At 37.2% G+C, this 57,671-nt stretch carries 48 protein-coding genes, 1 tRNA gene and 1 pseudogene (2 of these 50 only partly in view); 6 read left to right on the forward strand and 44 right to left on the reverse strand.

Annotated elements, in window-relative coordinates; all coding sequences use genetic code 11:
* Positions 1–1,490 carry the 3' portion of a ribonuclease J gene (locus AB1I63_07305; protein ID MEW4354678.1) on the forward strand. The gene continues 190 nt to the left of window position 1, outside the view, so only the last 1,490 of its 1,680 coding nucleotides appear in the window; its start codon lies beyond the left edge, outside the window; its stop codon occupies positions 1,488–1,490.
* 269 nt (positions 1,491–1,759) lie between these two features.
* On the opposite strand, the gene rpoC is transcribed toward AB1I63_07305, so the two are convergent.
* From rpoC to AB1I63_07330, 5 genes are all read right to left on the reverse strand, one after another.
* A complete protein-coding gene (gene rpoC / locus AB1I63_07310) occupies positions 1,760–5,416 on the reverse strand; it encodes a DNA-directed RNA polymerase subunit beta' (protein MEW4354679.1) in 3,657 nt (1,218 codons plus the stop codon).
* A gap of 34 nt (positions 5,417–5,450) precedes the next feature.
* The gene (rpoB, locus tag AB1I63_07315; protein MEW4354680.1) at positions 5,451–9,044 is read right to left on the reverse strand and encodes a DNA-directed RNA polymerase subunit beta; all 3,594 of its coding nucleotides are present in this window, start codon (positions 9,042–9,044) and stop codon (positions 5,451–5,453) included.
* Positions 9,045–9,579: 535 nt separating this feature from the next.
* The gene (locus AB1I63_07320) at positions 9,580–10,716 is read right to left on the reverse strand and encodes a hypothetical protein (GenBank protein MEW4354681.1); all 1,137 of its coding nucleotides are present in this window, start codon (positions 10,714–10,716) and stop codon (positions 9,580–9,582) included.
* A gap of 10 nt (positions 10,717–10,726) precedes the next feature.
* Positions 10,727–11,116, reverse strand: a complete 390-nt coding sequence (locus AB1I63_07325) for a hypothetical protein (protein MEW4354682.1) — start codon at positions 11,114–11,116, stop codon at positions 10,727–10,729.
* A gap of 84 nt (positions 11,117–11,200) precedes the next feature.
* Positions 11,201–12,115 (reverse strand): DUF4767 domain-containing protein, encoded by a 915-nt coding sequence (locus tag AB1I63_07330; GenBank protein MEW4354683.1) that lies wholly within the window; start codon positions 12,113–12,115, stop codon positions 11,201–11,203.
* 140 nt (positions 12,116–12,255) lie between these two features.
* Between AB1I63_07330 and AB1I63_07335 the strand changes: the two genes are divergently transcribed.
* Positions 12,256–12,326, forward strand: a tRNA-Cys gene (locus tag AB1I63_07335).
* 233 nt (positions 12,327–12,559) lie between these two features.
* On the opposite strand, the gene nusG is transcribed toward AB1I63_07335, so the two are convergent.
* The 4 genes from nusG to pbp2a all read right to left on the reverse strand — a co-directional run bounded on the left by nusG (position 12,560) and on the right by pbp2a (position 15,953).
* Positions 12,560–13,096, reverse strand: a complete 537-nt coding sequence (nusG, locus tag AB1I63_07340) for a transcription termination/antitermination protein NusG (GenBank protein MEW4354684.1) — start codon at positions 13,094–13,096, stop codon at positions 12,560–12,562.
* A 230-nt stretch (positions 13,097–13,326) separates the two neighbouring features.
* Positions 13,327–13,503, reverse strand: coding sequence for a preprotein translocase subunit SecE (gene secE / locus AB1I63_07345; GenBank protein MEW4354685.1), 177 nt, complete (start codon positions 13,501–13,503; stop codon positions 13,327–13,329).
* A 9-nt stretch (positions 13,504–13,512) separates the two neighbouring features.
* Positions 13,513–13,665, reverse strand: coding sequence for a 50S ribosomal protein L33 (gene rpmG, locus AB1I63_07350; protein MEW4354686.1), 153 nt, complete (start codon positions 13,663–13,665; stop codon positions 13,513–13,515).
* Positions 13,666–13,718: 53 nt separating this feature from the next.
* Positions 13,719–15,953, reverse strand: a complete 2,235-nt coding sequence (gene pbp2a, locus AB1I63_07355; GenBank protein ID MEW4354687.1) for a penicillin-binding protein PBP2A — start codon at positions 15,951–15,953, stop codon at positions 13,719–13,721.
* Between the two features lie 118 nt (positions 15,954–16,071).
* On the opposite strand from pbp2a, the gene AB1I63_07360 reads away from it, so the two are divergent.
* Positions 16,072–16,944, forward strand: coding sequence for an RluA family pseudouridine synthase (locus tag AB1I63_07360; protein MEW4354688.1), 873 nt, complete (start codon positions 16,072–16,074; stop codon positions 16,942–16,944).
* Positions 16,945–17,246: 302 nt separating this feature from the next.
* Here AB1I63_07360 and AB1I63_07365 read toward each other — a convergent pair whose 3' ends face one another.
* The 8 genes from AB1I63_07365 to AB1I63_07400 all read right to left on the reverse strand — a co-directional run bounded on the left by AB1I63_07365 (position 17,247) and on the right by AB1I63_07400 (position 24,945).
* Positions 17,247–17,456 carry a heavy metal-associated domain-containing protein gene (locus AB1I63_07365; GenBank protein ID MEW4354689.1) on the reverse strand — a complete coding sequence of 70 codons (210 nt, stop codon included), beginning with the start codon at positions 17,454–17,456 and terminating at the stop codon, positions 17,247–17,249.
* Positions 17,457–17,468: 12 nt separating this feature from the next.
* Positions 17,469–19,691, reverse strand: a complete 2,223-nt coding sequence (locus tag AB1I63_07370; protein ID MEW4354690.1) for a heavy metal translocating P-type ATPase — start codon at positions 19,689–19,691, stop codon at positions 17,469–17,471.
* Between the two features lie 4 nt (positions 19,692–19,695).
* Positions 19,696–20,130 carry a BlaI/MecI/CopY family transcriptional regulator gene (locus tag AB1I63_07375; GenBank protein MEW4354691.1) on the reverse strand — a complete coding sequence of 145 codons (435 nt, stop codon included), beginning with the start codon at positions 20,128–20,130 and terminating at the stop codon, positions 19,696–19,698.
* A 140-nt stretch (positions 20,131–20,270) separates the two neighbouring features.
* Entirely contained in the window at positions 20,271–21,254 is a 984-nt protein-coding gene (locus AB1I63_07380) for an LLM class flavin-dependent oxidoreductase (protein MEW4354692.1), read from the reverse strand.
* 235 nt (positions 21,255–21,489) lie between these two features.
* On the reverse strand, positions 21,490–22,992 hold the full coding sequence (locus tag AB1I63_07385; GenBank protein ID MEW4354693.1) for a zinc ABC transporter substrate-binding protein AdcA: 1,503 nt from the start codon (positions 22,990–22,992) through the stop codon (positions 21,490–21,492).
* Positions 22,993–23,001: 9 nt separating this feature from the next.
* A complete protein-coding gene (locus tag AB1I63_07390; GenBank protein ID MEW4354694.1) occupies positions 23,002–23,808 on the reverse strand; it encodes a metal ABC transporter permease in 807 nt (268 codons plus the stop codon).
* The gene (locus AB1I63_07395; protein ID MEW4354695.1) at positions 23,801–24,505 is read right to left on the reverse strand and encodes a metal ABC transporter ATP-binding protein; all 705 of its coding nucleotides are present in this window, start codon (positions 24,503–24,505) and stop codon (positions 23,801–23,803) included. The genes AB1I63_07390 and AB1I63_07395 overlap by 8 nt, the downstream gene beginning before the upstream one ends.
* Entirely contained in the window at positions 24,502–24,945 is a 444-nt protein-coding gene (locus tag AB1I63_07400) for a zinc-dependent MarR family transcriptional regulator (protein MEW4354696.1), read from the reverse strand. Before AB1I63_07400 ends, AB1I63_07395 begins: the two co-directional genes overlap by 4 nt.
* 549 nt (positions 24,946–25,494) lie before the next feature.
* Between AB1I63_07400 and AB1I63_07405 the strand changes: the two genes are divergently transcribed.
* On the forward strand, positions 25,495–26,484 hold the full coding sequence (locus AB1I63_07405) for a hypothetical protein (protein ID MEW4354697.1): 990 nt from the start codon (positions 25,495–25,497) through the stop codon (positions 26,482–26,484).
* Between the two features lie 17 nt (positions 26,485–26,501).
* On the opposite strand, the gene AB1I63_07410 is transcribed toward AB1I63_07405, so the two are convergent.
* The gene (locus tag AB1I63_07410) at positions 26,502–27,218 is read right to left on the reverse strand and encodes a type 11 methyltransferase (protein MEW4354698.1); all 717 of its coding nucleotides are present in this window, start codon (positions 27,216–27,218) and stop codon (positions 26,502–26,504) included.
* Positions 27,219–27,315: 97 nt separating this feature from the next.
* Here AB1I63_07410 and AB1I63_07415 point away from each other — a divergent pair, with 97 nt between their 5' ends.
* The gene (locus tag AB1I63_07415) at positions 27,316–28,221 is read left to right on the forward strand and encodes a tyrosine-type recombinase/integrase (GenBank protein MEW4354699.1); all 906 of its coding nucleotides are present in this window, start codon (positions 27,316–27,318) and stop codon (positions 28,219–28,221) included.
* A gap of 272 nt (positions 28,222–28,493) precedes the next feature.
* Here AB1I63_07415 and AB1I63_07420 read toward each other — a convergent pair whose 3' ends face one another.
* The 4 genes and pseudogenes from AB1I63_07420 to AB1I63_07435 all read right to left on the reverse strand — a co-directional run bounded on the left by AB1I63_07420 (position 28,494) and on the right by AB1I63_07435 (position 33,059).
* Positions 28,494–28,991, reverse strand: a complete 498-nt coding sequence (locus tag AB1I63_07420; protein ID MEW4354700.1) for a hypothetical protein — start codon at positions 28,989–28,991, stop codon at positions 28,494–28,496.
* Positions 28,992–29,181: 190 nt separating this feature from the next.
* Positions 29,182–29,781: pseudogene (gene galE / locus AB1I63_07425) on the reverse strand (UDP-glucose 4-epimerase GalE).
* A gap of 85 nt (positions 29,782–29,866) precedes the next feature.
* Positions 29,867–31,336, reverse strand: a complete 1,470-nt coding sequence (locus tag AB1I63_07430) for a hypothetical protein (GenBank protein MEW4354701.1) — start codon at positions 31,334–31,336, stop codon at positions 29,867–29,869.
* Complete coding sequence (locus tag AB1I63_07435) at positions 31,329–33,059, reverse strand: AAA family ATPase (protein MEW4354702.1); 1,731 nt, start codon at positions 33,057–33,059, stop codon at positions 31,329–31,331. Before AB1I63_07435 ends, AB1I63_07430 begins: the two co-directional genes overlap by 8 nt.
* A gap of 136 nt (positions 33,060–33,195) precedes the next feature.
* Between AB1I63_07435 and AB1I63_07440 the strand changes: the two genes are divergently transcribed.
* Positions 33,196–34,059 carry an IS982 family transposase gene (locus AB1I63_07440; protein MEW4354703.1) on the forward strand — a complete coding sequence of 288 codons (864 nt, stop codon included), beginning with the start codon at positions 33,196–33,198 and terminating at the stop codon, positions 34,057–34,059.
* Positions 34,060–34,306: 247 nt separating this feature from the next.
* Here AB1I63_07440 and AB1I63_07445 read toward each other — a convergent pair whose 3' ends face one another.
* The 22 genes from AB1I63_07445 to AB1I63_07550 form a co-directional block, all read right to left on the reverse strand.
* Positions 34,307–35,830 (reverse strand): BCCT family transporter, encoded by a 1,524-nt coding sequence (locus AB1I63_07445; GenBank protein MEW4354704.1) that lies wholly within the window; start codon positions 35,828–35,830, stop codon positions 34,307–34,309.
* Complete coding sequence (locus AB1I63_07450; GenBank protein MEW4354705.1) at positions 35,827–36,555, reverse strand: sugar phosphate nucleotidyltransferase; 729 nt, start codon at positions 36,553–36,555, stop codon at positions 35,827–35,829. Before AB1I63_07450 ends, AB1I63_07445 begins: the two co-directional genes overlap by 4 nt.
* Entirely contained in the window at positions 36,542–38,311 is a 1,770-nt protein-coding gene (locus AB1I63_07455; GenBank protein ID MEW4354706.1) for a phosphotransferase, read from the reverse strand. The genes AB1I63_07450 and AB1I63_07455 overlap by 14 nt, the downstream gene beginning before the upstream one ends.
* Before the next feature lie 81 nt (positions 38,312–38,392).
* The gene (locus AB1I63_07460) at positions 38,393–39,244 is read right to left on the reverse strand and encodes a LicD family protein (GenBank protein MEW4354707.1); all 852 of its coding nucleotides are present in this window, start codon (positions 39,242–39,244) and stop codon (positions 38,393–38,395) included.
* A complete protein-coding gene (locus AB1I63_07465; protein ID MEW4354708.1) occupies positions 39,237–40,100 on the reverse strand; it encodes a glycosyltransferase family 2 protein in 864 nt (287 codons plus the stop codon). Before AB1I63_07465 ends, AB1I63_07460 begins: the two co-directional genes overlap by 8 nt.
* On the reverse strand, positions 40,097–41,575 hold the full coding sequence (locus AB1I63_07470; GenBank protein MEW4354709.1) for a flippase: 1,479 nt from the start codon (positions 41,573–41,575) through the stop codon (positions 40,097–40,099). Before AB1I63_07470 ends, AB1I63_07465 begins: the two co-directional genes overlap by 4 nt.
* A gap of 47 nt (positions 41,576–41,622) precedes the next feature.
* Positions 41,623–42,897: a hypothetical protein gene (locus tag AB1I63_07475; protein MEW4354710.1), complete on the reverse strand. Its 1,275-nt coding sequence runs from the start codon at positions 42,895–42,897 to the stop codon at positions 41,623–41,625.
* Between the two features lie 25 nt (positions 42,898–42,922).
* Positions 42,923–44,062, reverse strand: coding sequence for a hypothetical protein (locus tag AB1I63_07480; protein ID MEW4354711.1), 1,140 nt, complete (start codon positions 44,060–44,062; stop codon positions 42,923–42,925).
* A 21-nt stretch (positions 44,063–44,083) separates the two neighbouring features.
* Positions 44,084–45,235 (reverse strand): glycosyltransferase, encoded by a 1,152-nt coding sequence (locus AB1I63_07485; GenBank protein MEW4354712.1) that lies wholly within the window; start codon positions 45,233–45,235, stop codon positions 44,084–44,086.
* A 43-nt stretch (positions 45,236–45,278) separates the two neighbouring features.
* Positions 45,279–46,268 carry a Stealth CR1 domain-containing protein gene (locus AB1I63_07490; GenBank protein MEW4354713.1) on the reverse strand — a complete coding sequence of 330 codons (990 nt, stop codon included), beginning with the start codon at positions 46,266–46,268 and terminating at the stop codon, positions 45,279–45,281.
* A 15-nt stretch (positions 46,269–46,283) separates the two neighbouring features.
* Positions 46,284–47,381, reverse strand: a complete 1,098-nt coding sequence (gene wecB / locus AB1I63_07495; GenBank protein ID MEW4354714.1) for a UDP-N-acetylglucosamine 2-epimerase (non-hydrolyzing) — start codon at positions 47,379–47,381, stop codon at positions 46,284–46,286.
* A gap of 236 nt (positions 47,382–47,617) precedes the next feature.
* On the reverse strand, positions 47,618–48,607 hold the full coding sequence (locus AB1I63_07500; protein MEW4354715.1) for an acyltransferase family protein: 990 nt from the start codon (positions 48,605–48,607) through the stop codon (positions 47,618–47,620).
* The gene (locus tag AB1I63_07505; protein ID MEW4354716.1) at positions 48,600–49,253 is read right to left on the reverse strand and encodes a DapH/DapD/GlmU-related protein; all 654 of its coding nucleotides are present in this window, start codon (positions 49,251–49,253) and stop codon (positions 48,600–48,602) included. Before AB1I63_07505 ends, AB1I63_07500 begins: the two co-directional genes overlap by 8 nt.
* Positions 49,254–49,277: 24 nt before the next feature.
* Entirely contained in the window at positions 49,278–50,447 is a 1,170-nt protein-coding gene (locus AB1I63_07510) for a glycosyltransferase family 4 protein (protein MEW4354717.1), read from the reverse strand.
* Complete coding sequence (gene cps2T, locus AB1I63_07515) at positions 50,448–51,626, reverse strand: beta 1-4 rhamnosyltransferase Cps2T (GenBank protein ID MEW4354718.1); 1,179 nt, start codon at positions 51,624–51,626, stop codon at positions 50,448–50,450.
* A 16-nt stretch (positions 51,627–51,642) separates the two neighbouring features.
* Positions 51,643–53,010, reverse strand: a complete 1,368-nt coding sequence (locus tag AB1I63_07520) for a sugar transferase (GenBank protein MEW4354719.1) — start codon at positions 53,008–53,010, stop codon at positions 51,643–51,645.
* A gap of 9 nt (positions 53,011–53,019) precedes the next feature.
* On the reverse strand, positions 53,020–53,724 hold the full coding sequence (locus tag AB1I63_07525; GenBank protein ID MEW4354720.1) for a tyrosine-protein kinase: 705 nt from the start codon (positions 53,722–53,724) through the stop codon (positions 53,020–53,022).
* A gap of 9 nt (positions 53,725–53,733) precedes the next feature.
* Positions 53,734–54,432, reverse strand: a complete 699-nt coding sequence (locus AB1I63_07530) for a Wzz/FepE/Etk N-terminal domain-containing protein (protein ID MEW4354721.1) — start codon at positions 54,430–54,432, stop codon at positions 53,734–53,736.
* An 8-nt stretch (positions 54,433–54,440) separates the two neighbouring features.
* Entirely contained in the window at positions 54,441–55,172 is a 732-nt protein-coding gene (cps4B, locus tag AB1I63_07535) for a capsular polysaccharide biosynthesis protein Cps4B (protein MEW4354722.1), read from the reverse strand.
* Positions 55,173–55,176: 4 nt separating this feature from the next.
* Positions 55,177–56,631, reverse strand: a complete 1,455-nt coding sequence (locus tag AB1I63_07540) for an LCP family protein (GenBank protein ID MEW4354723.1) — start codon at positions 56,629–56,631, stop codon at positions 55,177–55,179.
* A 150-nt stretch (positions 56,632–56,781) separates the two neighbouring features.
* On the reverse strand, positions 56,782–57,378 hold the full coding sequence (gene nrdG / locus AB1I63_07545; GenBank protein MEW4354724.1) for an anaerobic ribonucleoside-triphosphate reductase activating protein: 597 nt from the start codon (positions 57,376–57,378) through the stop codon (positions 56,782–56,784).
* Positions 57,375–57,671, reverse strand: partial view of a GNAT family N-acetyltransferase gene (locus tag AB1I63_07550; GenBank protein ID MEW4354725.1) — the 3' portion only. The gene runs 219 nt beyond the window's last position; only the last 297 of its 516 coding nucleotides appear in the window; its start codon lies beyond the right edge, outside the window; it ends in the stop codon at positions 57,375–57,377. Before AB1I63_07550 ends, nrdG begins: the two co-directional genes overlap by 4 nt.

The raw sequence follows: 57,671 nt of genomic DNA on the forward strand, positions 1-57,671 counted from the left end.
ATATCGACCGCGTCAAGGGTGTTCTCATCACTCACGGACATGAAGACCACATCGGAGGTATCCCATTTCTTCTTAAACAAGCTAATGTACCGATCTATGCTGGACCTTTGGCTCTTGCCCTCATTCGTGGCAAGTTAGAAGAGCACGGTTTGCTCCGTGATGCCAAACTCTACGAAATCAACCAAAACACAGAATTAACCTTTAAACACTTAAAAGCGACTTTCTTTCGGACAACGCACTCGATTCCAGAGCCTTTGGGGATTGTGATTCACACTCCGCAAGGAAAGATTGTTTGCACGGGCGATTTTAAATTCGACTTTACACCAGTGGGTGAGCCAGCCGATCTCCATCGTATGGCAGCCCTTGGTGAAGAAGGCGTTCTAGCTCTTTTATCGGACTCCACCAATGCCGAAGTTCCAACCTTTACCAACTCTGAAAAAGTGGTTGGACAATCTATCATGAAAATCATTGAAGGTATCAAAGGACGGATCATCTTTGCCTCCTTTGCCTCTAATATCTTCCGTCTGCAACAGGCAACAGAGGCAGCAGTCAAGACAGGACGTAAAATCGCTGTCTTTGGACGTTCCATGGAAAAAGCTATCGCAAACGGAATTGAGCTCGGCTATATCAAGGCACCAAAAGGAACTTTCATTGATTCCAATGATTTGAAAAATTACCAAGCAGATGAGATTCTCATCATGTGTACGGGAAGTCAGGGGGAGCCTATGGCAGCCCTTTCTCGGATTGCAAACGGCATGCACCGCCATGTGCAGTTGCAACCAGGAGACACCGTGATTTTCTCTTCTAGCCCAATCCCTGGAAATACGACAAGCGTCAACCGCTTGATTAACATTATTTCCGAAGCAGGTGTTGATGTCATTCACGGTAAGATTAACAATATCCACACCTCTGGGCACGGTGGGCAGCAAGAACAAAAACTCATGCTCCGCCTCATCAAGCCCAAATACTTTATGCCTGTCCATGGTGAATACCGTATGCAGAAAGTCCATGCTGGACTGGCTGTGGACACTGGTATTCCAAAAGAAAATATCTTCATCATGAACAACGGTGATGTCCTTGCTCTGACAGCAAACTCTGCCCGTATTGCAGGCTCGTTCAATGCCCAAGACATCTATGTTGACGGCAATCGAATCGGTGAAATCGGAGCAGCTGTCCTTCGTGACCGCAAAGACCTATCTGAGGACGGTGTTGTCTTAGCTGTTGCGACCGTTGATTTTAAATCGAAGATGATTTTAGCTGGACCAGACATCCTCAGCCGTGGATTTATCTACATGCGTGAGTCTGGTGACCTCATTCGCCAAAGCCAGCGGCTGCTCTTTAACGCTATCCGTATCGCGCTAAAGAATAAGGACGCTAGTATTCAATCGGTCAATGGTGCCATTGTCAATGCCCTCCGACCATTCCTATACGAAAATACAGAGCGAGAACCCATTATTATTCCTATGATTCTCACTCCTGACGAAGACTAACTCTCAATCTCTCTCTATGAAATAGAGAGAGATTTTTTCTTGCCTATCCATAAATTTTAAGCAGGAAGTCCTAGGCATAACGAGTTAAGAACATAATAGCTTGAGCATTCCATGACCATAGTGGATTGAGAAAGAAATAGGATAAAACAAAGAGTATAGATAGAACTTACATTCATCAAAACGACTGGACCGTGTCCTAATCTTTATTCCATTCACTCTCTATTCAGACAAAAAAATCGCAGGCTCATAGCACTGCGATTTTTGTAATCTTATTTTTCAACAACAGGTTCAGCTGCAAGAACTTCTTCTACAATTTCATCTGTGTCTAATTCTGGATCAATGATTTCAACTTCATTAACCGCTTGTGGTTCCAAGTTACGGTAGCGTGCCATACCTGTACCAGCTGGGATAATCTTACCAATGATAACATTTTCCTTGAGACCAAGGAGATGGTCTTTCTTACCACGGATCGCCGCATCTGTGAGGACACGAGTGGTTTCTTGGAAGGAAGCCGCTGACAAGAAACTATTGGTTTCAAGTGAGGCTTTGGTAATTCCCATAAGGACTGGACGAGCTGTCGCAGGAACACCACCTGAGATGACTACATCACGGTTGGCATCGGTAAAGTCTGTAATATCCATGAGTGTTCCCATGAGAAGGTCTGTATCTCCTGGATCCATGATACGAACTTTGCGAATCATTTGGCGAACCATTACCTCGATGTGTTTGTCTCCGATTTCTACCCCTTGGCTACGGTAAACTTTTTGAACCTCAGACAGGAGATAGGTTTCAACAGACAAGACATCACGAACAGCAAGCAAGTGTTTGGGTTGGATTGACCCTTCTGTGAGGGCTTGTCCACGAGAGACTTGGTCTCCCACTTCCACTTTCATGCGGGCTGTAAATGGCACCACATACTCACCTTCGCCAGTTTGACCTTTAACAAAGACTTTCTTAGTACGAGTAGAAGCATCTTCTTCGATAGCAGTAACTTCCCCTTTGACCTCTGTAATGACCGCTTCCCCTTTTGGATTGCGGGCTTCAAAGATTTCTTGGACACGAGGAAGACCCTGTGTGATATCGGTATTTGAGGCAACCCCTCCCGTGTGGAAGGTACGCATGGTCAACTGAGTACCTGGCTCACCGATAGATTGGGCAGCGATGGTTCCGACTGCTTCTCCGACCTCAACAGCATCCCCTGTTGCCAAGTTGATACCGTAACAGTGACGGCACACCCCATGGCGAGTATCACAGGTAAAGACAGAGCGAATGGTTACTTCTTCAACACCAGCATTCACAATCTCACGAGCAATATCTTCGGTAATCAACTGATTTGGTCCGATGATAACAACTCCTGTCTCTGGATGTTTAACTGTTTTCTTGGTATAACGACCATTCAAACGCTCTTCCAGTGGCTCAATCATTTCCTTGCCATCTGTGATCGAACGGATGAGAAGTCCACGGTCTGTACCACAGTCATCCTCACGGATGATAACGTCTTGAGCAACGTCAACAAGACGACGAGTAAGATAACCTGAGTCGGCTGTCTTAAGCGCCGTATCGGTCATCCCTTTACGAGCACCGTGTGTTGAGAAGAACATTTCAAGAACGGACAAACCTTCACGGAAGTTAGATAAGATCGGTAACTCCATGATACGACCGTTCGGTGCGGCCATCAATCCACGCATACCCGCAAGCTGCGAGAAGTTGGAGATATTACCACGGGCTCCAGAATCCATCATCATAACGATTGGGTTCTTCGGATCTTGGTTGGCAATCAAGCGTTTTTCCAATTTTTCACGGGCTGCACGCCATTCTGCCGTTACAGCATTGTAACGCTCATCATCCGTAATCATACCACGGCGGAATTGCTTCGTGATTTGCTCTACACGGTGGTGAGACTCTTCGATGATTTCTGCCTTGTCATCAACCACAGGAATATCGGCAATCCCCACTGTCAAACCAGCAAGGGTTGAATGGTGGTAACCAAGGTCTTTCAAGCGGTCAAGGAAGGCAGAAGTTTCTGTCGTACGGAAACGCTTGAAGATTTCTGCGATGATATTTCCAAAGTTTTTCTTCTTAAATGGAGGATTGATCTCAAGGGCCTCAATCGCTTCTTTGACATTTTGACCTGGTGCCAAGAAATACTTGCTAGGCACGCCTTCTGTCAAGTTCGCATTGTTTGGCTCTTGTTGATAAGGGAATTCCTCTGGCATGATCGCATTGAAGAGAATCTTACCAACCGTTGTCAAGAGAATCTTGTGTTTTTGGTCTTCTGTCCAAGGCTTGTTCAAGCTATCTGTCGCAATACCCACACGAGTATGCAAGTGAACATAGCCATTTTTCAAAGCCATGACTGCTTCATCCGCATCCTTGAAGACCATTCCTTCGCCTTCACGTCCAGCTTCTTCCATGGTCAAGTAGTAGTTCCCTAGAACCATATCCTGAGATGGAGTTACGACTGGTTTTCCGTCTTTCGGATTCAAGATGTGCTCTGCCGCAAGCATAAGGATACGTGCTTCGGCTTGTGCTTCTTCAGAAAGTGGAACGTGAATCGCCATTTGGTCTCCGTCAAAGTCGGCATTGTAGGCCTCACACACGAGTGGGTGCAAGCGCAAAGCTTTACCATCAATCAAGACAGGCTCAAAGGCTTGGATTCCAAGTCTGTGAAGGGTCGGTGCGCGGTTCAAAAGCACTGGGTGTTCTTTGATGACTTCTTCTAAGATGTCCCAAATACGCTCATCGCCACGTTCTACCAAGCGTTTTGCTGCTTTTACGTTTTGCACGATGTCTCGAGCAACGATTTCACGCATCACAAATGGTTTGAAAAGCTCAATCGCCATTTCACGTGGTACACCACATTGGTACATTTTGAGAGTTGGACCAACAGCGATAACCGAACGTCCTGAGAAGTCAACCCGTTTTCCAAGAAGGTTTTGACGGAAACGTCCTTGTTTCCCTTTCAGCATGTGACTGAGGGATTTAAGCGGACGACTACCTGGTCCTGTAATCGGACGACCACGACGACCGTTGTCAATCAAAGCATCAACCGCTTCTTGGAGCATCCGTTTTTCATTTTGCACGATGATTCCAGGGGCGTTGAGTTCCAAGAGACGTGCGAGACGGTTGTTACGGTTAATCACACGACGATACAAGTCATTCAAGTCAGAAGCCGCGAAACGTCCACCATCCAACTGAACCATCGGACGCAAATCTGGTGGAATAACTGGCAAAATGTTTAAAATCATCCATTCTGGTTTGTTTCCAGATTTATAGAAGGCATCCAACACGTCCAAACGACGAACAGCTTTGATCCGCTTTTGTCCTGTTGCAACTTTCAATTCTTCCTTCAAAGCAATGATTTCTTTTTCCAAATCAACTTGCTTGAGAAGGTCTTGAATAGCTTCCGCTCCCATTTTGGCAACAAATGAGCCAGGACCGTATTCCCGCAATTTTTCACGGTACTCACGCTCTGTCATGATTGATTTGTGCTCAAGCGGCGTATCTTTTGGATCAATCACTACATAAGCAGCGAAGTAAATAACTTCTTCAAGGGCACGAGGGCTCATATCAAGGGTCAAGCCCATACGGCTTGGAATCCCTTTAAAGTACCAGATGTGAGACACTGGGGCTTTCAATTCAATATGCCCCATACGCTCACGGCGGACTTTCGCACGTGTTACCTCAACCCCACAGCGGTCACAAACAATTCCCTTGTAACGGATTCGTTTGTATTTTCCACAGGCACATTCCCAGTCCTTGGTCGGCCCAAAGATGACTTCATCAAATAGACCCTCCCGTTCTGGTTTTAGTGTGCGGTAATTGATTGTTTCAGGTTTCTTCACTTCTCCATAAGACCACGAACGGACCTTGCTTGGAGAGGCTAGGGTGATTTGCATACTTTTAAAACGATTTACATCAACCACTATTTCTTACCTTTCTTCATGTTCTACATAGCGCCTAGTCTTCTTTTGTTTCGACTACTGGCTCTTCTTTTCCTTCAGCATCAAAGGCTGCTTTTGCTTCTTTAGCGGCTTTTTCACGCGCTTTTTCAAGATCATCAACGTGGATGACATCGTCATCTTCCCCTTCATCCAAATCACGAAGTTCTACTTCTTGATCATCTTCATCAAGGACACGCATGTCAAGACCGAGTGATTGCAATTCTTTCACCAATACGCGGAATGATTCTGGTACACCTGGTTTTGGAATTGGTTTACCTTTAGTGATGGCTTCATAGGCTTTCAAACGTCCATTGACATCATCTGACTTGTAGGTCAAGATTTCTTGAAGAACGTTTGACGCACCATACGCTTCAAGTGCCCAAACCTCCATCTCACCAAAACGTTGTCCACCAAATTGTGCCTTACCTCCAAGCGGCTGTTGCGTAACCATAGAGTATGGTCCAACAGAACGTGCGTGAAGTTTATCATCAACCATGTGGTGGAGCTTGATCATGTACATGACCCCAACAGAGACACGGTTGTCAAACGGCTCACCGGTACGACCGTCGTAGAGGATCGTCTTCGCATCGCTATCCATACCTGCTTCTTTAACCGTTGACCAGAGATCTTCTGAGCTTGCTCCGTCAAAGACTGGTGTGGCAATGTGGATACCCAAGTTGCGGGCAGCCATTCCAAGGTGGAGTTCCATAACCTGTCCGATATTCATACGTGATGGCACCCCAAGTGGGTTCAACATGATGTCAACCGGTGTTCCGTCTGGAAGATACGGCATATCTTCGACTGGTACGATACGAGAGACAACCCCTTTGTTTCCGTGGCGTCCCGCCATCTTATCTCCGACCTTGATCTTACGTTTTTGAGCGATGTAAACGCGAACCAGCATGTTCACACCAGATTGCAATTCATCCCCATTTGCACGGGTAAAGATTTTCACATCACGAACGACACCATCGGCACCGTGTGGTACACGAAGCGATGTATCACGAACTTCACGAGACTTATCTCCAAAGATGGCATGAAGAAGGCGTTCTTCTGCTGAAAGATCTTTCTCTCCTTTTGGCGTAACTTTACCAACCAGGATATCCCCTTCTTTGACCTCAGCACCAATGCGTATAATTCCCATTTCATCAAGGTTTTTAAGGGCATCTTCACCAACGTTTGGAATTTCGCGAGTGATTTCTTCAGGGCCTAACTTAGTATCGCGCGTTTCTGATTCATATTCTTCCAAGTGAACAGACGTATAGACATCTTCTTTCACAAGGCGCTCACTCATGATAACCGCATCCTCGAAGTTGTATCCTTCCCATGTCATGTAGGCAACGATTGGGTTTTGTCCAAGCGCCATTTCCCCATTTTCCATAGAAGGTCCATCCGCGATAAAGTCACCTTTTTCAACGGTATCTCCAAGTTTCACAAGGGTACGTTGGTTGTAAGCTGTACCTGAGTTTGAACGGCGGAATTTTTGAATATGGTAAACATCAAGTGATCCATCTTCACGGCGTACTTCTACCTTGTCTGCATCTGCATAGGTTACTTTCCCATCATGCTGAGCAATGACTGCGGCTCCTGAGTCATGCGCTGCCTGATATTCCATACCAGTTCCCACATAAGGAGCTTTTGGATCGATCAATGGCACAGCCTGACGTTGCATGTTGGCTCCCATGAGGGCACGGTTGGAGTCGTCGTTTTCAAGGAAAGGAATACATGCTGTCGCAACGGCAACTACCTGCTTAGGCGATACATCCATGAAATCTACTTCGCTAGATGGGAATTCTTGGTTATTCCCTTGATGACGTCCCATCACGACGCTTTCTGCAAAGCCACCTTTTTCATTCAATTTTGAATTTGCCTGAGCCACGATGTACTCATCTTCTTCATCAGCGGTCAACCACACGATGTCGTTGGTGACAACACCGTTTTCACGATCAACACGACGGTACGGTGTTTGGATGAATCCATAACGGTTCAAATGTCCATAAGAAGACAAGTTATTAATCAAACCGATGTTTGGTCCCTCAGGCGTTTCAATCGGACACATACGACCATAGTGCGTATAGTGCACGTCACGGACTTCATAGCCGGCACGGTCACGCGTCAAACCACCAGGTCCCAAGGCTGACAAACGGCGTTTATGCGACAACTCTGACAATGGATTGTGTTGGTCCATGAACTGAGACAACTGAGATGAACCAAAGAATTCTTTAATCGCAGCGGTCACAGGACGGATATTGATGATTTGTTGCGGTGTCAATACTTCATTGTCTTGCACACTCATGCGCTCGCGGACATTACGTTCCATACGAGACAAACCAAGACGTACTTGGTTGGCAAGCAATTCACCGACGGCACGAATCCGACGATTTCCAAGGTGGTCAATATCATCCACACGACCAAGACCTTCTGCCAAGTTCAAGAAATAGCTCATTTCTGCCAAAATATCAGCCGGAGTCACTACACGAACTTTGTCATCTGGATTGGCATTTCCGATAATAGTTACGACACGTTCTGGATCTGTCGGAGCCACAACCTTGAATTTTTGAAGAGTAACAGGCTCTGTCAAAACGGCTGAATCGTTTGGAATATAGACGATTTTGTTCAAATCACCATCTAGGTGCTCTGCAATGCTATCAATTACGCTGCGAGTCATGATTGTTCCAGCTTCGACAAGAATTTCACCTGTCTCAGGATCCACCAATGGCTCTGCAATCGTTTGGTTCAACAAACGTGTTTTTACATTTAATTTTTTGTTAATCTTGTAGCGACCAACGCCAGCCAAGTCATAACGACGTGGGTCAAAGAAGCGAGCAATCAAAAGGCTACGAGAGCTTTCTGCTGTCTTTGGCTCACCTGGACGAAGACGCTCATAGATTTCTTTCAAGGCTTCATCCGTACGAGAATCCATTGGATTTTTGTGAATATCTTTTTCAATGGTATTGCGAACCAAATCACTATCTCCAAAGATATCAAAAATCTCATCATCACCAGAGAATCCAAGAGCACGCACTAGCGTTGTAAATGGAATCTTACGCGTACGGTCAATTCGTGTATAAGCGATGTCTTTAGAGTCGGTCTCAAGCTCCAACCAAGCCCCACGGTTTGGAATGACAGTTGAGCCATAGCCGATTTTTCCGTTTTTATCAACCTTATCATTAAAGTAAACACCAGGAGAGCGCACCAACTGACTAACAATAATCCGTTCTCCACCATTGATGATGAAGGTTCCCATTTCAGTCATGAGAGGGAAGTCCCCAAAGAACACTTCTTGAGTCTTGATTTCACCAGTTTCCTTGTTAATCAAACGGAAAGTGACAAAAATAGGCGCAGAATAGCTGGCATCGTGGATACGAGCCTCTTCCAAGCTATATTTTGGCTCCTTGATTTCATAGCCTACAAATTCCAATTCCATGGTATCTGTAAAGTTTGAAATAGGAAGCACATCCTCAAAGACTTCCTTCAAGCCATGGTCCAAAAAATCCTTGAACGAATCCGTTTGGATTTCAATCAAATTAGGTAAATCAAGAACCTCTTTAATTCTTGAAAAACTACGACGCGTACGGTGTTTTCCGTACTGAACTTCATGTCCTGCCAAGTTTCTAACTCCTTTATTAAGATACTAAGGGCGTAAAAAGCCAAACAAAAATAGGAGATTGACGATGTGTTCCGTGAACACAAGGAAATCTATCTTTTTTGGAGAGCTTTTAGCCCGAGTTCAATTATAAGATACTAAGGGCGTAAAAAGCCAAACAAAAATAGGAGATTAACGACGTGCTCCGTAAACACAAGGAAATCTATCTTTTTTGGAGAACTTTTAGCCCGAGTTTCATTAGTCTTTGGAAGATAATCTTCCTGATTTTCATGGCTTACAAAAAGGGCGATTGTCTGCTTTGGTGCCACTTTTTAAAGCTCATGAAATCTTCCATTTGTCCTTTTGTTCTATTTTCAGAAAATTTAAGTTTACATGACAAACAATCTTTTTCTAAAAAATAGGCACAAAAAGAGCAGCTAAATCGGACTCTCTAAAGCTTGATTTAACTGCTGTTCGCTTTATATGGACAATATTTCAAATAAAGCAGACGACAAATAATTATTACAATTATAGCACATCTTCTACTATTTTTCAAGGTTTATTTCATTAATGTCACTGATGGCGACAGAGGATTTGTATAATCAAAATCTCCATCAGCTGGAGCTTGCCACACTAAGATTATGAGCTGATTACCTTCCAGTTTAAATCCATAGTCATATTTCACTCCTATACCACCTAAACCATTGTATCCAGGTATCAGTGCAAAAGGAGTGCTTTCTGGTGAAATAAGGTAACGATACGTATTCTTACCAACTGCTTCTACTCCCTCAAAATGACTACTAGACGAACGACCATCGACATCGCTTGTCACCTGTCCGTCTGGCGAGATCGTCATCTTTATAGAAAATTGTGATACTTGACCTGTCCAAGTTCCTTCTAGATTTGACAAGTCTGCCGGCAAGATTCCCTGCACTGTTGAATTCTTTTTGTCTTCTGAAGGAACTACTGGTTGGTCAAATATCTGCCACTCTAGGCTATCCACATCAATTTTTAGATCATTACTTTTTCCAAAAACGTCACTCGAATCTGTACCAACTACATTAAAATCTTTCTCCTCGATTTTTTGTGCTTCTCCACCATCTTTGCTCAACTGATAGAGGATACCAACACCCTCTCCAGTCCCTGAACTCCATCCAACTGACAACACTGTTCCATCTTTATATACGTTAAATGTACTACGAGCACCACCATTCCCAGCTACAAAACCTTGAGATAGAAGAGTCGCTTGTTCTTGCTTTTGGTAATAGATTCCTGTGACAAATATTGTCTGATTGTCATTGAGTGACGCTGTAAGTAGCTCCTTACTTCCATTTCCATCTACATCATAGAAGACATAACGCTGTTTTGACGGTCCAGCAAGAAAACTCTCCACCACCCATGAATTAATCGGCTGTTTCAAGTTTGGTAAAATTTTTCCTACTTTTTCATGCATTGCACCATCCGTGTGCGCCACTTGCAACATCAATTCATAGTCTGAAAAGACAGAGGCATAAGCTGCTTTCTCATCCTGCTTCACCTCTTTTTTCTTTGTTTCATCAGAAGATGAAGAAGTTGCCTGCTCTTGCTTATCGCTACTTACCTGCTCTTTAGCTGAATGCTCTGTCTTTGTCGCACAAGCTGTTAGCACTCCCATGCTAAACAATACAATTGCAATACTTTTTCCTAAACCTTTCATATTTTTCTCCCTATTGACCTGCTATTGGCAACTCGTCCTTCAACTGCCTGTACTCTTCTTCTAAGTTTGCTTTTTCTTTCGTCAGTTGTTCCAACTCCTTCTGCAAATCCTCTATTTCTTGTTCAATATCCTTGATTTCCTCCAGCTTATCTGCTAGCTCTTCCCTTACATCCTCGCTTTCATCCCATTCATCAGAATCCGCTATCTTTTTATCCACGATTTTTGGAGCAAATTTTATGACTTTCTTTGCCACACCTTTGATCACCCCTTCAAATCCTGTGTCTGCCAAATCACTATCTAGCTCTTGAGAAATCCGCTCAAAAATCTCTTTGACCTCGTCTGGTTGTAACTCACGCCCTGTTTCGTCAAACCACTTCCCTTTTTTTCGTCTGATTTCCATGAAATCGCCTCCTTTTTCTCTTTATTTTATCACAAATTTTATAGGAATACTAGGATTTATAAGAAAGTTATCGCAACTACAAATCTATTCAAAATACTGATCTGCAACCACTTGAAAGCTACCTTTTGAGATATCTTGCAACTCTAGCTGACCATTCTGATTGATCCGATAAATCGCTAAAGCTGAGCTAACGCTAGCGTCTGCCCCAGCTGCTCGCATCGTTGGGCTATTGTGGTTTTCCCGCACCTCGATATAGACAAAACCATCTGGCGACTCTGTATGGGTCGTGATAGAAGCGATAAAATCATCTTTGCTATATGGATTTCCATAGTATCTCGCCCTGTGCGCCCTCGCCCAATTTGAACACTGGTCAATGGTCAAATTTTTCTGGTCCACAGAAGTCACACTGCTAGGAGCCGGGCTTACCTTTTCGCCATTTAGAATACTTTCAAATCCGGCTTGTATCTCCCTATTTTCTGTCGGCTTGACGTAGACTTTGCCCCCATTTGTCGTGGGTGAATGAAACACGAGCCCTTTGCCATCACCAGTAATGGCAAAATAGTAGGTGTGTACATCAGGAAATTTGTTCCAATTTTTATAGACTTCTACAATCCGATAAGTTGCTGCCCCCTCGCCTGTCGGTGAAAACTGAGTATCTAACTTTTGAGACTCCACATTATCTCCATAGGAATAGATGCGATCCACCATTTTAATCCCGTCTTGATCCACTGTATAGCCGACTTGACCCATCTGCCTGCTCCACTCTTCGATAAAGTTTGCCAGCTGAGCAGACTTTTCTTGGTCCCACAAGGGCTGCGCTACTGAGGATTGAACCTCTACTTTGTCTGGTTTTTGCTCTTCTTTGCTAGAGGATACTTCTTGGCTGCTACTTGCGCTCTTTTCCGTCTCTTTTTCTGTGACAACCTCTTTTTGTCCACAAGCTCCTAACAAGGCTACACATAAAAATAGACCTGCTAGCCCTTTTCCATAACGCTTCATCTTCGTCTCCTTTTTAACTTTCTTTTTATTCTATTATAATATATTTGTATAAATTTTGGTGTAATTTATGACTTTTTTATGATTTTTTTCAAATGAGGTTGACGATTGGACAATTATAAGGTACAATAGATGATAGTCATGGCGGTATAGCCAAGTGGTAAGGCACGGCTCTGCAAAAGCTTGATCGTCGGTTCAAATCCGTCTACCGCCTTTTTTATTTGTTTATCGAATAAGCAGCTCTCTCAATAAAGGAGCTGCTTATTTTTATAAAGTCACAAAAACAGGCTATACCTATAGACTGCATAGCCCTACTATCTCACCTCTGAGAAATTTTCTTAAGTGTCAACTCTATCCATAGTAAAAAAGACATTCATACCCTTAGAAAATCTACAATAGATCATCAAGGGATTATAAATGTCTTTTTGTTTATTGGTAAAGTCGAGATTACAATTCCGCAATCTGGCTCAAGTTCACTTCTGCAATCGTATCATTTCCAAACATAGAGATGACCATTTTCACCTTGTTGTTATCAATTTCTGTGATCTTACCAGTGTAATCTGTAAAGGCACCGTCGATAATGCGGACTGTATCTCCCACGCGCACATCCATATCAAATTCGTGCACCGTTTGTCCCATGGAAATCAAGATATTGCGAATTTCTTCTTCCAAAAGTGGCGTTGGTTTTGAACGGTTCCCATGTGAGCCGACAAATCCTGTAACGTTTGGCGTATTACGCACCACAAACCAAGCCTCATCTGTCATGACCATCTCCACCAAAACATAACCTGGGAAGCGATTTTCTTCGATTTCCTTGGTTTTTCCATTTTTCTCCACTTGAACAGTCTGCGTTGGAATTTCCACCCGCAAGATATTTTCAAGCATATTATAGGTTTGTGCTCGTTGGAGAAGGTTTTCCTTCACCTTATTTTCATATCCTGAGTAGGTTTGCAGTACAAACCAGCCTTTGTCAAAACTATCCATGTTTGCATCCTTTCGTATAATAAAAAAGCCTTTGGCTTTTTCGGGATTTCGTTACTTTCATTATACCATAAAATCTAAAAATACAACGGATTTTACACAAAAAAATCTCACTTTCATACCAAGCGAGATTCTGCTATTTTATACTCTATAAGCATCACCATCTAACTAGGCAACAAAGCCACATTCAACAAGGCGAGTTTCCGACGTCAGAGTGTGATTGTTGATGAGTATTAAAAAATATTGAGCAAGTTGATCAAACCTCGTGATACAAGGATGTCAAACAAGTAAATAATCACAACAAAGAAGGCAGTGTATTCCATAACGGAAATAAAATCCTTCATACTTTGCTTTCCGGTTGGCCAAGAGGTATCTCTTAGCACGCGGAAGGTATCTGCAATAAATCTCACACCATTCTCCTATCTGGTTTCTTTATGTATCGTATATTTGCTGCAATGTTTGCAGAATTTGTTCACTTCTAGACGCTTTGGTTTTGGCGTACTACTGAGCTTAATTGAGTAGTTTCGAGACCCACAAACCGCACACGCCAGACTTGCTTTTTTTAATGCCATAACGCCTCCATTCACCCTATTATAGCAAGTTTTCCTTAGTTTGACAAGTTTCTTTATTCTTGCTTGAAAAATCCTGTAATGCTATCCCAGAGATTTTTCGCTTTTTCTGGTAATTGGGCGTTTTCAAGCGCTTCTTTGGCTTGCTCTACGAGATTTTGCGCCTTATCTTTTACTTCTCTTAGAATATCTGAATTTTCCTGCTGCGTAGCGCCACTTGTCTCATCGACATTCAAAGGAGCAATCCCATTTTGGGCATAGGCATTTTTATCCTCAAAGCTAGTACCATCTGTGTAGGGAAGAATGCTATTTGCGATACTGCGGAAAATGGTGGACGCTTCATTGGCACTCGTCCCTGTCAGATAATGCCCTTCGTCTGTCGTTGGAAATCCAAGCCAGTGACTAATCACAACATCAGGTGTGTAGCCAATCACCCACTGGTCACCAACCACATCAGGGTTAAAATCTGTCTCCGTCGTTCCAGTCTTACCTGCCATCGTATAGCCATATGGTGCTGCATAGACCCCTGTACCATTACTAAAAGTTCCAAGCATCATGCTAGTCATCTTGTCATTTGCTGCATTGTTAAGGATACGAGTCGAGCTAGCCTTATGGGTCTTGACCACTTGTCCACTTGCATTTTCAATCTTGGTAATCAAGTGCGCGTCATTCATCACACCACCATTTGCAAAAGTGCCATAAGCCTGTGCCATTTCTAGTGGATTGGTCGCAACGCCACCTCCTAGAGCGACACCCAAGGTCTGATCGACCTTGTCCATATCAAGACCAAATTTCTTACCATACTCAAAGGCTTTGTTAATGCCAAGTTCATTGACCACTGCAACAGCTGGGATATTGAGCGAGTCTGCCAAAGCTTGATACATGGGAATCGTAGGTGCTGTTTGAAGACCTGCATAGTTATGCACAGTGTAATTGCCATAGGTCGTTGTCGTATTATCCAACTCTTGATCAATCGACCAGCCAGCAGCAATCGCAGGGCTATACACAGCTAGGGGCTTCATAGTTGAGCCTGGACTACGCCCAGACTGGGTCGCATAGTTGAACATGCGAAACTCAGCGTCAATATCACTATTAACCCGACCCACCAAGGCACGGACACCCCCCGTCTTAGGGTCTAATGCCACACTACCAGACTCGGCATGACTACCGTCTTCAGCCACTGGAAACAGCTCCGTCTTATCATAAATCACCTGCATACTGGCTTGATAATTCTGATCTAGCTCGGTATAAATCCGATAACCGTTATTGACAATATCTGCTTCCTTCAGACCATATTCCTGAATAGCTTCGTTGATTACAGCGTCAAAATACGACGGATAACTGTAATTTTTGACCTTACCTGCATAGGTATCTGACAACTGGCTAGCCATATCCTGTCCTGCTGCCCCATCTGCTGTCCCTTGGTCAATCATCTCTGCTGCCACCATATTTTGCAACACTGTATCTCTGCGATTGGTCGCATTTTCAACGGAATAAAGCGGATTGTAAATCTCAGGTCCTTTCAGCATCCCCGCCAAGGTCGCTGCTTGATCCAAGGTCAACTGACTTGCTGATACGCCAAAGTATTTTTTACTCGCATCTTCCACGCCCCAAACGCCATTGCCAAAATAGGAGTTGTTGAGATACATGGTCAGAATCTGCTCTTTGCTATATTTTTTGGTTAATTCCAAGGCAAGGAAAAATTCCTTTGCCTTACGCTCAATGGTCTGATCTTGTGAAAGATAGGCATTTTTTGCCAACTGCTGGGTAATGGTGGAGCCACCCCCTGAGTAACCTGCTGTCAAAATAGCAAGAAAGAAACGCTGGTAGTTAATGCCGCTATTTTTATAGAAACTACGATCCTCTGTTGCAATCACCGCATCCTGCATATTTTTGCTAATCTCGGCAAGTTCGACATAGGTTCCCTTCTGACCAGATAAGCTACCTGCTTCGTTGCCTTCACGGTCATAGATGATCGTCGTAGCTTTCAGTGCATCCTGCAAGTCCTTGACATTGGTGGTCTTTGCGACATAAAAGAGATAGCCACCCACCACCAGACTCACACCAAGGCTCGCAATCAAGACAATCTTGGTCAAATGATATTTTCGCCAAAAACGACGAAATGGATGCTGAGAGGCAGACTTTTTACGACCTGACTTACCAGAACGGCTAAAAGCAGGCTCGATCTCTTTCTCACTGATCTCCACCTCTGGCTCTGCAAGAGATGGTGTCTCCTCTTCTTCCTTAAAATAGTTTAGCGCTTTTTCAAATAAATCTTGTATCTTCTTCATAGCTATATTTTACCACCTTATCGAACCTCCTACAAGAAAGAACCGCTCAAAAGCACTGCCTTTCAGGATTTTTTAAGATTTCCTTTTCATTCGTCTGCCTTTTTGCTACAATAACATCATGAAGATTCACATCACCATTCCAGAAAGTTGGGACAAGCTCACTCTCAAAGAAGTGCTCGAAGAGCAGCTCCTCATTCCACGAAAAATCCGCCATTTTCTGCGCACTAAAAAGCATGTATTCGTCAATGACGAGTTTTGCCACTGGCAAACGCTGCTAAATGCTAAAGATGATTTGACCCTTATCTTTGATGAAGAGGATTATCCTCAAAAAACGATTCCTTTTGGAAATGCCAGCCTTGTAGAGGAACTCTACCAAGACGAGCATTTCATCATTGTCAATAAGCCCGAAGGCATGAAAACTCATGGAAATGAGCCTAGCGAGCTAGCCCTGCTCAATCATGTGAGCGCCTATGTCGGTGCTACCTGCTACGTCGTTCATCGTCTGGACATGGAGACGAGCGGAGCTGTTCTTTTTGCCAAAAATCCCTTTATCCTCCCCATTCTCAACCGCCTGTTAGAGGACAAGCGGATTTCACGAGAATATTGGGCATTAGTGGATGGAAAATTTTCTGGCAAATCCATGGTCTACAAGGATAAGATTGGACGCGACCGCCATGACCGTAGAAAGCGCTTGGTGGATAAGAGAAATGGTCAATACGCCGAAACTCACGTTCACGTTCTCAAGACTTTTCCCAGAGCGTCTCTTGTCAACTGTCGTTTGAAAACGGGACGCACCCATCAAATCCGTGTCCACTTATCGCACCACAATCGCCCCATTTTAGGCGACCCACTCTACCATCCACAACCTAAAAATCGCCTCATGCTCCATGCCCACACGCTCAGCCTCACCCATCCCTTAACCCTAAGACCCATTCGTGTCACTGCAAAGTCCAGTAGCTTTGAAGCAGTCTTAGCACAAGTAAAAAACTAAAAGTCCCGTGAAGAGACCCTATATCAATGAGCGATACCAACAGGTAAAAAAGAAGACAGGCAGATTTTCACACAAGGGAAAGTGGATGTGAAACCTGTCTTTGAATAGATAAAGGCTGATTGGGGGGGTACAGACAATGTAGCTAGAGGGGAAATCGTCAGGTGAAAATCGATATGAGATTGGTCCTTACGGTCAATAATCTCCTCCAATACAACCTAAGAAGAGCATAAACTTAAAAACCAGAAGTTCTATTGACGGAACTTCTGGTTCTTTTAGTAGTCAGGAACTTTTTAGCTCAGATTCTAGCTTACATCCAAGACTTGGTAAATCGTTTTTGCAAGTGCTGCTTGATAATCATCCTTGGTATAAGCTTGATTCGTTTCCACAAAAGCGACTTGCTTTGGCAGATCAACTGTCACTTGCGTGACACCACTAAGCGCTAAAAAGCGTTCTGTAACACGACTCACACAGTGGTCACAAGATAAATGATTGAGTTGTAAGGTTTGTTTCATTAGTTTTCCTTTCTAGGGAAGTGATATGCGACTACGAAGTCGAAGAGCATTGAGAACCACAGAGACTGAACTAAGACTCATGGCAAGTCCTGCAAACATAGGATTTAAAAGCGGTCCACCAAAGAAATAAAAGACCCCCATAGCTAGCGGAATCCCTAGAACATTATAGGCAAATGCCCAAAAGAGATTTTCCTTAATCGTTTGAAGCGTCAGATGGCTGAGATGAAAAGCCTTGATTAAATCTCGCACATCACTATGCATGAGGACAATGTCTGCCGACTCCATGGCAATATCTGCACCAGCACCAATAGCCATCCCAACATCTGCCTGAGTAAGAGCAGGGGCATCATTGATCCCATCTCCCATCATGACCACATGATGACCGGCATCTTGCAGTTTCTCAACTTCCTGTGCTTTTCCATCTGGCAAGACTTGGGCGATGATACTCTCAATCCCGAGTAGGCTTGCTAGAGATTGTGCCGTCTCTTTATTATCGCCTGTCAGCATCACGACCTGTTTTCCCATATCTTTGAGATGAGAAATCGCCTCTACGCTCCCTTCTTTAACAGCATCTGCCACGGCTAATAGCCCCACAAACACTCCATCCAAAGCTACAAACATCACGGTCTTTCCATCCTCAGCTAGCACCTCACCCTTAGCGATATCCATATGAGAAACTCCGTGATGGTCCATCAGCGCACGATTTCCCACTAGCAAGTGCTGTTCGCCTATCTTGGCAGATAAACCTTGTCCTGGTAAGACCGTGAAATCTTCCACAGGTAACAACTCCAGCTGTCTTTCCTGAGCAGCTGTGACCAATGCCTGCGCCAAAGGGTGTTCAGAGTGCTGCTCACTACTTGCCACTAGCTTAAGAAACTCCTCTTCACTCAATCCACCAACTGGCTGAATATCTGTCAAAACAGGACGTCCCAGCGTCAGTGTACCCGTCTTATCAAAGACAACCGTATCAACCTGTGTCAATCGTTCCAAACTCTCAGCTGATTTGATGAGAATACCTGCTTCTGCTCCTTTTCCAGTCCCTACCATAATGGCTGTCGGCGTTGCTAGACCTAAAGCACAAGGACAAGCAATAACCAAAACAGATACAAAAATCGAAAGCGCAAAATCCACGCTCTTTCCCATAAAGAGCCAAAAAAGCCCTGCTAAAATCCCCAAGCACAAAACCGTTGGCACAAAATACAGCGCAATCTTGTCCCCTAAAGCTGCGATTGGCGCCTTTGATCCCTGCGCCGCCTCAATCAGACGTCGAATTTGCGCCAGTGTCGTCTCCTCACCGACCTGAGTCGCTTGGTATTCAATCATCCCCAGTTGATTTACTGTTGCACTGGTAATACGGTCTCCTACTGTCTTTGCCACAGGCAGACTCTCACCTGTCATCATCGACTCATCCACATAGGTTTCCCCACGAACAACCACGCCGTCCACAGGCATGCGTTCCCCTGCCTTGACACGGATAAGATCACCAAGAGCAATCTCCTCACTTTTCACCGTTTGCCAAATGCCATCTCGGAACACTTGAGCCGTTTGAGGAAGCAAATCCATAAGTTGCTCAATCGCCTGCGAAGTCCGCCCCTTGGCTAAACTTTCCAGATATTTCCCTAAAAAGACCAAGGTGATAATCACCCCCACCGATTCAAAGTAGAGATGATGAAGCACAGCAGAATTCCCCGCAAAAACATCTGCCATAGACCGCAGACTATATAAAAAAGCTGCCCCTGTTCCCACTGCAATCAAGCTATCCATATTAGGATGACGCTTAATCAAATGACGAAATCCTCGACTGTAAAAACCACGTCCAAAATATAGAATGGGCAAGGTCAACAACAGCTGCAAACTGACTAATACTTTCGCTGACAGCTTTGGCAAAGGAAGTCCTATCATGCTCCCCATAGATAGATACAAAAGGGGAAGCGTAAAGATGACAAGACCGAGTAACGTTCGTCTCATGGTCTCCAAGCTTTCTTTACGAACTTCTTTTTCAGCCTTGCGCTCCTCATCATCTTTTTCCACAAGACTATAACCAGCGTCTAGCACTGCTTTTTTTAGCTCTCCAGCGTTAAAATCAGCCTGTGGCAAGACTGTTAGGGTTTCAGTGGCTAGATTGACCTTGGCCTCTTCCACACCGTCCAGCTCTCCTGCCAGCATCTCCACCGTCATGGCGCAGGAAGCACAGCTCATCCCATGCACCCGATATTCAAGCCTCTTTACTGTCATTTCCTCACTTCCTTTCGCATACATGATGGCAAGCACACTGCCCCTTAGGACAGGCACAGGCTACTTGATTGGGAGCGCTAATAAGCTTATCATCTAGCAAACCTTTTAGGACCTCCAAATCACGCACACTAAGGCTCACACTTTCTATCACGGACAATAAGACCTTGCCATGATTCGTCTGGCAGATATTTCCCAGAAAAGCCCGCCATTCTTCCTCCCACTGCCATTCTTCTGATACTTCCGCTCGGTAGTAAAATTTTCCTTCCAGCTTTTCCATCTGAATAAGCCCCTTGCCTTTTAAACGGTTGAGCAGTGTTTTCACCGTTGCTGGCTTCCAATCAAAATCTTCCTCCAAACGAGAAACAACCTCAGTGCTGCGGATATTAGGATAGGCCCATAAGACACGCATGACCTGCCATTCCGCTTGACTCATCTTCATCTATTGCTCCTTTTGTTTACAAATGTAATCCGCATTTCTAGTTTACACCTGTAAACAAAATTTGTCAAGTTTTCTTACAAAAAATTAAAATCGTACTCAACATCAAAAAAGGCTGAGCATTTCCGGCTCAACCTCTGTGATTACTTGTCAAAATGCTGGCGCACAATCGGCGCTACTTGCTCACCAAACAATCGAATGGCATCTAGCACATCCTCATGCGGCATAGAGCCCAAGGGTAGATGAAAAAGAAAACGATCCAAGCCCAAATCCTCTACCATACGAATGATTTTATCCGCTACCTGCTGAGGATTGCCCACAAACATCACTCCCTTATCTCCAACCTGCTCCAAATACTGGGCGTAGGTCAAGGGTTGCCAATGCGGACGATCCTTGGAAATGCTATCCACCACTGTCTTTGTCGGATGGAAATACTTTCTCACAGCCTCATCCCCATCTTCAGCGATAAAGCCCCAGGAATGAGAAGCTACCTTTAGCTGCTCGTTTGTATAGCCAGCCTCTTTCCCAATTTGGTGATAGACTGCAATCAATTTTTTAAAATACTCACTACTACCTCCAATAATCGCATAAGCAATTGGCAAGCCTTTTTGAGCAATTTTAATCGTGGATTCCACATTTCCACCCGTTGCGACCCAAATCGGAAAGTCCTCCTGCACTACTCGCGGATAAACCTCACGCCCTGAAATAGTCTGCGTAAAATGCCCTTGCCAGTCTATCTTCTTGTCCTTCTTGACCTTCAGTAATAAGTCTAACTTCTCATCAAACAGCTCTTCGTAGTCCTTTAAATCATAGCCAAACAAAGGAAAAGACTCGGTAAAAGAACCTCGACCAGCCATGATTTCTGCCCGACCATTTGACAAAGCATTAATAGTCGCATACTGCTGATAGACACGTACAGGATCTAAGCTTGACAAGACACTGACCGCACTAGTCAAACGAACCTTCTTCGTCTTTGCCGCCCCTGCTGCTAGGATAATCTCAGGAGCTGACACCGCAAAATCCTCTCGGTGATGCTCCCCAATTCCATACACATCAAGCCCTACTCCATCTGCCAACTCTATTTCTGCTAGCACTTGCCGAAGGCACTCCTCATGCGATATAGTCATTTAGTTTTAATTTATTACGTCGTTGCCTCGTACTAAATCAAAATTAAACAACTATACTACCTTGCTACTTCCTTCTAGCGGTGTTGTCTCTCCAAATGTACGAATGCCCAACTCATCCATGGCTCATCCTCCTCTGTTATTTTTTACCACATTATCACTAATTAGCAATAGATTCCAATCATCTGCTCATACAAAAAACATCTCAGAACATAGATTTCTGAGATGCTGTCTGATATTAGTGTGCCAACATTTCCTGAGCAATTTCTTGCCCTGTCATACTATCAGGATAGTAGGTCGGCCAATTATCCAACTCATCAAAGAGTTTTTCCTGACTTTCACCACCAAAGAAGATATGGAAATGCCCAGTCTTTACAGGGGCGATATTATGGTCACTAAACTGCACATACTTAAACTGCCCAGCATCGCTGTCTGTTGCTTCAAATAGATAGCGAACACCACGATTGCCCTTCTTATAAGTTAAAACCTTTTTACCAACATATTTGTAGGTATATTTTTTAGATTCACCATTCACGACAAATTCCATTGTCTTATCTGTGATATGGATATGAGAGACATCAGTCTTATAACCTGTATCATAGTAAGCCTTGTACTCAGCAGCCGTCATTTGACCACTTAATTTTGCCTTATAGTCAAAAACTTGATCCAAAGTTCCGTCTGTTAGATATGGATAAACGGACTGCCAATTTCCAGCATAATCAGATAAAGTTCGATCTTTGATAGCGCTATCTTCAAAATAACCATTTTGCACGGTCTTTGTATTTTCCTCTTCTTCTGGCTGAATCTCGCCTCCTGCTTGATCAGTCGTTTTCTTGAGTGCTTTGAGATTGTCCTGCATGACAGAGATATAGTCTGCGCCATCTTTCATGGCTTTTTCCGTCAAGCTTTCGAGAGGATTCAACACCGCTAACTCCACACCTGCTTCTTTTGATAAGGTAGAAGCCACAGCCTGAGAAGCATTTTCTTCAAAGTAAATGTACTTAATACTATTTTTCTTGATATACTCGGCTAACTCTGCCAAGCGAGCTGCAGATGGCTCACTATCTGGAGAAATCCCTGAAATTGACACCTGTTTCAACCCATAGTCCAAAGCAAGGTAACGAAAAGCAGCATGCTGAGTGACAAAGGTCTTTTGCTTCGCATTTGAAAGTCCAGTTTGGTACTCCTTATCAAGCGCTTTTAGCTGGTCGATATAAGCAGCAGCATTTTTCTCAAAAGCAGCTTTTTTCTCTGGAAAATCCTTAGCTAAACTATCTCTGATATGCTCTACTAGCTTGATCGCACGACTCGGAGATAACCAGACATGCGGATCATAATCATGATGATGACCTTCTTCTCCATGATCATGGTCTTCTTCCTCCTCTAGCCCCGGCAAAAGCAGCATATCGCCAGTCGCCTCAATCACCTTGACCTTGTCCTTAGTGATATTTTTCAAGACATCTGGCACCCATGTTTCCATATTTTTATTTTCATAGACAAAGACATCCGCATCTTGAATCGTCGCAACCGCCTTTGCAGAAGGTTCATAATCATGCGGCTCTGTCCCAGCCCCAATCAAAAGATCAACATCCGCTTCCTCACCTACTACTTGCTTGGTAAACTCATAAACCGGATAAAAAGTCGTAACAATCTTTAACTTGCCATTTGCTTGCTTTTGATTGCCACAGGCAACCAAGCAAATCCCTGCAAGCAATAGCAAGGCTAATTTAATTTTTTTCATCTTATCTCCTTATTTTACAAATTTTTTGAACAAACTCACCAAGAGGAACACTCCTACAAAAATGAGTGTAATACTCGCACTAGCAGGCGTCTCCGCATAGTAGGAACTATACAGACCTGCCACCATTCCTAAAAATCCAATAACACTAGCTAGAATCATCACCGAACGGAAATTTTTCCCAATTCTCAGCGCAATACTAGCTGGCAAGACCATAGTCGTCGATACCAAAAGCGCCCCTGCCGCTGGAATCATCAGAGCAATCGCTACCCCTGTCACAATATTAAAGAGGATGGACATCGCCCGCACAGGAAGACCGTCCACAAAAGCCGTATCCTCATCAAAGGTCAAAATATACATAGGACGAATGAAGAGGAAGGTCAACACCAAGACTACCGCAGCAATCACAAAGAGTGAGAAGACCTGTTCACTACTAATCGTCACAATCGAGCCAAATAAATACTGGTCCAAGCTCATCGAACTGGTACTACCCCCACGACTCATAACAATCAAGGACACCGCAAGCCCTGTGGACATGAGAATGGCTGTCCCAATTTCCATAAAATCCTTATAAATCGTCCGTAGGTATTCCAGAAACACAGCAGCAATCATGACAATCACGACTGTTGAAATGGTCGGCGAAATCCCTAAAACCAAGCCAAAAGCTACCCCTGATAAGGAAACGTGACTCAGCGTATCACTCATCAAACTCTGCCTACGCAAGATAAGAAAAGTGCCCAAAACAGGTGAAAACAAGCTCATGGCAATCACTGCTAGAAAGGCTCGCTGCATAAAGTCATATCGCAATAAATCAAGCATGGCTCACCTCCCCATCATTTTCATGGACATTAAAGCACCGCCAAGGCGAGTCCTGATTGCGCACCAAGTGAATGTTTCTATCCGCATATTTCTTGACCTCCTCAGGATCATGCGTAATCATGAGTACCGCTTTACCGTGCTTATGAGCGCTATGGTGCATAAGGTTGTAAAATTCATCCTTACTGCCTGCATCCATCCCTGTTGTTGGCTCATCAAGCACAAAAATATCTGGATCTGAAGCAAACATCCGTGCAATAACCGCCCGCTGCTTTTGCCCACCAGACAAAGAACCAATCCGCTTATCTCTATGCTCCCACATACCAACAGCCTCTAAACTCACACGAATATGCTCCTCATCATGAGCCGTCAACCGACGAAACCAGCCCTTTCTCGGATAGCGCCCTGATTTTACAAATTCATAAACCGTACTTGGAAATCCCGCATTAAAACTCGCAATCTGCTGTGGCAGATAAGCAATCCGCAATTTCTTCCCCGCACTATTGGTCTTTGAAATAGTCACTTCCCCATGACGTGGCTGCAAAATCCCTAGACTGGCTTTGATCAGCGTCGTTTTAGCCGCACCATTTTCACCCGTCAACGTCACAAACTCTCCACTATCTAAAAAATAATGGATATGCTCAAGAACAGGCTCCTTATCGTAATAAAAGGAGAGGTCCTTGACTGTAATATACCTCATTTTCCGATTTCTCCTACTAACATTTCTAAAAATCGTCTGATACTTTCTTGCTCTACTTGAGAAAACTCCTGCACAATCTTTTCATACGTTTCAAGCGTATGCGCATGATGGTGCTGGTGTTCTGCTGCAATCGGCTGCGCCACATCTGTCAAACGATAGTACACCACACGCGCATCTCTCTTATCCTTAAAAGTCTCAAGCATTTCTTGCGCAATCAAAGCCTTAATAGCTTTTGTCACCGCTGCCTGACTCACATTCAAATGCTTCGCTAAATCCCGATTGGTCAAAGCTTCTGTTGATAACAACATCAGAATATGCTCCTGCGTGTTGGTCAGGGCCACCTCACTCGTACAAGAGCCCACTAAAATCTCATGCTGATTTTCCGCCCTTAAAATAATCTCACTCAAAAAATGATCAATCTCATGTGCCAAAGAAGACATCACAACTCCTCCTTAACCAGTTAATTCTTTACTGGTTAAGTATAACACAAAAAAAACAAAGAGTCAAAACTCTTTCATGAAAATGGGGGAATCAAATTCTTTCCTTCTGACTAAGTGAAGTAATCTCACTTTAGTAAGCACATAGGAAATACTATATATGCCCTGCTTTAAGGTCTATCAACATTTTAAAATCTTTTTTTCATTTTCTAAACTCAATCACGTCACACTACTCTTCAGTCAAATCGTCAATTCTTCTAAAAACTCTTGTTGTTTAGATTCCTCTGGGAATTGTCAATGTAGTTTTACTAAACATAACATTTTTTATTCCATTTTCTTTAGTCTATAATACTTGTCTAAAAGTGTAGGATGTTCAATTGTTCCCATCAATTCAACATATCTAAATAGATACTTTCATCTTCTAACTAACTAGGATAATATAATTTTTAAATGATATATTATCTCAAAGTAACTATTATAAATATTTTCAAATCTCAATATTTCTGATATACTATTGATAATAAATAGTTATCGGTAGGAAAGAGAAAATTTATGAGAGAAAGTTATTCTATAGAACTAGTTAATAAAGGCGATGATGATGATTTTTTAAAAGCATTAAAAATCTATGATAATGTTACTCCAGTTACTATTAAGACTGACCCAAATGACTTTATTTATTGGGTCGATAATCCCATCGAAGAGTTTAGAATAAATATTTTTAAAATATACTGTAATGAAAAACTTATTGGAATGACAATGACTAGTTTTCTTAGTCGCACAAAAACAATGATATTAGAATATATTGCAGTCGAAAAACCATATCGAAAAAATGTCGTATATCTTTCTTGTCTAAATCTGCTCGGACAATATTTCAGTAATGAAAAAAATTACTCCATTAATTATTGGATCACTGATATCAACAATGATAAGAATGGCCAAGGAACTGATTCTGAAAGCAAAATGTTTCAAATAATCCTAGATATTGAAGGATATAAAAAAATTGATGCCCCATTTAAAACACCAAGCTTAGGTATGACTGATGTACCAGGATTTGAGGCGTACATTCTGATTAAATCAATTGATAATGTCAAATCACTTTCTAAAGCAATATACGGAGGCATAATAAAGTCTATATTCTTTGACTATTACTTCCAATGGTATCAGAAACTATTATCCAAAAATGACTTTTCTGAATATCAAAATGAATTAAGCTCAACTTATAAAAAATTAGAAAAAAGTATCGATACAATTTCTGATCCAATCCAGATTTTAGATGAGGGTTATAAAGTCTTTAAGGAAACAACTGGACCTACTCCAATAACCAAATCAAATAATTTGATCTATATATTAAAGGGAATATCTAAATATTTGGTGACAGCTGTTATATCTTTAGCTTTAGGAGTAATATTAAGTCTAATTACTGTACATTTTGCTTTTAACAATATAACTGATAAAGGTGAAATAATCGCTTCTATTATTGCTGGTACAATGGCAATTCCAGTAATTAGTAGCATTTTCACTAACTCAAATAAGAAAAAATAATAATAAACAACTAGCATTTAAACTTTAGTGCTAGTTGTTTTACATCTTATAATGACGTTAGCAGAATGCTTTTTAAAATAATGGATTTTATTTAAAAATTTATCTAGAAATGTAAATTTACTCGCAAAGTTTTCAGATTTGAAAAATCTTAGAACTAGCGAACTCCAGATATGAAAACCAGTAATTTCGATAATTTCAAAATTATTTAGTTTCAAAAGGGAAATAATATAATCGAAGGAGAAAATATATATAACATGATTGGAGTCAATGTAATTTGTTGAAACAGTTGTCATAGGTTTATCATAATAATCAGTGAAAAGATATTCGAAAGAACTACTATTTTCAAATTCTAGAATTAAATCTCCGTCTTCCTTAAGCCATTTTTGAAAATTTTCTATAACTTTATAAGAATTGCAATAATTAATTACACTACCAACACAAATAATAGAATCAAAATTATTTGTCTGAAAAAGATTAGAGGATTCTAAGTTTCCAATAACTGCACTTTCTATATCTTTAACCTTTTCCTCAGAAATATCCAAGTGTATCATTGGCGATGTGATACCATAAGTATTTCCACCTGAACCTGCATTTAAAATATTTCCAGTATAATGTTGTTTTTGCAAAAATGAGATAATATAGTTTTGACTGTATTTGTACCAATTATTTATTTCCCACATTTGATCATGTTTATTGTAAAACTCTCTGACTACATCAGGATTAACTTTATCCATTCTCTATTCAATTCTCCTACCGATAACTATTTATTATCACTATACAAAGCGTCTAAATAAGTTTATAATAGCGTAATTATTTATAAAGGAGTTCTTAATGGATAACGCTGTTATTTCAACTTACTTAAAATATTGCAAAACTCACAAACGCCTAAGCCCGCATACCATTCGAGCATACAAAAATGATCTTACGCAGTTCTACAATTCTAACCAGAAAGATGTAGAACTATATATCGAATACCTGACTAAATCAAATCTTAAAACAAGTACTTTACGTCGAAAAATCGCAAGTTTAAAGGTATTTTATCATTATTTAAAAGTTCAAAATCTTATTGAGAATAATCCATTTGATCAGATGCGATTCCAATTTCGAACAGAAAAAACACTTCCAAAAACAATCCCACAGCAAGTATTGAAACATATATATTTCTATTTAGAACAGAAAATGACAAATGCAAAAACTGAATACCAAAAACAAAAAGCATTGAGAAATCTACTCATAATTTCCCTCCTACTTTCTACTGGTATTAGAATTTCAGAACTATGCCATATCAGACTAAATAATATCAATCTTTCGAATCACTCGCTCCATATTATCGGAAAGGGCAAAAAAGAACGGATAATCTATTTAGGCGATCATACAACACTCTTATTATTAAAAAAATATATTTCTACATATTGTAACCCATCTAACACATATCTATTTTTAGGTAAATCTTCTAATAATCCGTTATCTGAACAGAGTGTTCGCTTAGCATTGAAAAACATTCAAAAACAAATTCATCTAACCATCTCTATCACACCTCATATGTTTCGCCATAGTTTTGCAACTATGCTATTAGATAGTGATGTCGACATTCGATGTATCCAACAAATACTTGGTCACAGTTCTATTTCTGTAACACAGATATATACCCATGTTTCACAAGCTAAGCAACAAGAAATTCTATCCCAACATAATCCTATTAATATAATTATAGAAGATAATAAACAGCACCTATAATCATCAAAAATATTGCATCTCCTCTTTTTTTAATGTTATAAGGAGAAATTACAATAATCTTCCTATCTTGGCTCTTGAAAAATTGCTATTATGAAAAAGAAAGAACCAATGTGATTCTCTCTCGTATAGGATGATAAATTATCTACTACAATTGAAAAAGTTCCAAAGTCAATCAAGACTTTGGAACTTTTTCAATATGTTTTATGATAGAAGTGGTTAACATCATACCTACGCCAATACGCAGATTACTAAAATAATACTATAATAGTACTCTAGGCTCCTTTGTCTGTAAATTTATCTGTTATATTCTTTATTTCTTTCTTATATTGTTCAATCAAACGTTCTCCAAGAGTGATTTTCAAACCATTCTCATGTTTAGATTTATTCCCTTTTAATTTACTTAATATAGAATATGGAATTTCATATGCCTCACTAACATTATATTCAAAATCAAAAAAGAGAACTATCAAATATTTATTCTTATTTCCCTTATCATTCTCATCATAATCTCTTATGATTCCTAACATTCTATTAAGCTTACCATTTACATTGGCTTTACGAGCTTTTATTTGATAGCAATTCTTCCTATCTTTCGCATCAATTCCTTTTTCACTATTCTTCTCTAACTTTAAATTTAATACCTTTACAGCCAGCCACTCAGCATAATCTCCAACTGGACTATTATTTGTTCTTAAAATTCCATCATTTTTTAGATTCACTAAAATGTTTGAATGTTCTTGCAGTTTTGATTTTACATCTCCAATTTCCATTACTTATATTCCTCTCTTATTTTTATTACAAATTGATAATTTATATAGTAAATTTTTAAAAAACAATTATCACATCATTCTCTATATTGGAGTTTCTAATGTTAACCATATCTTAAACAATATTACTGGTTAAAAAATTTTATATGTATAATTCGGATTATCTGCAAAGGATCACAAATACAGATCATAGTCAACGGAGCGAGACAGACTTAAACCCATTTGGATGCTTACTTTGCCAGCGCCATGCATCTTCACACATACGCTTAATATCATACTGAGCTTCCCATCCTAGCTCGAGCTTAGCTTTACTCGCATCTGCATAGCAGGTGGCAATATCTCCTGTACGACGAGGAACGATTTTATAAGGAATCTGTTTTCCTACTACTTCTGACATAGCTCTAATCATCTCAAGGACAGAGTATCCCACTCCTGCTCCTAGATTATAAATAGATAGTCCAGAACCTTCCTTAAGCCTTTGAAGCGCAGCTACATGCCCTTTGGCTAAATCCACAACATGGATATAATCCCTAACTCCAGTACCATCAGGTGTATCATAATCATTGCCAAAAACCTGAACTTCTGGCAACTTCCCTACCGCTACCTGAGTAACATACGGCAGGAGATTATTTGGAATGCCCGCGGGATCTTCTCCTAAATCTCCTGAAATATGTGCTCCAATCGGATTAAAATAACGAAGCAGAACAATATTCCAAGATGAATCCGAAGTACAAAGATCCTTGAAAATATCCTCCAACATCAACTTGGTCCTACCATAAGGATTGGTCACAGAAAATGATAAAAATGATGTTCTTATATATAAACTGTCAAACATTTATTGAAAAATAAAATATTAAATATTAATTTATGAGAAGTAATCAAATCTCTTCTCTGTATTTTTTTAATACTTGTAAGATATTATTCTCACTTACCCTCATTTGCTGTACAAACTCCTCACCACACTGAACAGCTTGAGGAATATACATTCCAATAGATACTATTTTTCTCTTTCCTTTCAAAATCTCATTTCCCCAAAGATGACTACCATCAATAATTGTAAATTCCTTACACTGCTCTCTAGTTGTAGCGGGATAAATAATGAATGAAAGATCTGTATTAAACCTATACATATAAGACATTAACTGATTTACATCCTTCGAATCAATAGCTTTACCATTTCCTCCATTAATTTCACTTTTTGATTCAAGTAATTTATATTTTACATCTAAAATCATTCTCTTTTCTTTATCTCTTGAAATAAAATCAGGAAATATCGGTTTTAAGCGTCTATTTTCATCTGCAATCATATAGTGTATACCAAATCCTGTCTTATTACTAGGATGCCAAAACAATCCTTTTATAAGAGTTCCAACATACTCTTCAAATAACCAAGATATATCAAATAGGATACCAGATATTTCATTATCTGTTTTTCCAGATGTATAATTCATTCTAATATGACTTAATATATCAAGGCATAACATTTGTAAATCTCTGTACTCTATAAAATATTTATGATTAATACTAGTTTGTCTATTATCTTTTAAAATATCTAATAAAGATGGTCTGGAGATACCAACAATACGTTTCACTAACTGTATCTGTTCACAAATATTAGAAGAAAGTGTTCTACTATATAAAATTTCACGAAAAAACGGATGCTTCTCTATCTCTAAAATAGTATAGTAAATAAGGAAAAAAATTCGATTTTTAGAACTGTATTCACAAGTACAATAAGAAAATTTTCCCAAAAAAGGAATATCCCTTTTTAAATGATTCACAATATCAATCTTCCCTCTTAACTTACTATTATGATGATATGTAGTCTGATATTCTCTATATAATCCTTTTTCCATCGCCCTATTTAGTTCGTTAGGAAATTTTAATATCAATGCATCTAAAATAGGATTATTTGAAAAACAAGCATCTATGTTTAACAAAGGAACTCTTTGATTACCGAGCACAATTTGTTGAATCATATAATTTAAAAAATAAGCATTATTATTAGATTTATCAAATTCAGATCTTATATCAATTACATCTTCTCCTATTTTTAAAAAACCCACATGATTCCCTAGTTTAATTTTTGAATCCTTCTCCATAAAAATAGAATCTTCTAGTCCAAACCCTCCATCTACATTATGTGCTTCTTTGTTCCCTAATGCAAATGATGTTTCCCTCAGAGGAAATAAAAAATGTTTTTCCTTTATTAAATCGCTTATCGATTTAAATTTCTTACTTTCATTCATAAAAAGATGACAGAATTCTTCCTCTTCTATATGTAATCGTTCACATAATTCAGTTACGTTTTCCCAAGGATCCTTATCAGTAATATAATTCTTAGTCATTCTCTTTTCCTTCTACAATAATATGTTCTGAACTTTTAAGAATGTCTAATGCATTCGGTACACCAATCAAATAATCTTCTAATATTGGTTTTAAGTAATCTAGCCACAAATCTTTAAAAGGATCATCACTATCAATTTCCTGTAATTTTAAAAAATAAGACGGTCCAATGTGGTAACTAGTATCTCCATTAAATATTTTATCAATTTTTATATTCAAAAGACTCATTCTTTTATATGCTTCATCTGCCATTTGCTCACTTAAGGTTTCCATTAACATATTTTTACGTGCCTCAGCTGTTATTTCAATAAATCGAAATCTTCGACGCATTGCAAAATCAAAAGCTTGAACACTACGGTCAATATCATTCATTGTTCCAATAATATAGACATTATCTGGAATATAAAAGTATCTTTCAGATCCTGTATACATACTAGAATATTGTAAAAGGACACTACCTTTTTCTCCTCTGTATCCAGCATCTAAAGAAAAAAACAATTCTCCAAATATCTTGGATAAATCTCCTCTATTAATCTCATCAATAACAAAAACAAAATAATTTGGGGATGCAATAATATCTATATGTTGCTGAATTGTGTATTTTAAGATTGCAAACCATTTTTTATAATAATCACTATCATCCGTTGACGAATTTTCCTTTCTTTGTATATTTTGTTTATATTTCAATAACTCAGATAAGCCATTTGGATAAATACTAAATTTAAGCGGTTTATCTACAGTAGTTCTATCAAATTCTATATCAAATTCTTTTTCTTCTAAAGGTAAAGTCAATTGCTGTTTCATTACCATTTCTTTTCTAAATAAACGATAACACTCTTTTAATAATTTTTCAGAATCTATAATCCTATCTGTACAATGATCCAAAAAACACTGCAATAAAGTAAATAAATTTGAATCTTCTCCTCCTCCATTAGGACTATTTCTATTCAAGACACGTGTGACATCTTTTGTCTGTGCTATCTCCTGCATATTGCTTAAGAGGATTTTTATATCTGATATTTTTACAGATAATTGTTTTGTCTTTACATCTGAAACTTTAATAATTTTTATATCATCATTGTGAATCTCATGCACTGTGAAAGGAGTGTTATTTCCAAATTCAAGTTTTCTCCGTTCCTTTTTACAATCCAATAAAAATTGTATAAATAATGATAATAAAGGATTTTGTGCAAATTTACAAAATTCTTTAAATATACCATCTGTTAATTTAAATCCAATCTCTTTTCCATCTCGAAACGGTCTTAATCCCTCTATAAAATCAGTGTAATCATAATTAGGGTGAAATTGAATAAATACAAAATTATTAGACTTTTCTAACTCTTCCACACTACATCGAATTAACTTAGCAGCAACTGTTTTAGCTAAATGTGTTTTTCCTGTTCCTGGAGCTCCATGTAAAATAATATTTTTTGATTTTAATAATTTACATTTTAATTGATTTACTAAATCTTCTTTCAAAAATTTTTTTAATGCATCAATACTTTGATCAATAACATTAAAATAAGAATCCTTAACTGTCAGATCTTGTTTCAACTGTTCTTTTAGGTGCTCTAATTCCTCATAACAGTCAAATAGATCAATACTTAGAAAGTCTTCATACCACTTTAAAGCATTCATAGTTCTAGTAACTATAGCTTGATTATAAACACCATCATTACTATTCTTTTGTTCTTGCTTATACCATTTCTCAAATTCTTTATGCATATATACTCTGTCTCCTCGATGCTTTTTATAATATTATATCATAATAATTACTCGTGGTGCTAGTTAATTTCAAACTACAATAAAAAGCTCAAAAGGACTATACTGTAAGTGCCGGAACAAACAGGAGGTAGTCCAAATGAGCCACTTACAGTATACCGCTAAATCTCATCACTTACAATGGAATTTGAAGCAATTATCAAAAATTTGTCATCAACTGTATAGGGATTATTGTCCTGAATCTTTCAAACATCGTCATAATGTCAGTCTATCTAAGGTTTCAGATCAATCTCTATTAGTCTTACTTCTCTTGCAAGCTGAACTAGGGATTAAGTCACAACGTCATTTCTACCGTCTCTGTTACTTATTTCCTTGTGGTCATCTTCTTGAACGAAGCCGTTTTAATCGACGAGCAAGACAGTTGATTTGGTTAGTTCAAGTCATTAGACAAGCAATGAATACTCAAATCTCACCTGCTTCCATTGTTATTATAGATAGCTTTCCCTTGCCACTTTGCCAACCTATCCGTAACTATAGAACACGTATTTTTAACGACTTAGCAGATATTGGCTACAATGCTTCCAAACATCTGTGGTTCTATGGATTCAAAGTACACCTGCTGGTAACTTTATCAGGCTATATTCTGAATTATGTTGTGACACCTGCATCAGTCCATGATATTAGGGCAGTTGATGACTTACTAGAAAATTGCCGACAACCTTATATTTTGGCAGATTTAGGCTATCTTAGTAAGGAACTTAAAGATCATTTGACCCAAAAAGGCTATCATCTATGGACTCCCTTACGCCAAAATATGGCAGGAGCTAAACAACATAATCATTGGAAATTGATGGCTATGAGACGAACCATTGAGACTCGCTTCTCAGAGCTTTGCGGTCTTTTTGATATAGAACACACACTGACTAGAAGTTTAGCAGGTCTGCAGTTAAGGCTGGAGCAAATTATACTGGCTTACAATCTGAGATACTTCGAGATTAACTAGCACCACGAGTAATAATTATATATTTTTAAACAGGTGAGTCTTTAAATATTAAAAGACCAGAGACAAAGTATTATATAATAACTTTATCTCTGATCTAAATGTATCCTACATATTTAATAATAAATCACACAACTATTTTTTATATTTATTTAAGCAATCACTCTTTCTATATATCTTATAAATTCCTCAATCTACTAAAATAAAATATTCTCACTCTCCTAATTAAAAAACTAAACACATTAAATAGCTAAATCAAATCTCTTTTTATAGTTCTGTAGAATATCCTCATATCTTTTATAAAACCCACAATAATCAATACAATCACTATCCCTATGGGAAAAGCAGATATAATGCTTAAGGATTGTAAGTTCTCCATCGAACTCTCCGAGAAAACTAAGGCAATTGGTAGTATAATCAAAAGTATGCACCATACTAACTGAACTAACTTATGTGGCTCTTGATAATCATTCAAAGTACGATAACTATAACAAGAAGCTATATATGCTATCGAATCAAACGAAGTAGCATAAAACATAATCATTGTAATAAGTAACAGTAATAAAATCCAATTAGATAATGGTAGACTCTCAATCATCTCAATAATTACAGGATATAAAGTACCTTTATGCTGATAACTACCAATAAAATCATAAACTCCTGATAACTGTTTCCCAAACGAATAATTTCCAAGAATGATAAAACTTAAGATTGTGGAACCTGCGCCAAACAGATATCCTCCAAAGATAGTTTGCCTAATAGTCCGTCCCTTGGAAATACTACCAATGAAAAAAGGAGCAGCTACACACCATACCATCCAATAAGACCAATAAAACATCGTCCATTTTTGAGGAAAATAGGTTGTTCTTTGAGGGTCCGTATAAGTAGATAACTCAAAAAAATGTTGGAACATTTTTCCCAATGAAAGAAAGCCATTTTCCACAATAAATTGAAATTCTCCACCTATGAATAAAATATAAAGTAATAGAGTTACAAAACAATAAATACAAATTTTTGCTAAAAATGAAACTCCTTTAAAACTATTCAACAAAACTAATGTATAAACGCAACATGTCAGTATTAATATAACAATCGTTAACACCTTAGAGTCAAAATTTGTTTTAAATACATGATTAATTAGTGAGGACATTAATGGTGTAGCCAATGAAAAAGTGGTTGCAGTACCTGCAAGTATAGCAAAAACTGCTAATAAATCTATCCCTCTTCCCACCATACCATCAATATGTTTCCCTAAAATTGGACGACAAGCCTCTGAAAATTTCTGTCTATTTATATTTTTAACATGCAGCATAAATCCAAATGCTACAGCCAGTATTAGATAGAATCCCCAAGGTATTAATCCCCAATGAAAAATAGGAAATACTCCTACCCACTCATTTACATTACCTAATTCAGATAAATGTGGATCTAGAGCATATAGTATCCATTCCGAAAAAGAATAATATAAAATATCAGCAGCCAATCCTGCTGTAAACATCATCGAGCCCCATGTAAAAAAGGAATATTTAGGCTTATCGTCCTGATTTCCTAATACTATAGTTCCATACTTAGAAATAGCTACCCATAAAGTTGTGATGAAAACTCCCAAACCAATAACAAGATAGTACACTCCTAAAGTATCTCCAAAAAAGAAACGTACCTTCTGCAATACATCGTTTGATATTTTAGGCGCTATAAAAAAGACAGTACTTATAATTATAGCGACAGCAAGTGGTACTATCGTTATAAACCAATCAAGCTGACTCTTTTTCATTTGCTTCCCCTTAGTTTTTCATATGATAAATAACTACTATCTAAAGCTATCAATTCTTGAAAATTATCAATTTCTGTGACATCATTTTTTTTCATAGGATAGATTTCCAAATTATATTCTTTAGGATAGCAAAACATTGCGACATCATCCCAATAAATTTGTCTATTTTTCTTCTCTATAAATTCCGTTTCAATATGTTTCTTTAATCTACATCCATCATGCTTAGTCCATCTAGATACACTATAGAGTTGCCATCCCTTTTGTCCTCCTGTTCGACTACAATTAACCACAATATTATCTCTAGCAGTTAATAGCCATTCATCTGTTTCTTCCTCTGACCATACCACATGATAGCCAGATCCATCAAATTCTGCATGTAAAATATTAGAATTATAAATTATTTGATCTCCATCCAGAATGATGACATCCTCTAAGTGCTCTCTTGCTACAAATAAAGATGAGATATTATTGCAAGTTTCATAATATTTATTATAAATAAGGCTTATACCTTCATATTCTTGCTTCAGTACTTCAAATTGTTCTGCTAAATACCCAACAACAATATAAATTTCTTTAATTCCATTTTTATGCAGAGCTTCAATAACTGTATCAATCATCCGAACACCATTAACTTTAACAAGTGGTTTAGGGGTCTGGAGTGTAACAGGCCTTAACCTAGTTCCTTCACCCGCAGCCATAATAATTGCTCTCTTAATCCGATTCATATTCCAACTCCTTTTGTAATTCTTCCTGGACAATTCGATAGTAATCTTTTGCATATCGATACTGACGCAATGAATATTCTCCAAACTCAATACCTAAACTTCTTTTATATTCACACCAATTACTCCATAGAAGCCCTGCAATTGCAATATAGCAGTATATCTTTAAACGTATTGAGTGTGGACATTTTTCTGAAAAATATAAATCAATCACATGATCTATTTCTTGTCGTTCATACAAAGAGTATATACAAAACATAGCGATATCTAAATGAGGATCTTGCATCCCTGCGTATTCCCAGTCAATTAAACGTATTTCTTGATCATCTTGGACAAATAGAAAATTATCCGGAACTGCATCAATATGAGTTAATACTTTTTTCTCAATGTGTTTTTCAACATAATCTTTTAATGACAAAATATTATTTTTGGTTAGTTTATAATCTTTATAGGCTGATTGTTTTTCATCCCATAGACTTTCATAAAATTCAATTTGTCCAAATAAATCAAATTCATGCTCAACTTGTAGCTCTAACTGATGAAACTTCTTTAAAAATTGTATGCAACTCTCTACATCTTTCCAATTATCTGATGAACAACTTCGAACATTTGGTAAAAATTTTGTAATCTTATATCCATTAGTGGGATTTATATAAATAATATCATCACAAATTTTTTGATCTCGAATCACTTGATAAACAGCAGCCTCATGTTCTCGATTAATTAAAGAATCCGTTCCCTCTCCTGGAATTCTCATTATATATTTATCATTCCTACTTTTAAATAAAAATGAGCGATTCGTCATTCCTTTTTTCAACACATCAATTTCAGAAAGTTCAGTCTTGTCAATTCCTAAACATTTCTCAATGATAGAGATTGGTTCAACATTCAACTGTTGAGAATTCTCATCAATATCTCTTAACTGCTCATAGGTATTGATTTCAATAACTTGAGAAAAAGGAAATATACGAGCTGAAATAATCATTTTTTTGTTATCAAATAAACTTTTCTCCCAAAAAGAATCATCATATTCAGACAAAGCTATAAGTTTTTCGATATTCTTATATACCTTCTTCTCATCTTCTTGAGATATATACGCAACTCCAATCACTTGATTACCTTTAACTCTCGAGTCAGTCTCGATTAGCTCTCGCTTCTTATTATAACGTATATTTGAGTCTTCTTCTATCTTGTCTGTAACCATATACCAAGAGTTTAATTCTCTACGTCGAAATGGATTTTTATCAAACCATACATCCGAAGGTATAATATAACTATTTACTAATTTGTGTTTCACATATTTTAAAGAATGAAGATTATTTTTTTGACTGTATTCCGGATTAACAATTAATTTTACTCCAAATTTATCAATCAAATATTCAAATTCTTCTTTCATAAAACCAACTACTATAGTTATATCTGATATCTGAACTTCATGGAGTTGTCTAATGATTCTTTCAATTAGTAATTCTCCTCTAATATTAAGAAATGCTTTTGGCTTTTCTTGATTGATTGGAACCATTCTAAAACCAAAACCAGCAGCCAATATAATCGCTTGCTTGGGAGAATTCTCCATTATTATTTTATTGGATTTTTCCGATAATTTATTCTCGCTATCAATGTATAACTCTTCTTTTAATTTCCGAATAGTACGATTTACTAATCCTAAAGAATATCCTAATTCTAATGATATTTTTCTTTGATTCGTATAATTTCTACTCTCTAGATATAAAAGTATGTCACTTTCTATAATGTTCATATTTTTTCCTTTATTTATTTTTTTGAACAATCTTTATATAATAGAACCTCTTTATAAACTATCAATAAAGAGGCTCTATTGTTACTCTATTTCTCCACTATATGCAAAATGTTCATTCCATTTCAAATGATAAGAATGATGAGATTGTCTTTTCTCTTCAGGCGGTAACTCCATATAGTTACCGTACTCACTTTCTAGAATTTTAGCATAATTATTAGGGACATTAAAAACTTCTCCTCTTAACTCCAGTAATACTCCTTCGCCAAAATCTTCATACTTCCAAATACATTTATTGGCATCGCTTGTCCCAGTCTCTAAGGTAGCTACATATTTACTGTGATAAAATGAATACTTCGAATTATGTTCTTCCAACATTTTCATATAATGGCAACTTCCTCGAACTTTAAAATAAATATTTTTTACCCATCTAAGAAAACCATGGACTTTAGAAAATCCTGTTGGAAATAATTTTAAACGTGATTTTTTCCATTTTTTATATAAGTTAAATGCTTCATTATAGTGAAGAAGGCTCTCTTCAAAATTATCTCCCCCTCCATCTATCAAAAATAAGTCAACATATAATCCTAAAGGAACTGTTTCAACAATATCATAATCTTGAATAAGAATTGTTCTTGTATCTACAAGTTTTGGTAGCGGAACTTGAAATTTACTATTTGTATCTACTGATATTATCTTATAATACGGATGAGGATTTTCTGTTAAAATTTGAACTAATTTTTTATAATCTTCTCTTGGTAGCATAACATCAATATCATCATCCCAAGGTATAATATCTTTATGCCTAACTGCACCAATTAGTGTTCCATAAGCCAAGTAATAACGTAGATTATTCTTCTCACAGACTTCTTTCAAATATTTTAAAATTTCAAATTCTAATTCTTGAATTTCTTTAACTGTAAAGTCTCTATCCATCAATCATCTCCAAATTACTTGATTGTAATTTTCTAAGTGTCCGATTCTGAAAAAATTGAGCTAATCTTATCATATAGCGACCAGATCTTAAATATTTTCTCATGAACAGCAAGCGACTTTTATACAGAATTTCAAGTTGCTTACTTTTTTTGTCAATTGATTTATTAATACTCACTGAATGCTCATGGCGATAAAAATCATCTAACACCAACATTGTTTTATAATTAGATTCTTTCAATTTAAAACCTAACGTTGTTTCCTCACCAAATAAAAACATTTCTTCATCGTATCCTTCAACCTTAAGAAATATTTCCAAATTAAACATCAATAAGGCTCCGGGAACACAATCTACATACTGTTCTTTTCTATTAAAATTCAGCTGGTAATTAGTAGGAAAAAATTTAGATAAGCGACTAGAATTTAAAATAGCATACTCAAACGAAGTAGGTACCTTCCAAGCTAAATCTGTAATAGGCTCATCATTTATATCGTGCTGAATAGCTGAAACAACCGCAAGTCTCTCGTCATCTTCCATATAACCTACGAATCGTTCAACTAACTCATTAGAAAATACAACATCTGGATTTGATAATAAAACATATTTACAATTAAAATGCTTTTGTATGTATTTGGCTCCAAAATTATTTCCATAGCCATAACCACCATTTTTATCAGTTTTAATGAGTATAATCTTATCAGACACAACTGTCTGTAGTCGTTCATATGAATCGTCTGTGGAACAATTATCAACCACTAAAATATGAGAAAATACTGAAAAATTTTGAATCGTATCCAATAATTTCAAAACTGTCTCTGAATCATTGTAATTCAAAATCATGCAACAAACATCCATCATCCAAATTTCCCTTTCACAAATCCTTTTATCTGCTTAGAAAAATCAAAAATCAATTTTTCTTTACAAATATATAAAATTGTTAGATAGATCCCAAAAAATACTATTCCAAAGATAACACATTTTACAAACGAATTCCCAATATATACATAAGAATTCATCACTAAAATTATTCCTCCTGAAATAGAGCTAGCTAGTAAAGCAATAATTAATTCTCTGAGTTCAAAAGTTTCTTTTATAATAGATTTTAAAACCTTCATATGAAAACACAAAACAGATAATTCTGCTAAAGAGGAAGCAATCGCTGCTCCCACTGCTCCCAAGCGAGGAATTAACGAAATATTTACCACCACATTCATGACAGCTCCTATTATAGCTCCCACTACCGTATATTTTTCTTTTCCTAATGGAATTAATAACTGCCATGCTGTAACACTACTGAGTCCAATAAAAATAATGGAGGGCATTAAAAAGTGTAAAATTGGAACAGATTGAGCATAAGTATCCCCAGCTAAAACTTGAATAATATCTCCTGCCATTATAATAAAAAATAGGGAAATCGGAATGGAAGAAATAAAAATAAATTCAAAAGATTTAGTAATTAATCTCTTAAAATCTGATTGACTGCTATTTTTTAATGAATAAGAAACTTTGGGCAACATAACTGCACCTAGTGCTGTAACAAGGCTAACTAATATATTTTTTATCTTGATTGCAGCTGCATAATACCCAACGCTATCATTTGCTTTCATGAAACCAAGCATAACTTGATCTAAGCTCGTAAAAATTACTGTGGTTGCATTATATAAAAATAATGTAAAAATAGGCAACAAATGAATCGCAAACTCATAAGTTTGATTTCTTTGAATATTCAAATCAACATACTTGGTCAAACGAATGATATTCATAATATTAGATCCAACTGAAGCTAAAACTGTAATTCCTGCATACAATACGTAATCACTAGGATGATGAATAAAAACAAACATCAAAATGATAGATACTATTTTAAATAAAATGTTTCTAACAGTTATATATTGATACTGTTCAATTGCTTGATAAAACCACTCAACTCCCAACATATTAAATAAAATAGTAACGGAAGTAATATAAAATAATGTAGACTCTTCTGAAAATTTAGGAATAGTGAACATTAAAATAATAAATACTATATATGATAATAGTGTACATATCGTATTTATAATTAACAATTCCTGCACAATTTTTGATAATCTAGATCTATCATCCCTAACTTCCGCACATTTTCTAATTCCGTATGAAGGTATTCCTAGTGAGGCAACCAAAGAAAAATAGCTAACTACAGATGAAGCAAAGGCGATTTTCCCATTAGCTTCGCTTAGCAATACTCTTGATACATAGGGAAAAGTTATTAAAGGAAAAATAACACTGGACATTTTCAATATAATATTCATTAAAAAATTATATTTTATAGATTTTACTTTAAATTTTTCTTCCATCTCTCAATCTAATTCCAAGTCTTTCAAATTTATAATTAAGATAAGAGCTATGCCCTATCTTTACTATCTGATAATTCTTCCATTAAAACACCATCTAAATAACTATATATTGCTAAGTAGAAAGGAACATCAAAAATCCTTTGATCATCAAACATATTTAACAAAAGATTTGAACCAATCATATATGTAGTTAAACCAACTGTATATAATATATATTCTCTCTTTCTGCTTCTCAGACTCTTCATAGTCACTTTAACTGCTTTCATAAAGAGTAAACCATGCGTTATAAACGTAAATACTCCCAATTGAATAATCGTTCCAAAGATTCCTAAATCATCTATATAGTAGATACTCCATTGATTCCTTGACATTAGTCCATGCACAATAGAATTGCCTGGATTTAAAAATCCCAAACCAAATATAGCATTCTGATTATACATAATAGACAAATAATGTCGAAGACCTTCAAACCTAACTCCTGTAGATGAACTGTAGCTCTCTGAATATAGAAGAGTATCAAAAGCATTTCCTAATAACTGAGAGTTTAATAGTAAGAATAGAATTGCGATAATATAAAACAAAATCTTTAAAATTGATCCATTTCTTGTTTTTGGTTTATAAAATACATACACCATACCAATTGTGATGACAGCTAAAAACGATTGAAAACGTACCCTTGTAACCAATACAAGAAATAGTACCATAAATACCAAAATCGTTTTATAGATTATTCCTTTTATGCCTGATCTTAATGAATTAACAGCCACAGTAACTAAAGCTATTCCGTATAACACTCCAGCTTCCACACGTTGAAAACCATCTCGAATCCAACCTTCATATTGAAAGAGAAGTCTAGGAAAATAAATACTTCCCCTAAAATTATACATTATCCAACTAAACATACGAATACTTAGCATAGTAACAACTAAAATTGCTATTATTTTCAAAAATTTGTTTACTGAATTATCTGAATGAAATATAAAAATAATTAAATAGGAAACAAATATAAATAAATGCGGGATAATTGTGATCTTTAACATCTGATCTAGTGGATAGCTATATTTTGTACTAGAATAGATGGACATTATTAAAATAATTGGAACATATAGTATTGCATAATAGTTTAAAAATTTTATCTGCTTTCGCAATAAATAATCTTTACTTACAAGCACATATAAAGAGAATCCTAAAGCTAATATAAATATAAATGTTCTCTGAGTATACACTCCAATAAATTCAGTAGGGAACAATAATGGTACTCCTACCATGATAGATGCACATAAGATTACTATCGCCTTATATATAGTAGATAATTTTACCATCTCATTCCTCTCTTCATCTTATTAATCAACCCTCAATAATTTCTCTCACTATATTGTCTAAATCATCTTTCTGATAAAACTTAAAACAATTAGATCGCATTTCATCGTAATTTTTCTCTATGTCATCAAGTGATGCTAGAATAGATCCCTCTGTCATATCTTCGCAACATCTTCCAATATTATACTGTTCAAATGGTCTTTTTAAGCCTAGTACATTTGTTCCAATCATAGGAATACCAAAGGCGCTGTATTCGTAAATTTTATTAGGTGCACAATATAAAGCATTGAGTTCTGAATTATCCGAATTTTTTTCAGGAATATAAGGTGTAAGACCAATATGAGCATGCTCAAGTAGAGCTAAATGTTGAGGAGCAGAAAAAAAACCTAAATATACTATATTAGAGAATTTCTCTAATATTCTATCCAAATATGCTCCCCCCGATATATCCTTACCAGCGATGTATAAACAATAATTCTCTTTCCTCTGTATAGCTTCAGCAAATGTTTCTAAATCTCTATCTGGTCCTATAGCTCCTAAATAGAAAATAATTTTTTTTTCTCCTTCTTTCATTCGCTGTATTATATCCATAATTTCTGAAGACAGCTGCCCATAATCAACTGAGTAAGGTTTATTAGGTAACACAGTGGGAACTACTGGCAAATCCCACCAAACTTGCTGAATATAAGCTCTATCTAAATCTGGAACTACAACTTTCCAAGCTTTTTGTGCATATATACTTAATGGAAAGTCAAATCGTTTGGAATTAAAGAAAAGAGGCATTCTCTCCTTCAATTCCATAAGCTGCATCACATGCCGATATTTAAAAAGCATGTTCCCTAATATCTTGACAGTAAGATCTGTTGTAGTCCATAAAATATCTGAATCTAACATACAGTTCTCTACAACACTTTTTAGCTTGTTCTTTTCTGATATAACTCTTCTTAGCTTGGGAACTAGACCTCCACTAAGTGGCAAGGTACTTTTTATGTATTTAAAATTTTCATTTTGTATCAACTTCTGCGGTATCTTTTCACAATTAGTCATACTGACGAGCTGTACGCTATATCCATTACACAATAGATTTTCAACAAGATTAAGTACCGGAGGATACCCCATAAAATCTCCGACATGTACTATTGTAATTTTATTAAACTTTCTATCCACTAATAACCTTCCTTTTATAATCTATTTATTCCTGTGAAAATAATCTTCATACAATTTTTTTAGTTCTTTCCGACTATCTATAATTGAAAATCCCGCAACTGAAATTCTTTCTTTGATCACATCATAATTAGTTAATCTAGTATTTCTCAAAGAAAGAATTTTTTGAGCCCATCTCTCTGGTCCATTAGCTAAAGAAAGAAAATAAAAATTATCATTCACCTTAACTGTAGCAGGAACTCCATCGCTCACAACACAAGGTAGACCTGCTGCCTGTGCTTCAATATTTACAATACCAAAACCTTCCTTAAAAGAAGTTAAGACAAACACATCCATAATTTGAAGTAATTGTGGAATATCCTCTCGGTACCCTAAAAATAATACCTTATTTTTCAATTCTTCATTTTTAATATCTATAAAATATTCTCTTAAGCTACCATCTCCAATAATAAGCATGATAAATTTAGAAGTATATTTACTAATGTCTTGAGCAATATCTAATAAAAATAGAGGATTTTTTTCAGGTTCTAATCGACTCACAGTTCCTATCACTAAGGTATCCTCTTCGATTTTCAACTCTTTACGAAGAGCATGTCTTCTATCTGAATCAACTAGCAAATATTTAGTCATATCTATACCATTATTTATAATATGAATATCACTGTCACTGCCAAACATAAACTTCGCAGCTTCTGAACTACAAGCAAGCTTTAAAATATTTAATCTATTTATAAATAATCTAGATAATAGTATCAAACTATTTTTCACTTTATTTTTCCAAGATGAAGATGATAAAGAATAGGAGGTAGCATGAGCATGAACCACTATATTTTGAGTTTTTGTTAACTTTGCTACTAAAAGTGTTTTCAATACTTCCCAAGCATGATCCGCATTGATATGTACTAAATCATATTGTTCTTTAGAAAATATTGAGTAGAGTTTATATACTCTATCAATTTCTCTTCGAATCCTCCCATATTTTGGATTCTCTACACATAATTGAACCTTACCACCATGTGATTCTATATAGTCAACTTGTAAACAACTCTCAATTTGACGTGTGGATAAAAAATCAATTTGATAACTTTGAAACATTTCATACATTAATTCAAATGTAATGACAGATCTACCACCACGACCAAAATTTTCACTTCCTACTTGTAATATTTTCTTCAATTTAGTAGACCTCTATTATAATTAGTAAAACAATTCAATTATATCACTTTTCAAAACTACATTTTTGGGGATATCTATCTTCGAAACAAGAACTTAAAATTAATTTATCAGATTCAAAATCGAGTATCTTATCTCCATCATTAAGACATATAATCTTATGTCTTCCTAACTCTATATCTAAACAAATATTATCTATATCAGAATCAATATTATAGTATTGACCAAAATGTACACTACGCGGGGCAAAATTACCAGTACAAAGTTGCCAATATCTCATTAACCAGTGATTGATATCTTCTCTTGTTCTAAAACGATTGGCACTCGTTTGCTTCAAAATATCCGACTCCAATTCCCACAGTTTTTCAAATGTCGATTTTTTATAAGAAATAGGGAGATGATGATCATAAAAACCTAAAATCGGTTTCCAAGGTAGTACTGCTATATTTTTCACCAAATGCTTATAATAATAGAATCTAAAAAATTTAGAAAAATATCTTTTTAAAACTAATCGTGAGCTATAATAATCATTTATAATTTCAATATTATTTAATGAAATTGAAGCAATAGTTCCTCTGCTAGGAACTAATGGGCTAAAAACACCAATATCTTTAGGTAACCCATTAACAAAAAAGTCTTCCTCTTTTACTTCCCCATTAACAAACATATCATCATTAAATAAAACAAAATGTTCTGATAAATTTTTTATTTTGTGAATATTTAACTCAATCACATTTGAATTAAATGTTGGTAGGTACTTGCCTTCAATATAGTCACTATGTTTTACAATCACTAATTTAGGATGTTCAGTATTTAGCCAGTCCGGCAAATGACCCTCAGTAATGAAAAATATTTTATTAACCCATGGCGCATACCGTTCAACACTTCTAAACCAATATTTCATGAGTTCCCAATCTCGATAGCGCGATTCCGTATTTAGCCCTTTATAAGCAACGCCTTGATATTTATCTCTACTTTCGCGCCAGATTGGATCATTACCATCAACCCATGTCACAACAAAATCAATTTTAGTCATTATACTCCACTAACTTTACAATGTTTCCTGAAGAATTCTCACTATTTGTTGACTAGCTGTACCATCTCCATAAGGATTACTTGCACGACTCATCTTTGCATACTCCTCAGGAACTGTCAATAAACGTGTAAATTCTTGATAAATAATCTCTTCATCTGTCCCCACAAGTTTCAAAGTACCTGCTTCGACTCCTTCTGGGCGCTCTGTTGTATCTCGCATGACTAGTACAGGTTTTCCTAAAGATGGTGCCTCTTCTTGAATCCCTCCAGAATCAGTTAAAATCAAATAACTTCTATTTAAAAAATTATGAAAATCAAGAACTTCTAATGGCTCAATCAATAATAGGCGATCTGTTTCTCCAAGAATTTTAGTAGCTGTTTCTCGAACTAAAGGATTTTTATGAATAGGATAAATAACATAAATGTCATCATGCTCATCTAATACGCGTTTGATAGCCTTGAACATATTTTCCATTGGAAATCCCAAGTTTTCTCGGCGATGAGCTGTTAGCAAGATAATTCTTGAATCCTTCAAATTATCTAAAATGTCATGCTGGTACTCTTCTTGTACAGTCGTTTTCAAGGCATCAATAGCTGTATTACCTGTCACATAGATTGATGTTCCATCTTTTCCCTCTTGCAACAAGTTTTTCTTAGCTTGCTCTGTAGGAGCAAAATTAAAGTCTGAGACAATAGATACTGCCTGACGATTAAATTCTTCAGGAAATGGACTTTGTAAATTATACGTTCGTAATCCTGCCTCTACATGACCAACCTTTATTCCCAAATAAAATGCTGCTAGCGATGTCGCAAATGTCGTAGAAGTATCTCCATGAACTAGTACGACATCTGGCCTTTCATACTCCAGTATAGGTTTCATCTTTTCTAAAATACTAGTTGTAATACTGAATAAAGTCTGTTCTTTTTTCATGATTTCTAAATCATAATCAGGCTCTACATTAAAAACATCTAGTACTTGTTGCAACATTTCACGATGCTGACCTGTTACACAAACTACTGTCTGAAAATATTTATTCTTTTCTAACTCTTTAACTAGTGGACACATTTTAATAGCCTCTGGACGTGTACCGAATACCAGCATAACTTTTTTCATTTTCTAACCTCTATTATGAAATTATTTTTATAAATACTGAAAATTTCCTTAATCACTATTTTTATACTAAGAATCTTTAATATAGACAATATAAATAAACACAGAAAATGTCACGAAAGCTTATAAATATGAGTTTCTTTATGTTTGCGTTTTTATAAGAGTATATTCGTTCCATACACTTATTTATAACAAGCTTCTTAATCATTTATATCAGCCATATGTGATATGATATAAAATCAAATTTTGTATGGTGCATATAATTTTTGCTTTAGAAAGTCAGTAACTTTATTTAATAAAAAAATTACAACTAAGACAGCAAAAATATATTGAAGAAAATTTATTCGATGTTTTTTTAAAGAATCTAATAACAAAGCATGAGATAAATAAATCTCATAAGAGATTATACCTATTCTAAAAAAAATAATCTTTAATTTTGATAATACTTGAAAACCTTTTAAATTTTTTTCAAAAACAATTACTAAAGAGGATAAAACAAGAGTTAATATAATTTGAATAATAGTATCAGCAAAACCTAATTCATGTCTCTGAATATATGAAGTTCTTTTTAAAATAATTAGACAAATAGAAACTGACACAAGTAAGACTGATAAACTTTTTTTTCTAATTCTATCAACAATCAGGGTTACTTTACCCTGTTTTTCAAAATTATATGCAACTATTCCTAGCGGAAAAGAAAATATTTGCCAAATAAATAATCTGTCCATATTCATCAAAAAAGAAATCACTAGTGATAATACAATACATATTAAATAATCGATATATTTTGGAATGTAATATTTATCCTTTGTTTTTTCTAAAATACAAATATAAAAGTAAAAAACTAAATACCACCAGAACATAAGAATTAGATACCAATACGATGCTTGCGGAAGTTGTATTAGCATTAAATAATTCAAGAAAGTCTCCATATCTGTCATTTTATCAAGAAAAAAATTCCATATCACATATATACATACTATGAGTATATAAGGGATATATACTTTAACAATTTTATTAAGAAAATAATATTGGCTCCCTTTATGATCATAAGAATAGCTCAAACCATACGCAGAAAGAAATAAAAATAAACAAACCCCTACTGGTCCCAAAGGATTCAAAATGCTTATATTATAAGCTTGTCCAATATGTTGACAAAATATTAAAAATATAGCAGCACCTTTCAAAATAAATGTATCTTCTAATGAAAACAATCTATTATTAGACATTTAAAATCCTTTGTTTCTCTTTTTTATTTCGCTTGTCAATTATTAGGCTATTCCTCGGGACATCTCTACTAACTAATGTTCCTGCGCCTATAACACTTCCACTACCAATAGTAACACCATCTAGAATAATACAATTACTACCAATCCAACAATTATCTTCAACAATGATACCTTGTTGTGATACACCTTGTTCTTTTATACTTTTTTCACTCTCAGAAAAATTATGATTTTCTGCAAATAGACTACACTTAGGACCAAACATTACATTTTTTCCTATAATAATCTTACCCGAACACCCTACATAGCCTTCCGGACCTATGGAAGAATTCTCTCCAATAATCAATCCCGAACCTAAATCAACTCCATAATAACTAGATGGTCTAATTTTAGTCCCTCTACCAATTGTTACATTATCACTAAATATTAGACCATCTGAACATAATCCATGAATCTCTGAATAATCTTCAAACTTTACATTTTTACCACAAGAAATATGCGAAGCATGAGTTAAACTAACATCCTTACCTACAAAAAGGATTCCTGTTGATTTTTTCAAGAATATTTTTATATATATTCCTCTTAAAGCTTTTACTCCCGCCATCATGTAAATTATCATTTTATCTTTTCTTGAAATTCTAGAATCCATATACAGTCTCTTAATACTTTCTTTTTACTTATCTGATAATAAATCTCTATATAAATTACTAAAATTAGAGATATAACTTTCTAATGAAAAATAATCACGCTGCCTTTGAATAGAGTGCTTTCCAAATTCTTCTCTCTTCTCCTTATTTTGAAGAAGGTAAGAAATATTATTAGTCAAACCTTTTGGTATATTTGGCTCCGACAGCAAACCATTCTTATCCTCTTCCACCATTTCGCAAACACCTCCATGACGATAAGCAAGAATTGGCTTGCCACAGGCCATCGCTTCTAAAACAACTGTAGGTAATGGATCGGGATTAGTACTCGGCAATATGAAGATATCATAAAGATTATATAACTTTGTCGTACTCTTCTGAAAATCTTTGATTATAATTCGTTCAGAACAAGGAAGTTGTGAAATTCTTTCTTTCAATTCTCTCATTCTCCATTCTTCACCTTCAAAGACTCCACCCACTAGCATCAAAACTAAATTAGGATTCTCTTCCAAAAGTGGAACAGTAGCATCTAAAAAATCATTCTGACCTTTCCAAGAATTTACACGTCCAATCATACCCACCACTAGAGAATCAGAAGAAATATTATTTTCTTTTTTGAGTTCTAACTTTTCTTTATCAGAATAAGGATAATATACTCTATTATCTACACCATTATAGATAATATTTACCTTGTCTTCAGAAACAAATTTTGATTTTTTTATATGTTTAGCTACAGCCTCTGAGACTGTAATAATTTTTGTTGCGTAACATCCTAATAAAAAATTAATAAAATCAGTTATAAATTTTGGTCTTACAATAATTTCATGGACATGCCAAATCAAAGGAATTTTTGCCTTATTTTTTAAATATATGCCCTCTAAAACTGCTGTTGTGTTATTGTGAATTAGATTAATTTCTTCTTTTTTGACATAAGTTAGCAATACTTTAGAAAATTTAGCATAATTTTTTATATATTCCAAAATACCTTTAGGATTAAAATACTTTCTTCGAAGAATAGGATAATCTAAAACTGCTACTTTCACGCCTATATTTTTCAATTCTTCTACTAAAATACCATCATTTGGTAAAATAACATGAGGTTCAAATTCAGATTTATCTAACCCCTTTATCAGTTCCAAAAGGACTTTATCTGCTCCGTACATTTCTGAACCCGCATGGAGATACAAAATTTTTTTCATTTATTCACAACTTTCAAATAAAGCCTCATACTCATCAACAATAAAATCCCAAGTAAAGCGCTGCTTCACTTGTTCAGTTGATAAATTATCCATTTGCTGAATCTCCACCTCAGACAATTTTTCACTCTCATCAATCACCTGATGAAGATTATCTTTCCTCCAATAAATCGCTCCGTTCTCTCCAACTTCACGGTTGAAGCCAACATCAAGAAGCAAATTTATTTTAGTTGATGATAAAGCCTCTAGCAAAGATGGATTGGTTCCTCCTACCTCATGACCATGGAAATAAGCAAAGGCGTTCTCCCGAATATACTTCAATAATTCTTGATCATAAACAGTTCCAACAAACTTCACCCTAGGATCTTTATCAAAACCGGTTTCTGCTTTTAATTTTTCATAAAAAGCATTTTTTTCAACATTGGTAATCAGTACAAAATCCTTACTTGAGTTTGATTTCATGAACTCATGCAACATGGATTCATAGTTATTTTCAGGTACAAAACGTCCTACTACTAAATAATATCCATTTTCTTGAATTGATTTAGAAGCAAACCATTCCTGAACTTCTTGAGATTCTGAAGTCAGATTTGACTTTGATAAATCGGTTCCATAAGCAATGTAAGTCGTTTTGGGAGAGTACTTGGCGTAATCTTGCTGAATATATTGTTCAATATTCTTACTATCACAGATCACTAAATCCGCATGTTTTACCATTAGACTTTCAGATATTTTCCAATACTGACGCACAGGACGAGACCATTTTTCTCTTAGCCATTCATGACCGTCAGGATTTACAAATAACTGTCCTCCTATTTTATGAATTTTCTTTTTAAAATAAGAAATGAATGGACCTATGCGACAAGCAAGTATGTAAAAAATAGGATTTTTATCATGATGTTCTTTAGCCATTTGAATAGCTTTTTTCAAAGCCAACAAATCATAAATTATCGCTTTAGCTGGACCAATATTAGGAACATCAATACTAAAACAAGTTGCTCCATTATGTTCAAAAACATCCTCAGAAATATTCGATTTTAGAGAATTTTCTCGTGTACAAGCGACATAATATTTCACATTTGATGCTTTTTGATATTCAGTTAATTTTTCCACAAAAGTCTCAAACCCACCATATTTAGCTGGAATTCCTTTTGAGCCTATAATATAAACAGATTGTTTCATATTTGTATTTGAAATCCTATTTCGCTCCATCTTTCATCAACACTACCTTGAGTGTTTTTAGTAATATCTTGATATCTGACCAGATAGTCCAGCCGTCAATGTACTCCAAGTCTAGCTTCACTACTTCATCAAAATCTGTAATCTCACTACGCCCACTTACCTGCCAAAGGCCTGTAATCCCTGGTTTAAAACTCAAACGGCGTTTCTGTTCTGGTGTGTATTGATCATATTCATCCTTGGTTGGCGGACGTGTGCCGACTAAACTCATATCCCCTTTTAAAACATTATAAAACTGGGGTAATTCATCCAAGCTTGTCTTTCTAATGAAATGACCAATAGGAGTAATCCGAGGATCATCATCCATCTTAAACATTCCACCTGTTATCGTGTTTTGTGCCATGAGCTCTTTTTTACGTTCTTCTGCGTCCATAGACATGGAGCGGAATTTATAAAAATCAAATATCCGTCCATTCTTTCCGACACGTTTTTGTTTAAATAGAGCAGGACCGCCATCTTGGCGAATTTTCGGAACAAGGAAAATAGCAACAATGCCACACAATAAAAGACCAACTAGACTTCCCAATATATCCAGAATACGCTTTGCTAAAATATGGCTATGCTTGTAGAAATTCGTCGAAAAGGTAACTACGTTAAAATCTCCTATTTCGCGTAATTTTTTCTCACCAGCATTAAAATCAAAGGCATTCAACACGACATTCACATCGATTCCCATATTTTCAAACTGGGTAATGTAATCTCTAATCGGATACTCGCTAGGAAGATTAATTAACACCTCATCCACCACTGATTTTGTTGCATAAGAAATCAATTGATCTTTTACGACAAACGTAACATCTGCACTTCTATACGCAATACTATCTATGGTTGATATTGCTACAACGTTATCATTAAAATTAGTAGATTGTTCCAAGCGCTCTAATGTACGATCTGCTCGATCTAAAACCGTCACTACCAAAATTTTGCGGCTATTTTTCAATCTTGGATAAAGATAATGATAATAATGCTTTATTAAGGTATTAAGAATATATATACACACAGCATTGACTAGTATAAAATAGATGACACCACGGCGTGAGATTGAAAAATTATCCTTCAGCATAAACGACGCAAAAGTGATAAGAACCGTGTAGCAAACGCTATATTTCAAGGTTTGTGTCAACTCTACTAAATACCCTCTTTGCAGGAGTTTTTCACTGTAATTACTCAGGTAAAAAACAACGATATGTAAAAAGGATAGAATGATAACACCACTGCGTGTCAAATCTGTATATGAAACAGTACTAATACAACTCGCAATAAGTAAGACAACCATCAACTGAATCAAAACAAACGCTAATTGCTGAAAGGCTCTCCTATCCTCCATAAATACCTCCTACTTTTTCTTATTCTTCCCGTAATTCCCATAATTGCCATAGGCACCATACGAACCATATTTATCAATTTGTAAATCGTATTTATTCAACACAACACCAAGGAAAGGTGTGCCAGTAGCTTCCAACTGCTCCACAGCTTTTTGGACTGCTTTTCTCTTGATGCTTCCTGCTTGGGTCACAAGAAGACTTGCATCACATTTTTGAGCAATGATGACCGCATCAATCACCAAACCAACTGGTGGGGTGTCAATAATGATGTAGTCATAATGCTGTTCCAAAACTTCAATCATGGTCACAAAGTTCTTACTTTGTAGCAATCCTGTCGGATTTGGAGAATTCTGACCTGAGTCAATGACAAAGAGATTGTCCACGTTGGTATCACACAAGCCGTTTGACAAATCAGCATTTCCAGATAAATAATCTGTCAAACCTGTAATACTTGAGCGTGTCTTTAGCACCCCGCCTAGCATCACAGAATTCCGAATATCTGCATCCACTAAAAGGGTACGATAACCCGCACGCGCAAAGGAAATCGCTAGATTCATAGAGGTTGTTGACTTTCCTTCTCCTGGTTGCACAGAGGTCAACGCAATGGTTTTGATATTTTCACCACTCAGCTGGATATTGGTCCTCAGAGCATTGTAATACTCTTCTACTTTTTTTTGTGATTCTAATTTTGCTTTCGTTAATTCTAATGTCGGCATAATCTTCCCCTATTTCACTTTCTCAATATCTGGCACAACACCTAGGAGTGTCAAGCCCATCACTTCTTCAATATCTTCTGGTTTCTTCACACGGTCATCTAGGATTTCAACCACTAAAACGACGAGAGACATCACCACACCACCTGCTAAAAAGCCAAGAATCACATTTCGTTTGATATTTGGTGAAGATGGAGCTGTCGGCACTGATGCTTCCTCTAGTGTGGTTACATCTGATACCTTAGTTGTATCAATGATTTTTTCTGCTGCTGCTTGACGAAGGGTATTAGCGATATGAGCTGCTTCTTCTGGGCTGTCATCAGATACTGTAATTGATACGATACGTGTATCAGTTGGTACTGCAACTTTAATTTTTTTCGCCAAGTCTCCTGAACCTGACTTTAATTGCAATTCTTCTGCTACACGGCTAAGAACGTCTTGTGACAAGATGATTTCCTTGTAGTCTTTTACGAGGTAAGCACCTGCCTGAAGGTCTTGGTTAGTAAGGGTATTGCCTTCATTTTGCTGGCGATTGACCACATAGATACGAGTTGTACTATCGTATTTTGGCTTTGCCACAAACATACTGTATCCTAAAGCGAGAACAGCCACTAAGAAAGCTGTAACGACAATCAGAAATTTTCGTTTCCAAAGGGTTTTAATCAATGAAAGAACATCAATTTCAACGGTTTGATTTGCTTGGTTATTCATAGTTTCTCCTAAATAATTTCATCTGCTAAAAGCAGTTCTTGGTTTTCTTTAAATAGTTTACGAGCATAGGCTTGTCCGTATTTTTTGGAAATAATCTGATAAGCTTCCTCCATATAAGGAGGGCGATTATCCAAATTATGCATGTCACTGGCTACAAAATGAACCAAATCATGCTCTAGGAAAAATTGAGCTCGTTTTTTCATAAATTTATATTTATCCCCAAATAATTTTGGTTTTAAGACGCTTGAGCTGTTAATCTGCATATAGCAACCCATATTGATCAAATCTCTGACTTTTTTCACGTCATTTTCTAAACAATGATAGCGTTCGATATGAGCAACAACAGGTGTGATTCCTAAACGCTGAATTTTCCCAAGTGCTGTATGAATTTCCTTATAAGGGGTACTCATACTAAACTCAATGAGAGCATAACCTGTTTGGGCAAGCGTTGGGATCCGTTTTTGCTCCAATTTTTCAAGGACATCACTGGTATAGTAAATTTCTGCCCCGTAGAGAATGGTCAAATCATCTGCAACCTCTTTTGCGATTTCTTTCACTTGTGTAAAATTCGCCGCAATTTTCTCTTCAGGCGTTTCAAACATACCTTTTCTGCGGTGAGAGGTCGAAACAATGGTCCGAACTCCTTGGCGGTAACTTTCTTCTAATAAAGCTCGAGTTTCTGCCTGCGTTTTAGGGCCGTCATCAACATCAAACACGATATGAGAATGAATATCAATCATCTGCTTACTTTCCTTCCATGACGTCTTGAATAGCGGCTTTTGTGGCTGCTAAGCTGTCTTGGTTGACTTCCATGACATAGAGATTGGCTCCTGGCATCGCATAAGATGGTAATCCCATGGTCCCTTGACCTGTGAGAGCTTGTGAGTCTACCGTGTAGCTTTGGCCTGATTCAAGCTGGGCGTTGATAAGGCTCACCATCGTCTCAAAACTCATATTGGTCTGAACTGAATCCTCCAAACCGGAAAGAATGCCTTGGTAGTTGCGAAGAGCATTTGTAGAAGTTAGCTTTTTAATCAAAGCTGCGATGACTTTTTCTTGGTTTTTCCCACGGTCATTGTCACCACCTTGAAGCGAATAACGCTCACGGACAAAACCGAGTGCTTGATCAGAATTTAGATGAACTTCTCCAACTCCAAAATGGTATTTCCCATGTAGACTTGTAAATTCTTGGTCATTATAGACATCTACCCCACCCACCAAGTCAATCAATTTTAAGAAAGAGGTAAAGTTAAGGCGGACATAGTAGTTCATCTTGATACCATAAAGATTTTCAAGGGTATGGATCGAAGCGTCAACGCCATAAATCCCTGCATGGGTCAATTTATCATTTTGATTATTTCCACCATCTGCAATCGGCACATAAGCATCTCTTGGTGTGGTCGTTAAGAGAACTTTCTTGGTCTTACGATTGACGGTCATGATGATATTAACGTCTGAGCGTGAAACCGATGAAATTGGACCATAGGTGTCAATCCCACTGACGTAGATGTTAAAGACATCTCCTTCTGCCTGAGTTGGTGCTGCTTCCACTTTTTTCGTAATTGTATAGGTATAAAGTTTCTTAATTTTAGAAGCGTAGTCTGGATAGTCCCCTTCGATAATATTTTCAAAGACACTGTTTAACACCATCGCCTTGGCTTCGCCTTTCGTCAAGCTATCATAAGCTGCTAAGTAAGACGGCGCTGCATCAATCGTAGGGTTAATCTGCTTCATTTGAGCTAGGTTATCCATGAGCTTGGTGATATTGTCACTATCATTGCCTGTTGGTGCAAGAACACCAGTCACTTGGCTGATGTCTGTAATCTCACTATCTGCTGGCACAACAATGCTCATCTCATACTCAGAATAGTCTGCATTATTCTGCAATCCTTGAGACAAATCAAGAACAGACTTCACTGCATAGATAGAGCCTGCATTTGCCATAATTAACACCAACAGACTAATCGTTGTAAACAATCGCCATTTATTGTGTAAAATCAAGACAAGAAACAACATAGCCAAGACTATTGCTAATCCTGTGAGTATCACATTAATGTACCGAAACGCTAATAATTGATAGCGGAACATTACAAAAATGAGCCAGCCAGCCATGGCCACTAAAAGGGTCAATAAAGCACTATTTACAATCCGATAATGTCTCGACTTTCGTGATAGTCTCATCCTTCTTTTACTACTCATAACTCCCTTATCCTTTTTTGTACAAAATGTATCAATTTTATTCTACTCCCTTAACGAGGCTATGTCAAGTTAAAATAGTTCTAGAATAGAATTGGTAGCGGTTTAAATATATTTTTTCATTTTTTTAGCAAAAAAGTAGGTTTTATCAGCCTACTTATCACCTCTCTCAATTTGTTCATATTGAATTCTACCATCTTGTAATTTTTCCCAAATGACGACTTGGTTTTTCGCTAGCGATTTCTGCACATCAATAATGCGCTGATTGCTTGAGCCACGAAACTGCAACATAAGATTACGTTTGGTACGGTCATATCGCCCGTCCACCAAAATATCAATATGACGTAGCAATTCCATCTTATCAGGCGTCTCTAGCATCATTTCTTCCCAAGTGTACCCTGTCCAAGACCAAATATCCTTCTCAGGCAGCTCTCTGCGAATCCGCTTGACCAAGGGAAGGAGGATCCCTGTATTCAAAAAGGGCTCACCACCTAGCAGGGTCAAGCCCTGCACATAGGGCTGCGCCAAATCTTGCATGATTTGTTCTTCCAGCTCCTGAGTATAGGGAATCCCTGCCTTAAAAGACCAGGTGGCAACATTGTAGCAACCTTCACAATGAAACATACAGCCTGCAACATAGAGGGAGTTCCTCACCCCTTCTCCGTCCACAAAGTTAAAGGCCTTGTAATCAATAATCCGTCCCTGACTCAATTCTTCACTTTTCCACTCTTGTGGCTTGGGATTGTTCATAACTCCTCCAGATGAATCCAATACCGCTCAGTCTCCTCAACCAGATTTTCCAACCGCCCACCTTGTGAGACAATCGTACGGCGACTGGCTTCATTATCCACATGACAGGTTACAAGCACGCGAGAGATATTTTTGGACTTGGCTTCTAGCAAACCTAGGCGCAACTGCTCCTTGGCATAGTCCTTCCCTCGCTCGCTAGGACGAATACAATAGCCGATGTGACCGTATTCACCTAGAACAGCAGAAGTATCTGTTGTCCGAAGAGCGAGTAATCCAATTAAACGATTTCCTTC

Origin of the sequence: Streptococcus pneumoniae (genome assembly GCA_040719455.1) — a bacterium.
Lineage (GTDB): Bacteria > Bacillota > Bacilli > Lactobacillales > Streptococcaceae > Streptococcus > Streptococcus pneumoniae_G.

Coding starts and splice junctions, on each gene's coding strand:
- AB1I63_07375 (MEW4354691.1), bottom strand. CDS start 20,130: ATGAAGATGAGTCAAGCGGAATGGCAGGTCATGCGTGTCTTATGGGCC.
- AB1I63_07320 (MEW4354681.1), bottom strand. CDS start 10,716: ATGAAAGGTTTAGGAAAAAGTATTGCAATTGTATTGTTTAGCATGGGA.
- AB1I63_07390 (MEW4354694.1), bottom strand. CDS start 23,808: ATGCTTGATTTATTGCGATATGACTTTATGCAGCGAGCCTTTCTAGCA.
- AB1I63_07475 (MEW4354710.1), bottom strand. CDS start 42,897: ATGGTAAAATTATCTACTATATATAAGGCGATAGTAATCTTATGTGCA.
- AB1I63_07540 (MEW4354723.1), bottom strand. CDS start 56,631: ATGAGTAGTAAAAGAAGGATGAGACTATCACGAAAGTCGAGACATTAT.
- AB1I63_07325 (MEW4354682.1), bottom strand. CDS start 11,116: ATGGAAATCAGACGAAAAAAAGGGAAGTGGTTTGACGAAACAGGGCGT.
- cps2T (MEW4354718.1), bottom strand. CDS start 51,626: ATGAAACAATCTGTTTATATTATAGGCTCAAAAGGAATTCCAGCTAAA.
- AB1I63_07455 (MEW4354706.1), bottom strand. CDS start 38,311: ATGAACATTATAGAAAGTGACATACTTTTATATCTAGAGAGTAGAAAT.
- AB1I63_07330 (MEW4354683.1), bottom strand. CDS start 12,115: ATGAAGCGTTATGGAAAAGGGCTAGCAGGTCTATTTTTATGTGTAGCC.
- AB1I63_07365 (MEW4354689.1), bottom strand. CDS start 17,456: ATGAAACAAACCTTACAACTCAATCATTTATCTTGTGACCACTGTGTG.
- AB1I63_07440 (MEW4354703.1), top strand. CDS start 33,196: ATGAGCCACTTACAGTATACCGCTAAATCTCATCACTTACAATGGAAT.
- rpmG (MEW4354686.1), bottom strand. CDS start 13,665: ATGGCATTAAAAAAAGCAAGTCTGGCGTGTGCGGTTTGTGGGTCTCGA.
- nusG (MEW4354684.1), bottom strand. CDS start 13,096: ATGGATAGTTTTGACAAAGGCTGGTTTGTACTGCAAACCTACTCAGGA.
- AB1I63_07385 (MEW4354693.1), bottom strand. CDS start 22,992: ATGAAAAAAATTAAATTAGCCTTGCTATTGCTTGCAGGGATTTGCTTG.
- AB1I63_07460 (MEW4354707.1), bottom strand. CDS start 39,244: ATGGATAGAGACTTTACAGTTAAAGAAATTCAAGAATTAGAATTTGAA.
- wecB (MEW4354714.1), bottom strand. CDS start 47,381: ATGAAAAAAGTTATGCTGGTATTCGGTACACGTCCAGAGGCTATTAAA.
- AB1I63_07430 (MEW4354701.1), bottom strand. CDS start 31,336: ATGACTAAGAATTATATTACTGATAAGGATCCTTGGGAAAACGTAACT.
- AB1I63_07380 (MEW4354692.1), bottom strand. CDS start 21,254: ATGACTATATCGCATGAGGAGTGCCTTCGGCAAGTGCTAGCAGAAATA.
- AB1I63_07500 (MEW4354715.1), bottom strand. CDS start 48,607: ATGTCTAATAATAGATTGTTTTCATTAGAAGATACATTTATTTTGAAA.
- AB1I63_07470 (MEW4354709.1), bottom strand. CDS start 41,575: ATGGAAGAAAAATTTAAAGTAAAATCTATAAAATATAATTTTTTAATG.
- nrdG (MEW4354724.1), bottom strand. CDS start 57,378: ATGAACAATCCCAAGCCACAAGAGTGGAAAAGTGAAGAATTGAGTCAG.
- AB1I63_07490 (MEW4354713.1), bottom strand. CDS start 46,268: ATGACTAAAATTGATTTTGTTGTGACATGGGTTGATGGTAATGATCCA.
- AB1I63_07520 (MEW4354719.1), bottom strand. CDS start 53,010: ATGGAGGATAGGAGAGCCTTTCAGCAATTAGCGTTTGTTTTGATTCAG.
- AB1I63_07415 (MEW4354699.1), top strand. CDS start 27,316: ATGGATAACGCTGTTATTTCAACTTACTTAAAATATTGCAAAACTCAC.
- AB1I63_07405 (MEW4354697.1), top strand. CDS start 25,495: ATGAGAGAAAGTTATTCTATAGAACTAGTTAATAAAGGCGATGATGAT.
- AB1I63_07445 (MEW4354704.1), bottom strand. CDS start 35,830: ATGAAAAAGAGTCAGCTTGATTGGTTTATAACGATAGTACCACTTGCT.
- AB1I63_07360 (MEW4354688.1), top strand. CDS start 16,072: ATGAAGATTCACATCACCATTCCAGAAAGTTGGGACAAGCTCACTCTC.
- AB1I63_07510 (MEW4354717.1), bottom strand. CDS start 50,447: ATGAAAAAAATTTTGTATCTCCATGCGGGTTCAGAAATGTACGGAGCA.
- cps4B (MEW4354722.1), bottom strand. CDS start 55,172: ATGATTGATATTCATTCTCATATCGTGTTTGATGTTGATGACGGCCCT.
- AB1I63_07530 (MEW4354721.1), bottom strand. CDS start 54,432: ATGAATAACCAAGCAAATCAAACCGTTGAAATTGATGTTCTTTCATTG.
- pbp2a (MEW4354687.1), bottom strand. CDS start 15,953: ATGAAGAAGATACAAGATTTATTTGAAAAAGCGCTAAACTATTTTAAG.
- AB1I63_07370 (MEW4354690.1), bottom strand. CDS start 19,691: ATGACAGTAAAGAGGCTTGAATATCGGGTGCATGGGATGAGCTGTGCT.
- AB1I63_07410 (MEW4354698.1), bottom strand. CDS start 27,218: ATGGATAAAGTTAATCCTGATGTAGTCAGAGAGTTTTACAATAAACAT.
- AB1I63_07435 (MEW4354702.1), bottom strand. CDS start 33,059: ATGCATAAAGAATTTGAGAAATGGTATAAGCAAGAACAAAAGAATAGT.
- AB1I63_07450 (MEW4354705.1), bottom strand. CDS start 36,555: ATGAATCGGATTAAGAGAGCAATTATTATGGCTGCGGGTGAAGGAACT.
- AB1I63_07420 (MEW4354700.1), bottom strand. CDS start 28,991: ATGGAAATTGGAGATGTAAAATCAAAACTGCAAGAACATTCAAACATT.
- AB1I63_07400 (MEW4354696.1), bottom strand. CDS start 24,945: ATGTCTTCTTTGGCACATGAGATTGATCATTTTTTGAGTGAGATTATT.
- AB1I63_07465 (MEW4354708.1), bottom strand. CDS start 40,100: ATGATGGATGTTTGTTGCATGATTTTGAATTACAATGATTCAGAGACA.
- AB1I63_07525 (MEW4354720.1), bottom strand. CDS start 53,724: ATGCCGACATTAGAATTAACGAAAGCAAAATTAGAATCACAAAAAAAA.
- AB1I63_07505 (MEW4354716.1), bottom strand. CDS start 49,253: ATGGATTCTAGAATTTCAAGAAAAGATAAAATGATAATTTACATGATG.
- AB1I63_07395 (MEW4354695.1), bottom strand. CDS start 24,505: ATGAGGTATATTACAGTCAAGGACCTCTCCTTTTATTACGATAAGGAG.